Below are 57,671 nucleotides of genomic sequence, written 5' to 3' on the forward strand. Positions count from 1 at the left end.
TCAGAAGTGAAACGAAATAGCGCCGATGGTAGTGTGGGGCTTCCCCATGTGAGAGTAGGACATCGCCAGGCTTTAAATTTAAGAAGCCCGCTCGAAAGAGCGGGCTTTTTTGCATCTATAGAGTTTTAAAATTAGCTCACTTTATACCTAAAAAGTGTTCATCTAAGGTGCGATATACTTGCTCTCTGCAACCTTCCAAAAGGCTTTAACAAGCGGATTCTCCAGCTGAGTTTTGTTGCAGCAAACACCAAGTTTAAAAGGTTTAATTGGTAAGACTTTTAAACGATTTATCTTTTCTCTTACCGGACTGTTGTTGATTACAACATCAGGTGCGATACCTACTCCACACCCCAATGCAACCATACTTACGATGGCTTCATGTCCGGAGGTTTGTGCGTAGATCTTTGGCTTTATTTTCATTTGTTTGAGCCAAGTATTGGCCCTGTCCCTTGCCGTTCCTGCTTCTGGGAGTATGAATGGAATGACCGACCAGTCTGGTTTTTCTTTTTGTAGCTCTTCAGCAAACGCACTAACCCCAACAGGTACGATGACAGAAAGTGGGATTTCACTGATCGTTTCAAATGCGATTTTATTTGGCATCTGTTCTGACTTGGCTGATATGGCAATATCGGCTTCATCTGCTAGTATTTTGTCGATCGCTTGAGCTGGATCGCCGGTTGATAGTTTGAATTCAATGAAAGGGTTCTGAATACGAAAGTCAGATATTAGCTCCGGCAGATGGCTGTAGCTTGCAGTAACAGAACAAAAGAGACGGATTTCTCCTTTCAATTCATCCTCGGTTCCCTTCAGGTGACTCTGATACTGCTGCCATTCGCCAAGAATCTTTAAGGCGACTGGGACTAGCTTTTTACCTTGGATAGTTAAATCAACGCTACGGTTGTCGCGTAAAAACAATTGTTGGCTGGTTTCCTCCTCTAATTTTTGTATCTGTCGGCTTAAGGCTGAAGGGCTAATATGCATTGCCGCTGCGGTCTTGGCGAAACTTTTACTCTCACAGAGATGAATGAAAAGTTGCAGGCTTTTGATATTCATTAAATTTTCATTTCCATGTTGCATAAATTGCAATAACTAATTGTGAATATATCACTTTAAGCAATCTCATGTCTGTTTTAGTATGAAGTTATTCGGTAAGGCAATTACTGACCTCAATGGAAGAATCTCAAAGGAGCACCCAGATGGCTAATTATTTCAATACCCTAAACTTGCGCGAGCAGTTGGACCAATTAGGTCGTTGTCGTTTTATGGACCGCAGTGAGTTCGCTTCAGAAGCGGATTATCTGAAAGGTAAGAAAGTAGTCATTGTAGGTTGTGGTGCTCAAGGTCTTAACCAAGGTCTGAACATGCGCGACTCTGGTCTAGACGTTGCTTATGCGCTTCGCCAAGCCGCGATTGATGAGCAACGCCAGTCATTCAAAAACGCAAAAGACAACGGTTTTGAGGTAGGTAGCTACGAAACGCTAATTCCACAAGCTGATCTAGTAGTAAACCTTACTCCAGATAAGCAGCACACAAACGTTGTTGAGACGGTAATGCCGTTAATGAAAGAAGGCGCAGCACTAGGTTACTCTCACGGTTTCAACGTTGTTGAAGAAGGCATGCAAATCCGTAAAGACCTAACGGTAGTAATGGTTGCACCTAAATGTCCAGGTACGGAAGTTCGTGAAGAATACAAGCGCGGTTTCGGTGTACCGACTCTTATCGCTGTTCACCCAGAGAACGACCCAAAAGGTGAAGGTTGGGATATCGCGAAAGCTTGGGCTGCTGCAACCGGTGGTCACCGTGCTGGCTGTCTAGAGTCTTCTTTTGTTGCTGAGGTGAAATCTGACCTAATGGGTGAGCAAACTATCCTTTGTGGCATGCTACAGGCTGGCTCTATCGTGTGTTACGAGAAGATGATTGCTGATGGTATCGATCCTGGCTACGCTGGTAAGCTTCTTCAATACGGTTGGGAAACCATCACTGAAGCACTGAAGTTTGGTGGTATCACTCACATGATGGATCGCCTAACTAACCCTGCAAAAGTGAAAGCATTTGAGCTTTCTGAAGAGCTAAAAGAACTTATGCGTCCGCTATACAACAAGCACATGGATGACATCATCACCGGTCACTTCTCTAGCACTATGATGGCTGACTGGGCAAACGACGATGCAAATCTACTAGGCTGGCGTGCAGAAACAGGTGAAACTGCTTTCGAAAACTACCCAGAAACTGACGTAGAAATCTCTGAGCAAGAGTACTTCGATAACGGTATCTTGATGGTTGCTATGGTTCGTGCGGGTGTTGAGCTAGCATTCGAAGCGATGACGGCATCTGGCATCATCGATGAGTCTGCTTACTACGAGTCTCTACACGAGCTGCCACTTATCGCAAACACTATCGCACGTAAGCGTTTATACGAGATGAACGTGGTTATCTCAGACACTGCGGAATACGGTAACTACCTGTTCGCTAACGTAGCAACGCCGCTTCTACGTGAGAAGTTTATGCCAGCCGTAAATACTGACGTAATTGGTAAAGGTTTAGGTGAAACGTCTAACCAAGTGGATAACGCGACTCTTATCGCTGTGAATGAAACAATCCGTAACCACCCTGTAGAGTACATCGGTGAAGAGCTACGTGGTTACATGACTGATATGAAGCGTATCGCGGTGGGCGGCTAAATGACTGGCCTTAAGGCTCCATTTCGGTGTCGAAGGTGCTCGTTTACTATCGTAAAGTCCGCGCCTTCTCCTAGAAATGAAACCTTAATACAGCGTAATTTACTTAGTCTCAAGTAACGCAGTAGATAAACTCCAGGCAGACTGGAGTGATAAATACAAAATAAAACACAACATCTAATCAAAAGGCTTGGTCGCCGTTGACCAAGCCTTTTTGTTTTTAGCCGATTTATCTGCGCGCCGATAAGAAAAACGCTCCTTTGTGAGGAGCGCTTTGATACTTATTTTTCAGCAAGCTTTTCTTCAAGTTGTGCCAACTTCTGTTCCATTTCTGTTAGCTTTTGACGTGTACGTAGTAAAACTTGAGTTTGAACATCAAACTCTTCGCGACTTACAACATCTAGCTTGTTTAGCTGGCCTTGGATTACTTGACGAACTTTCTGATCGACATCAGAGCCCAACTCTTTTACAGGTTGAGGCATTGAGTCGTGAATCTGTTTAGCAATTTGCTCTAATTTCTTTGGGTCAAACATAGTGGCTAAAACTCCTTTTGATTTGTCCTCATTTTAAGTAAATGATACGTGAAAGTCGCCATTTAGATGGCAAAAAAGAGAGCGGCAATAAAAAAGGCCACCGAAGTGACCTTTTTGAATGCCTTAATAGCTTATCTGTTATCCGCTAATTCACGATGAGCTGCTTTCGCTTCGTCAACTCGCGCTAACTTCTCCAAGTCTTTGTCTTCAACAAATACTGGCAGAGGTTTGTGTTTTTCAGCTAGGTAGCTGTAAATCACAGGTAGTACGAATAGTGTGAACAGTGTACCGATTGCAAGGCCAGCAACGATGACGATACCGATACTGAAACGTTGCGCGGCACCTGCACCTGTTGCGTACATCAGTGGGATAAGACCTGCGATCATCGCTGCAGTGGTCATTAGGATAGGGCGAAGACGCACTTTCGCAGCTTCCATCACCGCATCAATACGAGACAGTTTATTATGTAACTGCTCTTCTTTGGCGACTTCACAGATCAAGATACCGTGCTTGGTTATTAGGCCGACCAGCGTTATCAAACCAACCTGCGAGTAGATGTTCATCGAGGCCGTACCCCAGGCCAATGCGATCAAGGCACCACATATTGCCAGAGGTACAGATACCATGATGACAATAGGATCGCGGAGTGATTCAAATTGAATCGCCAGAACGAGGAAGATGATCGCAAGTGCAAGACCGAAGGTTGCATACAAGGCACTACCTTCCGTTACAAACTGACGAGATTCGCCCATGTAATCGTGGTTATATCCTGCAGGCAGTTTGGTTTGTGCAATATTTTCAAACCAGTCGATTGCGTCACCCATAGCAACACTAGGTGATGGTACTGCACCCACAGTCGCTGAGTTTAGCTGGTTGAAGTGTGGCAAAGAGCGAGGCTCAGCCACCACATCGATAGTAATCAGACTGCCTAATGGAACCGCTTTACCATCCACAGAGCGTACATAGTAGTTCTTCATCGATTCTGGGTTTAGACGCCATTTACGCTCAACTTGAGGTATCACCTCATACGAGCGACCATTCAGGTCGATTCGGTTTACATAACCATCTGCCATCATGGTGCTGAGAGTGATGCCAATGTCTTGCATAGTCACACCGTAGGCACCCGCTTTGTCTTTATCGATCTTGATCTTCATCGTTGCTGAATCGTAGTTCAAATCCAGGTCGGAATAGACAAACATTGGGCTACTTGCAACATCGGTTAGAATATCGCTAGCGATAGTAAACAAGCTCTCGAAGCTATTTGGTGTTGTAATTACAAACTGAACAGGTAGACCTGAGCCTGCACCTGGAAGCTCTGGCATTTGGAATGCAGTGACAGACATACCAGGCACACTTGATACTAGGCCACCCACACGTTTCGTGATTTCAGATTGGCTTGCCTCTCGTTCACTCCAAGGCTTCAATGTTGCTAGGCCAAACGCTTGGTTTGAGTTTGGTACACCATTAAAGACCTGTGCGTATTCCACCTCCGGTTGATCTGAGAGTATTTGGTTTACGTCATCCATGGTATTTTGGATATAGTCCAAGTTCGCGTTTGATGGGGCAGTACCCATCAGCATGACCACACCTTTATCTTCAGATGGTGCTAGTTCGCTAGGAATAAACTTGAACAAGACCGGTAAGCTTGCAAATACAATGATTGCAAACGCAATAACAACCGGACGATGAGCCATTACCGCTTTCAACATGCCTTCGTAACGAGTGGTCATGCCATCAAGGATATGGTGAACTTTTTGCTCAAACTTGCTTGGCTTCTCGTTCGCCTTCAGCATCTTCGAACACATCATTGGTGATAGTGTCAAAGCGATGATGCCGGATACGAATACTGAACCTGCCAGTGTCAAAGCGAACTCTTTGAACAATGAACCGGTGATACCACCCATCAATGCGATCGGCGCGTACACTGCACCTAGCGTCAATGTCATCGCGATAACTGGAACCGCAATTTCACGCGTACCAATAATTGCAGCTCGGAATGGCGATTCCCCTTCTTTGATGTGACGGTCAACGTTTTCTAGTACAACGATCGCGTCATCCACCACCAGACCGATGGCAAGCACCATCGCCAGTAGCGTCATCAAGTTCCAAGAGAACCCCATTGCCTGCATCACCATTGCCACACCAATCAATGAAAGTGGAATGGTCACGATAGGAATGATTACCGCGCGGAATGAGCCCAGGAACAGTGTGATAACCACAAGTACGATTACTGCTGCTTCAAGAATCGTTTTCACTACTTCGTGAATCGATTCGTTGATGGCGATAGTTGAGTCGTACATTACGTTCATTTTGATGTTACTTGGTAGGTTGCGCTCAAGCTGAGGCAACAGTTCAAGTACGTCTGCTGCAATGTTGATTGGGTTAGCACTTGGCGCTGCGTTGATCGCTGCAACCACAGCTTCTTGACCGTTTGCACTTGCGCGATAAACGTCGTGACTCTTCTCTAGCGTTACTTTAGCGATATCACCTAGGCGGATGACATCCCCTTCACCAGTTTTCACGACCAATGCTTCAAGTTCAGCAACGTTTGATACCTGAGTATCTGCGCTACCGTTATAAAGCACGAACTCACCCGTCGCTTGACCGGTTGCAGATTGGTAGTTGTTGGCGTTAAGAACGCTCATCACATCGGTTGCGGTCAACTTCAAAGCGCCCATTTTGGCAGGATCTAGCCATACGCGCAGTGCGTACTTCATACCACCATACAGGTCAACTTTGGACACACCGTTTACGGTGAACAACTGCGGGTTGATTACACGCTCAAGGTAGTCAGTGATCTGGCTTGAAGATAACTCGTCACTCGTAAAGCCGATGTACAGTACCGCCGTTGTCGAACCTGTCGACATGGTTACGGTTGGGTCTTCGGCTTCTTTTGGTAGCTGTGAACGTACCGAGTTGGTTTTCGCCAGAATGTCAGACAACGCCGCATTTGGGTCAGTATTCAACTTCATGTTGACAGTAATGGTCGATTTACCCAGTACCGATTGCGAAGTCATGTAATCAATATTATCGGCTTGCGCTACCGCTTGCTCCAATGGCTGAGTAATAAAGCCTTGGATCAAGTTGGCACTTGCACCGTAGTAACTGGTGGTCACGGTGACCACCGTATTCGTCATTTCAGGGTATTCACGAACCTGCATTTTGAACACCGCTTGCAAACCAAGCAATGCAATCAAAAAGCTGATCGATACCGCTAAAACTGGACGTTTTATAAAAACATCTGTAAAGCGCATGATGCCTCCAACTTAAAGCATTGGTGTTTCAGCAGGTGGGGTAGTTGCATCGCTTTCGACAATGCTTACTTTCGCATGGTTACTCAAACGGACTTGACCCGATGTCACCACTACATCACCTGGCTTCACGCCTTCTAGAATGTGTGCGATATCTTTAGAGCGTTCGCCAACTTTTACCACATGCTGCTTAACGCGTTTTTCGCCATCTTCTTCTGTTACGATGTAAACATTGTCGCCATACAGCGTAAATGTGATCGCGGTTTGAGGTAGAGTGACCTGATTTTCTAATTTAGGCAGAATGATGTTTGCACGCGCGAACATACCACTACGCAGTTTGCCGTCACTGTTAGGGATATCCGCTTGAACTTGAATCAAACCACTTTGTACGTTTACAGCTGGTTCAATCGCAGAAATAGACCCTTTGAAAGGTTGGTCTGGATAAGCGTCAACAAAGATATCCACTTCTTGATCGATATTGATACGTGAAATATCGGTTTGTGGCACGGTGAAGCGCAAGCGCATCACGCTGGTATCTTCAAGGCGAACAATGTCGGTGCCCGCCTGTAGGTACTGACCGAGGTACACGTTACGAATACCTACCACACCATCAAATGGCGCTTTGATTTCGCGTCGGTCGATGGTCGCTTTCAGGCTTTCAATGTCTGCTTTTAAGGAGAAGTAGTTTGCTTCTGCTTCGTCATACGCTTCTTTAGAAATAGAGCCTTTTTTGAATAGGCCTTGGTAGCGTTTGTATTTCGCTTCTGCCGCTGGCAACTTAGCTTGCGAGCTCTTCAAATTTGCTTTTTCGACTTCAGAATCAAGCAGCACTAATGGCTGACCCGATTTAACTTGAGTACCGGAATCAAATGCGATTTTATCGATAACACCGCTGGTCTCATTTGCTACCGTCACGCCTTGGTTTGGCTCGATAAAACCAATTGCTTCGATGACTGGTACCCAATCCACCGCTTGCACTTCTGTCACGGTTACTGGGAACTCAGGTTCAGGACGGTTTGCCATGTATTCAGCGATCTTTTGTTGCTTAAATAAATTGAAACCTATCACGCTGCCGAACAAGAGAACGGCGATAAGTAACATAAAGAAAGTCCACTTTTTCATTCTATTAAGAACTCCAAGTTAGTGTTTAATAATTGCATCCCAACTGGCTTCAATAGCGGCCTCTAATGCCGTCTTATCCAGTTGATAAAATCCCAAAGCGTGTTTCCGAGCAAGTGCAACACTTGCCTCAAAACTTAATCCAGAAAGTACTTCGTTATCGAGAAGCTTGAATACTCCCTCGTCTTTACCCTGATTAAAAAGAAGATCTACTTGGGCAAACATTTGTCTCTCAAGTTCCCGAGCTTTGCTACTATTTGAACAGGGTAAAGATTCATATTGGACTCGGTTGCTGATCGCACTTAAGTTCGAGCTCGCTAGATTCCAAATATTGAGCCACATGGTTCGATAACGCTGTTTTAAAGGCATCTCTTCACTAACACCTAGTTGCACCGCAGTAGCAACACGCTTAGCAACGTTAAGGCGTAGTTCCTCTAAAAGATGTTCTTTATCTGAGAAATAACGGTAAATCGTCCCTGCTGCGACACCTGCCTCATTGGCGAGCTTTTGCATGGAAAGCCCTTGAAAGCCAGATTCAGCAATGAGTTGTTCAGCAGCGACTAAGATTTGTTCTCGTTTATCTACAGCAGGGTTATCCTTCATAATGTCACCCTTTAGTGAATGAACGTTCATTCATTATAGCTTAAATACCCGCCATTTATGCAACAGAATATTGCACTTAATTGGTGTGAAAATTACAAGAAATCAGCATAGCTTTCACGAGGCCACCCCTTTATCATAGGCGCCACATTCATCACCCGCAGAGAATTTCTATGAAGCTGAACCCTAGTCAAGATGAAGCCGTGAAATACGTGTCTGGTCCATGCCTAGTGCTAGCTGGTGCTGGCTCGGGCAAAACTCGTGTTATTACCAATAAAATCGCTTATCTGGTTCAGCAATGTGGTTACAAAGCGCGTAACATTGCGGCGGTGACGTTTACCAACAAAGCAGCACGTGAAATGAAGGAGCGTGTAGGTCAAACGCTAGGGAAAGGTGAGTCTAAAGGTTTGATGGTATCAACATTCCACACTTTAGGATTGAACATCATCAAGCGTGAGTACAAGCATTTAGGGTTGAAAGCGGGCTTCTCACTGTTTGATGACCAAGACCAGCTAGCTCTGCTCAAAGAGCTTACTGAAAAGCAGCTTGATGGTGATAAAGATCTGCTACGTCAGCTTCTGAGTTGTATTTCCAACTGGAAAAACGACATGTTGACGCCAGAGCAAGCCAAAGCGCGTGCGCAAGGTGAACAGCAACAATTGTTTGCGTTCTGTTTTGATATGTACCAAAAGCAAATGAAAGCCTATAACGCGCTTGATTTTGATGACCTAATTTTGATGCCCGTTTTACTCTTACGTAATCATGAAGACGTTCGTCAGCGTTGGCAGAATCGTATCCGTTACCTACTGGTTGACGAGTATCAAGATACCAACACGAGTCAGTATGAGCTGGTCAAATTAATTGTCGGAGAACGTGGACGATTGACGGTTGTAGGGGATGACGATCAGTCTATTTATTCATGGCGTGGTGCGAAACCTCAGAACCTCGTGTTGCTGGGTGAAGATTATCCGAATTTGCGTTTGATTAAGCTAGAGCAAAACTACCGTTCAACGAGTCGAATCCTGCGTGCGGCCAACATTTTGATAGCTAATAACCCTCACGTCTATGAGAAGTCCTTGTTCTCTGAAATTCCTGACGGTGAAAAACTCAAAGTGTTGTTGGCTAAAAATGAAGAGCACGAAGCAGAGCGCGTAACGGGTGAACTAATTGCGCATAAGTTCCTAAACCGTACCGAATATAAAGATTATGCGATTCTATATCGTGGTAACCACCAATCACGTTTGATTGAAAAGTCTCTGATGCAAAACCGTGTACCGTATAAAATTTCTGGCGGCACCTCGTTTTTTGCGCGCGCAGAGATTAAAGACATCATGGCGTATTTGCGCGTTTTGGTTAATCCGGATGACGACAATGCATTTTTGCGCATTGTGAATACTCCACGACGTGAAATTGGCCCAGTGACGTTAGAGAAGTTAGGCAGTTATGCCAATATGCGAGGCAAGAGCCTGTTTGAGTCGAGCTTTGAAATGGGGCTCGAACAGCACCTAACGGGACGTGGCCTAGAAAACCTGCGTCGTTTCACCCAATGGCTAGTGGCGATTGCTGATCAAGCTGAGCGTGGTGATACCGTCGAAGCGGTTCGTTCGCTAGTTCGTGATATCCATTATGAAGATTGGCTATACGAAACTTCAGCAAGTCCGAAAGCCGCTGAAATGAGAATGAAGAACGTTTCTGACCTTTATTCCTGGATAGTGGCGGACCTAGAGGGTGACAACTACGATCAAGAAGAGAAAACGTTAAAAGAAGTCGTTCAACGTTTGACCTTGCGTGACATGATGGAGCGCGGTGAAGAAGATGAAGACAGTGATGCAGTACAACTGATGACCTTGCACGCATCAAAAGGCCTTGAGTTCCCATATGTATACTTAATTGGGTCCGAAGAAGGTATTTTACCGCACCAAACCAGTATTGATGAAGATAACGTGGAAGAAGAGCGTCGCCTGATGTACGTTGGTATTACTCGAGCGCAACGTGAACTGACTTTCACTATGTGTAAAGAGCGTCGGCAGTTCGGCGAGTTGATCAAACCGACTCAAAGCCGCTTTTTGGATGAGTTGCCATTTGATGACGTTGAATGGGAAGTAAACAAAAAGCCAGTATCAGCAGAAGAGCGTATGGCGAAAGGTCAAGCACACATTGCTAATATTCGAGCAATGTTTAAGAAGTAAAGTAACCTTGTTCTCACTGACTAAAAAACAAAAAGGCTTGCCAACTGGCAAGCCTTTTTCGTTGATGCCTTTACTTATAGACCTTCAATCATGTGGTCAATTGCTGCGATGATTTCATCGTCAGAACAGTCCATACAGGTTCCTTTGGCTGGCATCGCATTGAAGCCTTCTAATGCGTGCTTCACTAACGTATCTTTGCCTTGTGCAATACGTGGTGCCCAATCATCGGCATTACCTGTTTTAGGTGCGCCGTTTACACCAGATGCGTGACAAGCAATACAAAAAGTACCATAAACTGTGGCGCCATCACGTGGACCGGTTGGTTCTTCTTTCACTGGCTCAGAACCCGCTAGATAAACATCACCGACAGGTTGGATGCGTTCTGCGATCGCATCGTATTCAGTTTGGCTGATGTCAGAAGCTAAAGCTGCCGTAGAAAACGTTAAGGCAGCGAACAAAACGCTAATCATTTGTCGAGACATATCCATTAAACCCACTTCACATTCCCGAGGTAAGTGACTTACCTATTTATATAGTTAGAGTATTAATGCCGAGCAGAGAAATCATTAAATTCCACTGAATGGCATAGAATGATTAGACAACTTGGTTGCAGCTGTTAAATCAATGTAAATAATGGGTGATTATATCCCGATAACTTGTTGCAATAAACAACAAGTTATCCATGACAGGGCGTGAATCACATCAAAAATCCACTTTAACGGAAGATAACTGTCGAAAAAGAGACCAAACGATAAAAAAAGTAAAAAAAGTACTAGACGGCATAGTGTGATATCCGTATTATTCCACTCCGCCGATAGGGCATGCGCCCGTAGCTCAGTTGGATAGAGCGTTGGCCTCCGGAGCCAAAGGTCGAAGGTTCGAATCCTTTCGGGCGTACCATTGCCTCGGAGGATAACATCGGTAAAAATCAGTGGTGGCTATAGCTCAGTTGGTAGAGCCCCGGATTGTGATTCCGGTTGTCGCGAGTTCAAGTCTCGTTAGCCACCCCATTCTTTCTTTTTTAGATTGAATGCGGTAGCATTGCTCCCAATCTTGATTCAATCAAGATAAAATATCGTCGGTGAATAGCGCAGCTTGGTAGCGCATCTGGTTTGGGACCAGAGGGTCGGGGGTTCGAATCCCTCTTCACCGACCACTATTTAGTTTATGGCTATATAGAGCGGTAAACAGCAAAAATTGATGGTGGCTATAGCTCAGTTGGTAGAGCCCTGGATTGTGATTCCGGTGGTCGCGAGTTCGAATCTCGTTAGCCACCCCATTAATTAAGGTGACTTCTTAGTTGAAGTATCCTGTCTGATTTGAGAAAATCAGTAAATACAGTTCGGTGAATAGCGCAGCTTGGTAGCGCATCTGGTTTGGGACCAGAGGGTCGGGGGTTCGAATCCCTCTTCACCGACCACTATTAGAAAGCCTGCTTTTTAGCAGGCTTTCGTCGTTTTAGAGTTTATGATCTCGCTTGGACTGTATTAGTCGGTAATGTATCAATGGATTTGAACCCAAGTGGGGTTCGCCTGAAGTTAGAATTCGGCTCTTCACCGACCGCTATTTAGAGCCCCAGTCGAAAGACTGGGGCTTTTTTACATCTCTCCTGAAAAGAATCGGCATTCCATTTCAATTTTCCCCAAAAGTGTACAGCTCTAGGGGCTTTTGACCACCTATGATCTAAATGCTTTTCGAGCTGACAAAATAAACCCCAGAGCAGTGTCTAGGGGTTTGTAGTTTTCTAATCCGCTGATTTTATTGGGCGAGTGTTTTAAGGATTTCTTTCAGTTCTACCGTTTCTTGGATTTCAAAACTTGGCGTTATATCTGTTGAGTTACTTGCGCCTGTCGCATTCACCCACACACTCAAAATGCCCATATTGTTAGCGCCAGCAATGTCAGCAGGTAAAGAGTCGCCCACGTGTAGAGCCTCTTCTGGTTTTACTTCGACCAAGTCGAGCGCTTTTTGGAAAATACTTGTAGCAGGTTTCTCTTCTGGCTCTTCTCCTCCCACAATAATATGGTCCACCCAGTTGCTCATTTGTGTCGCGTTTAATTTAGGGTGTTGAGAAAAAATCGGACCGTTAGTGATCACGACGAGTTTATAATGTTGACGAAGGTCGCTGAGCATTTCTTTTACACCAGGGAAGAAGGTGAACGCGCCCATACGTGCAGAGTCAAAGTAGTCTTGAGCTTGTTGAGCCTCTTTTGCAGTGATGCTGACGCCTTGCTCCGCCAAGATGTTTTGGATCAGGCCACAACGGAAGGCATTTTCATCGGGTAGCAGAGCCACAAGGTGAGGGAACTCAGCATTCAGCTTTTTGTATACACCCTGTAAGTAGCGCTGCAAAAAAGCTTTTGGCTCAGTCACTTGTGGGTAGGTTTTATGAATCCAAGTTGTAAACGCTTGTCCTGCAACTTTATCGGCTTGTGACGTTGCACATAAAGTCTCGTCCATATCAAAAAAAATCGCTTTAAGCACAGGGGCTCCTTTTATTTACGGCTTGGCTTTGACACTGTTCATCTATTATCCCACTCTCAATTGTGTCGTAAAGGGTTAAAACCGGCGAGTTTTCTTATGACGTACGAATGAAGATAGCGGTACTTTCCTTTGCTTAGTCAATAAACCGCTTAAGTGGCGCATAATCTGCATTGGAGCAGGATTTGTGTGGTTTTGCTGTTTTGTTCACGTTTTGACCTATCCTTTCTCTTCCTAAGTTTGGCTTTTTGTATTTGCCGACTATTTTATTAATAGTTTTTTATGTTGAAAAAACACTTTTTGCATATGATATTGTTTGTTAAATGTTAATAAATGCACATGGATAATATGGTTAATGATCTTGTTTAGCTCATGTTTACTTTTAGAGCATTTTTCTAGTTTTATTGGTGCATGACGCACAAAAATAGTGTGATATGAAAATGGTTAAATACTTGTTAATGCATTTTTATTCGCTAATTGTGCGTTTATTTAATGTTTTTTCGGCGGAATATACTTTAATTGTTGCTTTTTTGTGTGATTTTTGCCAAATTATTTCCGCATTAAGATTTCAGAGTATTATTCTGAATTTGAACGGATTCATTCAGGTGATGAATGGTGCCTTTGGCATGATTCGATACCACAGACAAGGCAGTAGAGGTCTGAAATGTCACTATTAGAAGTGAAAAACCTTCGTATTGAATACCCATCCCGACACGGCGTTCACGCTGCCGTGAAGTCACTTTCTTTTCATATTGAACGTGGTGAAATCGTGGGTGTTGTTGGCGAATCAGGTGCGGGTAAATCCACCGTTGGTAACGCTGTTATCGATTTGCTTAGCCCTCCAGGTCGCGTTGCTAGCGGTGATGTATTCCTGGATGGAGAAAAAATTTCTGGCCTATCACCAGAAGCGATGCGTAAGGTTCGCGGCTCGAAAATAGGTTTTATTTTCCAAGATCCGATGACCTCGCTCAATCCACTTTTTACTGTTGAGCAACAGCTGAAAGAGACGATCCACGCCAACATGAAGGTCTCTGATGAAGAGGCGTATCAGCGCGCGCTTTCTCTTATGCAGCAGGTTGGTATTCCTCAACCAGAAAACCGCTTAAAGCAGTACCCGCATCAATTCTCTGGTGGTATGCGTCAGCGTGTTGTCATTGCCATTGCTTTGGCTGGTGAGCCTGATCTCATCATTGCGGACGAACCAACTACGGCGTTAGACGTTTCTATCCAAGACCAAATCCTCAACTTGATCCGCGAGCTGTGTATCAAGAACAATGTCGGCTGTATGTTGGTTACTCACGATATGGGGGTAGTCTCCAACGTCACCGATCGCGTGGCGGTAATGTATCGTGGTGACTTGGTGGAGTTTGGACCAACAGCCAAAGTATTGGGCGATCCTGATCACTCTTACACTCGCAGTCTAATTTCAGCGGTACCACGTTCAGACAGAAAGTTAGATCGTTTCCCGTTAGTAAGCTATATCGAAGAAGCGGCGGAAATGGAGCCACTCGATATCAAGAACCACTGGTTAGGACAAAGCCAAGATGAGCGTGAGTACACTGGCCCGCTTTTGGACGTGAAGAACGTCAATCTTCGCTTTGTGACCAAAGACTCTTTGTTCGAGAGCCGCCGAGAATACGTGCAAGCATCTAATAATGTGAGCTTTGAAGTGCACGAAGGCGAAACCTTTGGTTTGGTGGGCGAGTCTGGTTCAGGTAAATCGACCATTGCACGTGTGATTGCTGGTTTATACCAACCTAACTCTGGTCAGGTGAAATTCGAGGGCATTGACCTGACCGCTTTAACCTCTGAGAAAGAGCGCCGCCCGATGCGTCGTCAAATGCAGATGGTGTTCCAAAACCCATATACTTCAATGAACCCTCGTATGAAGGTATTCGATATTATTGCTGAGCCAATCCGTTTCCATAAATTGACGAAAAACGAGTCGGAAACTCGCCAAATCGTGAATGACCTATTGGATCATGTTGGTTTGGGTCGAATGGCTGGGCTTAAGTACCCTCATGAATTCTCCGGTGGTCAGCGTCAGCGTATTTCTATTGCGCGTGCGTTGGCGACTCGTCCTCGACTTTTGATTTGTGATGAACCGACCTCAGCACTGGACGTATCGGTACAGGCACAAATTCTAAACTTGCTGAAAGATCTGCAAAGTGAGCTGAACTTGACTATGTTGTTTATCAGCCACGATTTACCTGTTATTCGTCAGATGTGTGACCGAGTAGGTGTGATGCAAATGGGTACACTTTTAGAAGTGGCACCAACAGAACAGTTATTCACGGCACCTCAACACGAATACAGCAAAAAATTGATTTCTCTGATGCCGGAGTTTACAGGCTTGCGAGAAGAGATCGAAACGGCATAAACCAAGCAATTCGCTTGGCTAACCTTTAGTCATAACAAAGACGCAAACACAACAACAAGGGATCCGTATCCCCGCATGAAGGAGTTATGCAAATGAAAACCATGAAAAGCAAATTAGCAGTGGCGCTAATGGCTGCGGGCCTAAGCTTTAACGCAATGGCAGCAGATATCAAAGTTGGCTATGCAGCTGACCCAGTATCGCTTGACCCACATGAGCAGCTATCAGGTGGCACACTGCAAATGTCACACATGGTATTTGATCCGTTGGTTCGCTTTACTCAAAAAATGGATTTCGAGCCTCGCCTAGCAGAAAGCTGGGAACGTATTAACGATACGACTGTTCGTTTCAAACTGCGTGAAGGTGTGAAATTCCATTCTGGCAATACTCTAACGGCTGACGACGTCGTGTGGACGTTCCAGCGTTTACAAAGCTCTCCTGACTTTAAAAACATCTTCGACCCGTACGAAAAAATCGTCAAAGTTGACGACAACACGTTCGATCTTGTAACTAAAGGTCCTTACCCACTAGTGCTGCAAACCGCAACGTACATTTTCCCAATGGACAGCAAGTTCTACACGGGCAAAACTGCGGACGGCAAAGACAAGTCTGAGCTAGTGAAGCACGGTAACTCATTTGCATCGACTAACGTATCTGGCACGGGTCCATTCATTGTGACTTCACGTGAGCAGGGCGTAAAAGTGGAATTTGAACGCTTTAAAGATTACTGGGACAAAGAGTCGAAAGGTAACGTTGATAAGCTAACGCTTGTGCCAATTAAAGAAGACGCAACTCGTGTAGCAGCGCTGCTTTCTGGCGGTGTTGACATGATTCACCCTGTAGCGCCAAACGACCACAAACGCGTTGAAGATGCTGACGGCATCGACCTAGTTACGCTACCTGGTACTCGTATCATCACGTTCCAACTAAACCAAAACAGCAACGAAGCATTGAAAGACGTTCGCGTTCGCCAAGCGATTGTTCACGCAATCAATAACGAAGGTATCGTGAAGAAAATCATGAAAGGCTTCGCAACGGCCGCTGGTCAGCAAAGCCCGGCAGGTTACGTGGGTCACGATGACAAACTGGTTCCTCGCTACGATCTGAAGAAAGCGAAAGAGCTGATGAAAGAAGCGGGTTACGAAAATGGCCTGACGCTAACGATGATCGCACCAAACAACCGTTACGTGAATGATGCGAAAGTAGCACAAGCGGCGGCGGCAATGTTGTCTAAGATCGGTATCAAGGTTGATCTGAAGACCATGCCAAAAGCGCAGTACTGGCCTGAGTTCGACAAGTGTGCGGCAGACATGCTAATGATCGGTTGGCACTCAGATACAGAAGACTCAGCGAACTTCAACGAGTTCCTAACGATGACTCGTAACGAAGAAACCGGTCGTGGTCAGTACAACTGTGGTTACTACTCAAACCCAGAAATGGACAAAGTGGTTGAAGCTGCGAACGTAGAGACGGATCCTGCGAAACGTGCAGAAATGCTGAAGGGCGTAGAAGCGACACTATACAACGACGCAGCATTCGTACCGCTACACTGGCAAAGTGAAGCATGGGGCGCGAAGTCTAACGTGAAAGCGGCAGATATCGTTAACCCAATGGTAATGCCTTACTTCGGTGACCTAGTGGTTGAATAATCACGGTTAGTCTACTTTGAGGAGGGATGGATTTCCCTCCTCAACTTAAAGCACTCGACTCAATTTTGTTTCAGTCGGATTGAGTTGGTTATTTAGACTGAATTTTCTCTCTAATTTAGAGATCTATGGATAGTTAAGGGGCAAGGAATGTTTTCGTTTCTGGTCAAGCGCCTGTTTCAGGCACTGATAGTGATGTTTGTGATCAGTTTGGTGGCGTTTGCCATTCAGGACAACCTGGGTGATCCGCTGCGTGAGCTTGTAGGTCAGTCGGTTTCGGAATCGGAGCGTCAAGCGCTACGCGACGACTTGGGCCTGAACGATCCCTTTATCACAAAGTACACGCGCTTTGTGGGTAATGCACTGCAAGGTGATTTGGGTACCTCATATTTTTTCAAGCGACCTGCGGTTGAGGTGATTCTCGACAAGCTGGTGGCTACATTAGAGCTCGTGTTTGGCGCGACGCTTATCATCATTGTTTTCTCTATTCCGCTTGGGGTGTACTCTGCGATTCATCCTAAGAGTGTTTTTACCAAATTTGTGATGGCGATGAGCAGTGTCGGTATCTCGATTCCGGTGTTCTTAACCGCAATCATGCTGATGTATGTCTTTTCAATAGAACTCGGTTGGTTGCCTTCCTATGGGCGAGGTGAAACCGCTAACGTACTCGGTTGGGAATCTGGCTTCTTTACCATTGATGGTATCAAGCACCTCATCCTACCTTGTATTGCGCTAGCGTCTATCATGCTGCCGTTGTTCATCCGTTTGGTACGTTCAGAAATGCTGGAAGTTCTGAGTTCGGAATACATTAAGTTCGCCAAAGCAAAAGGTTTGAACTTACAAAAGATTTATTACCAACATGCACTTAAGAACACCATGCTACCAGTATTGACGGTAGGTGGCGTGCAGATTGGTACCATGGTGGCCTACACCATTCTTACTGAAACCGTCTTCCAATGGCCGGGCACTGGCTTCCTTTTCCTAGAGGCAATCAACCGTGTAGATACACCGCTGATCACTGCCTACGTTATCTTTGTTGGTCTGATCTTCGTGGTAACCAATACCATCGTTGACTTGCTGTACGGCATCATCAACCCAACTGTGAACCTAACTGGAAAAGGAGCTTAATCATGAGCCAATCAAATTTAACACCAGCTCCTGCTCCATCAGCGTGGCAGCGTTTCAAAGAGTCAGATTTTCTGTATTATTTCAAACGCGACAAAGTGGCGATGGCGAGTTTTACCGTCTTTATGATGTTCTTAGTATTGGCATTGGCTGCACCGATTCTTGCGCCAACAGACCCGTACGATCTGACGTCTATCGACATCATGGATTCTGAGTTGCCACCTTCGTGGATGGAAGATGGCGATGAACGCTTTGTGTTGGGTACTGACGAGCAAGGTCGCGATATTTTATCGACCATTCTTTACGGCTCTCGTCTGTCTCTAACCATCGGCTTCCTGGCGGTTGGTCTTCAGTTGGTACTGGGTATCATCATTGGTTTGTCGGCGGGTTATTTCGGCGGCCGTATCGATAGCTTCTTGATGCGTTTTGCAGACGTACAGTTGTCGTTCTCGACCATGATGGTGGCGATCATCGTGTCAGCTATCTTCAAAGCCAGTTTTGGCAGTGATTTTTACAGCCAATATGCGGTGGTCATGCTGGTGGTGATCATCGGTGTGGCAGAATGGCCGCAATACGCACGGACTATTCGTGCCTCGGTATTGGCAGAGAAGAAGAAAGAATACGTCGAAGCGGCGCGTGTGATGGGCTTTAAAGCTCCGCGAATCATGTTCCGTCACATTCTGCCGAACTGTCTATCGCCAATCTTGGTTATCTCGACGGTACAGGTAGCGAACGCGATCATGTCGGAAGCGGCGCTGTCATTCCTAGGCTTAGGTCTGCCAGTCGATCAACCGTCTCTGGGGGCGCTAATCAGCATCGGCTTTAACTACATCTTCTCTGGTGCATGGTGGATTACTGCTTTCCCAGGCATCGTGCTAGTAACATTGGTTTTGGTTATCAACCTGTTGGGCGACTGGCTACGTGATGTATTCAACCCGAAACTGTACAAAGGATAAGAATTTTCCCACCAAGCGTTGTAAATTCGCTTAATTCCTTCCTAAACTGAGAGCCGGATGCAAATTCCGGCTCTTTTTTTGCTAGTTATTCTTTGTTCACATTTTTTTGGCGCTTTTCCGCCATGATGACCTTACCCACTAATTTAGAGTGAAGTGTATGGAAATGAAGAAGGCCCAACGCCCATCTAACGTCTTCCAAGCAAGCCTGGCTTTGGGTTTGTTGCTGGTATGCGCCCAGTTTTCTAATCCAGTTGAGGCGGAGGAGTTCCTTTGCCAAGCCACTCAAGCCAGCGAGAAAGAATTACCGATGCTTGAGAAAACGTGCCCAATTGGTAACGGAGTATGGGGAAAGAAAGTGCCGCAGGGGGGCAACTACCTTTACTGGATTCAATGCGGATTGCTACCCAAGCCTATGTCTCTCGCGAAAGCTAAGCCTCTCTATAGTAAAATCACGACTGACGTATGGATGAAGCCTGAATCCAAAGGCTATCGCTGTTTGATTGGACCTTACAAGGCATTGTCTGATGCGAGGGATGACTTACGAGGAGTCAAAACCTTGTCGAATTACAAAGAGGCGTTCATCCGCGTGGTTGGAAAAGAGAGTAAACAGTCTACGACACCATCTAAACCCGCTGTGCCGTCGAAATCAGCCGCATCTTCGGTTAAGCCAACACCGACGGTGACCCCGAAACCCGCGCCAGTTCCTGCCGTGCGAGCTGATACCGACGCCTTTAAAGCTCCGGAAGAGAAGTCAAAGACCAAGGTAAAAAATACACGTGATAATTCTTCGTCCAAGCCTGTTGCTAAGACCAAAGCGAAGCCAGTTGTGAGCGGGAATGATGACATTGAAGTTCGGTTGAGAACCTCCTTACAAGGCAAAACGTACGTGGTCCCATATTTACTCGATCACCATAATCAGTTTTACATGGAACATGGTAAGCCGTGGAACCGCCTCAACTACGAAAACTCGCACAAAGTATGTCAGCAACTGGGTATGAGCTTAGCCAACCCTGCAGAGTTTAAAGCGCTGAGGGCGTCTGGGGTGATGGAAAAAAATCAATGGCCACTGCAACTGCCGTATTGGGGCAAAGATAAGAAAGGTTTGTTCGCCGATCGTGAGCCCAATCAGCTCACCGGGACCTCATTATTGAACGTGGTGTGCGTGAAATAACGACTCAGATATTGCGGTCAAAATATAGAAGAAAGCCCCGAGTTCGGGGCTTTTTTGCGGTCTCAAATATTATCGCTATTTGAGTGGCGTTTCTTTGTGACAGTTAGAGCAGACATACACTTCTTTGATGCCGACCAATCGTTCCCAAAATGTTCTGCGTCTTCTACGCAAATGCACGCTATCACAGCAAGGGTTAACGATGGTTGCTTTAGTCATCATCACCAGGCTCCAAAATCGGTAGTGAACTCGCGATGCTTGTCATGGCTTCTTTGCTGTTAGAGTACAGACCATATTCCGGTGCGGATTCATGACCGTTTTGTTCTTTACTCCAACGAATACCAATATAAAAGTCACCAAAATCGCGGTTGATGTAACGATGACGAGTTTTGTAATCTGACTCTGAGCCTGTTTCTTCTAGAATCAGCAGTTCACGGTCTTCATCATTCTGGATTTCCCAATTACCTGGAGTTTGGAATCCTGTTGGCATGAACGAAGTGTAGTTGTAAGTATCAGTGTCGTATTCGTACGCACCTGACGAGTATTTCAGGACTGTGTCGTCGCCTGTGCCATTACTTTCTACCATCAAGTCATGCTCTAACGTGCCGTGTTTGATGTGTTCTGCAACCGAAAGTGATTCTGCAAATGGGGTATTGCTTGAGTCCATCCAGAACAGCTCATCATCTGATATTTTAACGATCATTTGAGTGCCGTTATGCTCGGTTTTGTGCTGGTACAACATTTCATACTCGTCGCCGTAGCTGTTGTATAGCTTACCGTCTTTCAGCTCAACGTCGTTACAGTCTTTATTGTTGTATTCAGTGTAACCAGTTTGTTGGTCCAGATCGGCAAGAATGGCGTAAGCATCGTGTTCCCATGTGTCTTTTAGGAAGTCACTGATGTTCGCTTTGTACTCTTGATTCATCTCATCGTGGTTTGAACCCCAGCAGAATAGTAGGCCTTCAGAATCTTGCATCAACATGGCGTAGCCAATTTCACCATCTTTCTGTGCAAAGCTACCCATTTTCCATTCTTGACCGTTGAAGTGCTCGTGAGTGAAGCCCAAAGTCGGTACTACTGGTGGTGGCGTGACGCCTTCGATAACCGTTGGCATGCTGAGCGCAATTTGTACCGCGGTATGGCCATCTGTTGCGCTAATCGCAAGTACTGCTCCAGCTTCACCTGCTTTTGTTGGTGTGCCTTTAATGGTGATAATTGCATTACCATCCTCAGATACTGTTAGACCTTCAATGTCTACATAGTCCGCTGAGTAGTCGGTAATTTGACCGTCTTTATCTTGGAACAAACCAGAAATATCGAGTGTTTGTTCAAACACTTCACCTTGTTGTAGGTACCAACCATCAACGATGGACTGCAGACGCGCTTGTTCTGTTTCTACAACCATTGGTGGTAAGTTTGCCGATTCGATTTCGAACTGAAATACGGTGCTTACCGTACCCAAAACCTTACCTGACGAATCAATGTCTTGCGCCGTTAGAACAATCTCAAAATCACCAGCTTTCTCTACGATTGCAGTTGGATGTAGAACAATCAGGTTGCCAGTTTGCACAACTTCAATGCCTGTGCCTGCAAAGTTGTGCGTCAGTTTGGTTGTCACAAGGTTTTGGTCTTTGTCTGCAAATAGACCTTCAATGTCTAGCTCTAAGCCATCAAAATCCACGCCTTGTACGATTTTTGGTAGTTTTTCTAGCTTATCTTTAGCTGCCTTTTCGACGATTTTGTTTACGGTTAGCTTGTTATTAACTGCCGTTTCAGGTGCTAAGGTGTCGCTGTCTGGGGTCGCGTCAGTGATGATTGGACGTAGATTTGGGTCATTGATGTTTTCGCCAGATGCAACAAGACGTTCCACTTCTTGGTTTGCCGCTTGAGCAAACTCCGTGGCTTTTTTCTCGTAGTTCGTTGGGTTTTGTGCTTTCGAGTCGGTCAGAATCTGAGCGGTTTTATGTAGTTCGGCGTTTTTTGTCGCACCTTCAACAAAATCACTGTACAGATCAATTGGTGCTTCTTCTGAGCCTCCTAACGCTTGGTTTACTTTCGCTTTCGCATCTTCTTCACTAATGGCTGGATCTTTTGCCATTTCAATCGCCACAAGATCCGTGATAGGTGAAATCACGTTTGATGATGTTGGTGCACGGAATACGATTTCGTGCGCCATAGCTTGGCCTGGATGATCCATATCAACCGTGTATTTGCCAGCGTACTCTTTCGCATCCAAAGCGATGAGCTGTTTCTGCTTTGAACCGTTTGGTGTGATGGTCTGTAGCGCTAGAGTGCTTTCTGGTTTTGCATCCAATTTCAGTTGACCTTTCTCATCGGTCAGACCAAGGAATGTTTCTTGAGTGTCCCATTGGCCGTTGTTGTTCGTATCTTCAAAAACAACGGCATGCTTGAAGTAGCCGTCAAAACCTGTGATCACAACGCCGTCGTTAGCACTGTTTGAACCACCATCTGAACCGCCACAGCCTGTAAGAGCGATAGCCACTGACGCTGCTAGTAAACTCACCTTATTCATTATTTATTTGTCCTTGTTTCGTTTCCGAATGAGAAAGTCGCTTTTTTTATTATTTTTTTCTTTATATCTCACTAGTGAGATATAAGAGAGTGGTGTCTTTTTAATGACTATTGAGCTTAGGTTCAAGACACGAAAATCCGCACAAAACCCGTAAAATTTATTTCTATTTTTTGTCTATGATGGAAAATTTATAATTTGATCACGGTTCCAGTTTTATTTTGGGAATGATTGTTTTGTTAATATAACCACCGGTAAAAAAGGTTTATTGGGTGCCGCTAAGGACAGGGGCGTGATAAATCATGTTGATCTTAAATTCCTCAACGCGATCAGCAAATTGAGGGTGAGGTTTAAGCACATAACTGTAGACTTCGCCTGGAATGAATATGTCGTAATCTGTGTATTCAAGGTTGTAAAACATAAATGTTCGTTGCCAGTAATTATCTGGCCATTCAGCACAATGTATTGGATTTACGCCGTCAAAATCCATTGAGCTAGAGATAATATCGGCAAACTCGCCTCGCCCCGCTACGATAGAGCTGTACCAGTAAAATAAATAATCATGACAAAATAGGTCATGTTGATTTGATTTCATATTGAGATCAGAGTCCAGCTTGTGCACTGGTTCGTTACCCTGAACACTTCTATCAAATATGTAGTTGCTAGCAGTCCCGTTTATGTAACCCCCTCCTGAAATGGGAAAGAGGTAGTCAAACAACGTTCCTTGATATTCGTACTCGCCAGTGTGGACATTGATGCGCTTTTCCATGGACTGCTTGTTCTTTTGCATGGTATAGCTTTCGAATTGTTTACCATCAAACACGGTGGTGAAGTAGTTCCGAGTATCTTCATGAACCTGAGATGGGTATTCTTTTTTGATGGTCCAAATTTGGCGTACACCTTGGACATAAACGATCAACGAGTCATCACTGATTTTGTACTTGCCCACTTTTTTCAAGTCTCCCTTTTCAGGACACTGGCGTTTGTTGTGTGAGGCGGCATAACTTACTTCGCCCCCCTCAAACTGAAAGGCCTCGCAATACACCACTTCATACGCGTACGCGATACCTGCAAGATTTTGTGTCGTCTCTAGGCGATAAACTACATCGCCAACTAACGAGTGTTCTGTGTCATTTTGATCGGGTGTGATAACGGGTAACTCAAAGCGCGTTGTGACCCATGCATGATCGCTATTACCGTGATAATCATCGCGCGCTGCTACCGCCAAATATGTGGTGGTTTTTATTTCCTCAGGCGCTCCTTGCACCATCATTTGTCCTTGGTTGAGGACTCTTAACCCATTGGCGTTTTCAAGCCAAATCTGAGTGGTGAGGAGATCGCCATCTGGGTCTTCAAAAAGCTGGTTAAGGTTGAGCGAATAACTCACCGGAGAGTTTTGTTTCAGCTCCCAAGCATAAATAATGGTTTGTAGCTGCTGTTCCACAGTGAGGTTGATGATGGGTTTATTATTCTCTGATGGGTCCTCTTGTGGTCGGCTGTTCTTATCACCCAATGCTGACTCGTAAAACGTGTTGTCTTCTGTGGTATGAAATGGATTCGTAACAGGGCCTGGTTGTCCTAAAAGGGCGGAGTTAAATGCGTCATCTCCCGCTTTTTTATGAGTGCGATCCAACGCAGAATCTGTCAACGCTTGCTTTACTTCAACTAAAGATGTGCGCTCATATTGACGATGTGCTTGCTGGGTTGACTTGTCGGCGTTGTCTGACGAGTCTTCCACAGATGCCAAATTGTGTTTGTTTGAAATGAAGTAAATACCGAACAAACCGACGCATACTGCGCCGATTATCCAAAGCTTTTTGTTCATGATTACGTGTGCGCCATTCGTGATTGTAGCCAACTGCGAGAGAATTTGAGGTCTTTCTCTATCAGGCTTGCGCTGCATTCGAGTAGCTCACTGATTTCTTGGTTTTTCATGCCCATTAAATACTTGAGTTTGAGTGCGCTCGATTGGCGTGGATAGCGGCTACTGAAACTATCCAGAGCTTTATCCATGATAATCAATTGCTCGAAACGATCTTCTTCATCTCTCATCAATGTAATGTGTTGACGCTTTTGTGCTTGGTGCGAGCGTGCGTTGTCGATCAAGATTTGACGCATCACTTTGGCGGCCATCAAAAAGAAATCGCGCTTTGTTTCAATTTCACTCATGTCGCAGTTGGACATTTTCAGGTAAGCATCATGAATTAATGCCGTGGTGCTGTTGACGCTGTCTGCCAGTACTTTGTTGTCGGTGCCGTACTTTTCTGCATTTCGTTCACGCTCGTGTTGGGCGATCTTACGCAACTGTAAATAAGCAAACTGATAGAGCTCGCTCTCAGCTTGTTTATCACCAGATTGCCATTGTTGAATGATTTGTGTCAGTGCTACTGCTGTTGCCATGGTTATACATCCTCGCTCACTTTGACAAATTCAGAAATGGTGTGGGTTTCAATGCGATCAGAGCCGTCTTGGTTGCGCAGAACATTTTGTTGATAGCGATATAAAATGCCTTGCTCCCAAGTTGCACCAGCTGGCAAGTATTCCCAGGTGGTGTAATTGATTTCGGATGGGGTTGTTGACCAACGTACCATGACGTTCATTTGCGCGAGTTCGGCTTTGGGGGCGCTATTGTTGACCCACCACATGTCGGAAAATTCGCGGGTAACATCTTGGGTGTACAGGCTTATATCGGTTGGGCAGGTGTCCGTATTTTGCGGCAGTCGCATGACTTGTTGATGGCGCATCAATAGGCACGATTGTGTCATGGACTGTTGGTGGTATTCTGTTTGCTGCCACACACCGAGGTAGTCAATATCGTGTTCGCTAGTATTGGGATACGTAAACCAGAGCATTTCTGTGCGGTTATTGTGTTGGATGTTTTTTTTACGCCCGAGACCTTGTACTTTTTCCATCAATAACTCGGTGCTCGGATCAAAATTGAGGGCAACGGATCGGTACTTCCAGTCGCCTTCATCATCGAAGTCTTCGAGAGAAAAGCCATTCAAGTCGTTGCGGGTGCACCCTGTGATTGAACAACCAACGATATTAAACCAATCCGCAAACTTGCTTATCGGTTCGACGACATCTTCCGTGATAGGGCGTTTCATCGAGAGGAAGCAGCCTTGAAAATGATCGCCAATGCTTGGGTATTCAATCAATGAGTCTTTGGTGATGGTGAATCGAGTTTCACCAATAGGAGGACGATATTTGGGATGATGCTGATAGCGTAGATCGTAAGCACAAGCGCGGCCTTGCCAATCCTTCTTTTTGATGACGATGTTTTTGAACGTCATGTCGCGAGGTTCAAAAATGATCTCATCAGAGGAAAAATTTTTTTCAATGTACTGCTGGCTTTCGTTTAGGTGCTCAATCGCCTCATTGACAGATACCCAATCGAGATTGAGGTAGCGTTTAGCGTCATCTAGGTAATTGAGATCAAGGCCTTTGAGCTGGCTTTGAAAGTGAGGATCAGACAGCACACGGTTTGCTAGGACAATTTCCTCACGATTCTCAGGCGTGCTGTCGAGAGAAAGCAGCAGACGCGTCATATTGATGCTGCGGCTAGGTTTGGTTGTCGCCATCGTCGGCGTCAGCACTTCTTGGCTTGATAAGGTCGTCAGCAGATAACCTTTATCATCGTTACCAAGGAAGAAGCTAATTACATCACCGGGTTGGTAATGAAATGCTCCTTGCTGAGTGACGCCAGTGATATTGGAACTGGTTTTGTAATACAGGCCAGTCACTGGGGCGTCGATAAAGTAGCCTTGCTTCAAGGTTGAAGCTGGTGGGTGTGAAGTGGCAGCTGAAACGTCTGCTGCCAACGTGGACGTAGCCGTCAATGCAGACAGCCAAAATACCACTGAACGTGTATACATCTTGTTTTAAGCCTTATTGGTTGGTGCTGCCCTTAGACGCACAATTTGGCTGACAACTCATTGGTGTAGTTAGGTGCTTCTCTGGCACCGGTGTCATCATCGCCAACAACATTTTTTGTTTTATATGTTTGGGGATATCTGGGTTAGAGAGTATCCGCCTTCGTGTTAACTCCATCATGGAGTTAACTGAGAGATGTTCGACATTTTGCCCCTTCGCGTGGAAGATGAGGCGAGTCATTTCGTACATCATATCTTCTGCAATCTTCTTCTCTTGTTGCAGCTGGATATTCTTTTGCATCATGGCGCTGCCAAATAACACACCAGAGAGCACAATGATGCCTGACAATACCGAAGCAAGGGGACGTCGTTGTACCAAGCGAAAGGCGCTATACAATGGCCAGTTTTTTTTCTGCTCGATTGGACGGCGTTCGATAATTCGTTCGATATCAATGCGCAATGCTCGAACATTGATATATCGCATTTGAGTGGCAGGACGCGTTGCGCGCCTTATCACCCAGTAAACATCAGACCAAATTGTTGGTGATGGAAACATCAAAGCGAGAATTTTGCCTAAGGAGTACACGTCGCTTTGCTCTGTTAGAACCTGTCCTGCTTGCTGCTCTGGGCTGGCAAAATTTTGGCTAAACGCAATCAGCGCTGAGGGTGAATCTTCTCGGTTGGAGTGCGCTTTTTGAGTCAAGTTGAAGTCAAGCAGCTTGGGACGCTTGCTACGATCAATCAGTATATTTTCTGGTTTTAGATCGGCATGCAAAACCTGGTGCTGGTGGGCGTGCTCCATCGCCTGGCAGATCTGCTTAAACAACAGCAGCTTCTCCGTTTTTTCTAGCTTATTTTCAGATAGATACTCATCCAAAGTTTGACCAAACACCCGCTCCATCACGATGTAAACCGAATCTTGATGGAGACCGCCGTCAAACACTTTCGCGATGTAAGGATGGTTTAGACGCGCGAGAAGTTGAGCTTCATCGAAGAGTGCGCGTTGCCCTAACACATTGCTCAAATTGCTTTGAATAAACTTGATAGCCAGATCTTGCTCGAACGTTTCATCTGCACGTAGAGCTGCGTATACGACACCCATGCCACCACGCCCCAACTCATGAGTTAGGCGGTACTTACTGATGATTTCTCCGCTTAGATCGACGTCTTGGTTCGTAGCCTGATGAGCACCAAAATAAAGTAACTGCGTTAGTTGTTCTTCCGGTGTCTCGTTGGCTAAAAGAGGAACGAGTTGTCGATACAGCTCAGGTTGACTTCGTTGCAATGCTTGGAGGTATTGCTGCTTTTGGGAGTCGTCCAGATCAAGCAGGTGGTAGTAAATCTGGGTTTCGCTAGAGCCTAACTGCACTGTGACTAATGTCTTATTCTTTTAGGTACGGCATTTTATAAGAACTTTGATATAAATGTCATTTATTTATTCGGTTTTGATTCACAATCCATGAAACGCAATTTGATGGCTAATGGAGTAATAACGTCATGATTTTGCGAATTATTTTCACTGAGCTTGTCGGCAGAGAGTCTATTCGTCATAATGTTACTTGTAACATTACTGATAAATCACATATTTATGGCTCAACAGAATAAGAAAACTCGTACGACATTGCAGGATGTCGCAGACCAGGTTGGCGTCACGAAGATGACCGTTTCACGCTATATGCGTAACCCTGAATCGGTGGCAGAAAAGACTCGGGCCAAGATTGCGACTGCGATTGAAGAGATGGGTTACATCGAAAACCGTGCACCGGCGATGTTGTCAAAGTCCTCCAGTAAAGCCATTGGTATTTTACTGCCGTCTTTGTCCAACCAAATTTTTGCTTCCTTTGTTCAGGGCATAGAGATGGTGACCAAAGCCAATGGCTATGAGACGCTTTTAGCGCATTTTAGCTACGATGAGCTTGAAGAAGAGCGCAAGATCGCGTCATTACTCTCTTATCAAGTCGATGGGCTTATTCTAACTGAAAGCCATCACACGCCGCGTACATTACAGATGATCAAAAATGCTGGCATTCCGGTGGTCGAAACCATGGAACTGCCATCGGAGCCGATTGATATGGCGGTTGGACTCGATCATGAAGATGCGTCGTACACCGTGGTTAAGCAGATGCTAGATACGGGGAAGCGTACAATCGTCTATTTTGGCGCGCGTCTGGATACGCGAACCAAATTGCGGATGCAAGGTTACGATCGCGCGATGACAGAAGCAGGGCTAGAACCCAAACATGTATTAACTGGTGATCATTCTAGTTTTTCTTTAGCGCATGATTTGCTCGAACGCGCACTGGAAATGCACCCAACGCTCGATGGGGTGTTCTGTACCAACGATGACATCGCAATTGGCACCATGCTGAGTGCGCAGCAACGTGGCATTCAAGTTCCACAGCAATTGGCAGTGGCGGGCTATAACGCGCTGGATATCGGTCAAACCATCAGCCCGAAACTGACCAGCGTTGATACGCCGCGTTTCCAAATTGGTGTAAAGAGCGCAGAGCTATTAATTGCGCGCCTGAAAGGCGAAACGCAAGAAGAAAAAGTCTTCGATATGGGGTATCAGATCACGTCGGGAGAGAGTGTTTAACTAATTGTTAACTGCTCTTTGTATTCGCTCATCAATGGTATTGGTAGGTTAGGGTATGGCACATCAGCTGGATGCATTGGATCTCAACTTAATGCGTTTATTAAAAGCCGTGGTGGAAAACCGCAGCATCAAGCTGGCCGCAATGCAGCTTGGCATTTCTCAACCGAGCGCCAGCCGCGGCGTGATGAAGTTGAAGCAAGTGTTTGATGACCCGCTTTTTGTGCGTAAAGCACATGGGGTAGAGCCATCACCCATGGCGATTCGTCTCGCCGCCGAGTTCGACAATATGGTTGCACCACTGGAAAAAGTGGTGCAAGAATTTGAAGTGTTCGACCCGCTGCAATACCAAGGGCAGATCGCGATTGTAACTGACCCTTATTTGATGGATGAACAAGGGCAGCGACTGCTCACTGGTTGTCATCGAGCCTTTCCCAAAGCGCACTTTGCCTTTTCCAGCTGGAATACTTACTCGCACGATGAAATGTTAGAAGGCGAGCACGATTACTGCATTCTTGACCAAGAGACCGAGCTGTCGAAAGACATTTACATGCGCCCGTTATTCGTTGAAAAACGAGTGATTTTGGCGCGCAAAAACCACCCAACGTTGTCGAAAGTCAGCAATGATTGGGACACGGTGTCCAAACTACCACTTGTCTCTTTGCCTGCGCCCGCGTCATATAAACCGCTTTGTACCGTGGAGTCCGAGTATCGACGCATGGGGTATGAGCCAGTAGTGTTACTGAAGTCCTATAATTTGCGTTTGGCTTGCCAAATGTTGCAAGAAACCGACGCGATTATGTATGCCAGTCAAAGCTCGGCATTGTTGATGCCAGAACTCGCCTCTTACGCAATGCCACCCGTTAATCGTGAGTTTAGCCAGTTTGTTGTCTCTGGCGGTTTCCTTCAAACCAACCGCAACCATCCTTTGCACAGACACCTACATAAAGTGGTGCGACAAACCCTCAATACGCCGCTGATTTTTACGCAGTGACGTCACCTGATGGCATCCGCTGAATGAGAGAGCAGATGCTTTAACCTTATCAATGTTGTGTGATTACATAGACAACTTATTTCTTAAGATATTCAAAAATGAATATCTCAATTACCTGTCTCTTTTTCCTACCCAGCGCTAACCTTATCTCAAATAGTCAGGAGAAGTGGCTCATTTTTATCTTTTTAACTTTTTGAATGTCGATACAGGTACGCGGCATTCACCATTCTCCGTTATGCATTTTTTTAATTTCTGATGGAGGATTAATCATGCTAGTTGCACGTCTATTTTTATTGCTCGCCATCGTTGCCGAAGTGGCTGGCACCAGCACTATGTCTCTTATCGGACAAGGGCACGGGTGGTGGGGCTACATCGTAATGTATGTGCTGATCGCAATCTCTTACTACTTCCTCGCATTTGCCGCGAAGAAAATATCTATCGGTGTGGCATACGCTGTCTGGGAAGGGTTAGGTATCTCGTTGATCACCGTGGTGTCGATCATCGCCTTTGATGCCAACTTAAACCATCAAGAGTTGTTTGGTTTGATGTTAGCCGTTGTTGGCATTGTGTGTGTGACCTTAGGGGAATCACATGGTCAACCTCACGCCAAGAAAAATGCCGATAAATCGGCAAAAGAACGTTCATTTTCTACTAGTACAAGGTGCGAATCATGAGTCAATTTTTTACGATGTCATTTGGATTTGTCGTGATGGCTGCCTTGGTCGATATCATGGCCAATATGGCTCTGACACGCTCAAAAGGTTTTAAATATAAAGGCTGGGGCATTGCGGCGATTGTGTTGGTACTGACAGCATTCACGCTGTTGGCACAAGCGGTGAAAGAGATCGACTTAGCCATTGCTTATGCCTCTTGGGGTGCGATCGGTATCTTGGGTACCGCAGTGGGTGGAGCCTTGCTGTTTAAGCAGAAACTCAAACCAATCGGCTGGTTTGGTATCTTTGTGGTGATTGCTGCGGTCGTAGTGATGAAGACCGCTTGATGTAATTTACTGAATGCTAGATATCGTCATTCTGAGCAGCAAGAGACGAGCGTGATTCAGAATCTACCAACAAAAAGTGCTGTGGAAGAGGGGGGTTCTCTGGCTTCACAGCACCTTGATATTAGATTCCTGATCTCGCCTAGGCTCGTCGGAATGACGGACTCATTCATTTTTAAAAAGAACAGAGGCCAATCCTAAAGTTCGTCATTTTGAACAGCAAGAGACGAGCGTGATTCAGAATCTATCAACAAAAAGTGCTGTGGAAGAGGGGTTTTCTCTGGCTTCACAGCATTTTGCTATTAGATTCCTGATCTCGCCTAGGCTCGTCGGAATGACGGATTCATTCGTTTTTTAGAAAGAACTGAGGCTAATCCCAAAGCTCGTCATTCTGAACAGCGAGGGACGAGCGTGATTCAGAATCTACCAACAAAAAGTGCAGTGGCAGAGGAGTTTTCTCTAGCTTCACAACACGTTGATAGTAGATTCCTGATCTCGCCTAGGCTCGTCGGAACGACGGATTCATTTTTTAGAAAGAGCAGTGGCCAATCCCAAAGCTCGTCATTCTGAACAGCGAGGGACGAGTGTGATTCAGAATCTACCAACAAAAAGTGCAGTGGTAGAGGAGTTTTCTCTGGCTTCACAGCACGTTGATAGTAGATTCCTGATCTCGTCTAGGCTCGTCGAACTGACGGATTCATTTTTTAGAAAGAGCAGTGGCCAATCCCAAAGCTCGTCATTCTGGACAGCGAGGGACGAGCGTGATTCAGAATCTACCAACAAAAAGTGCTGTGGTAGAGGGGGTTTCTCTGACTTCACAGCATTTTGCTATTAGATTCCTGATCTCGCCTAGGCTCGTCGGAATGACGGATTCATTCGTTTTTTAGAAAGAACTGAGGCTAATCCCAAAGCTCGTCATTCTGAACAGCGAGGGACGAGCGTGATTCAGAATCTACCAACAAAAAGTGCAGTGGCAGAAGTGTTTTTTCTGGCTTCACAGCACCTTGATAGTAGATTCCTGATATTGCTTAGGCTCGTCGGAATGACGGATTCATTCGTTTTTTAGAAAGAGCAGTGACCAATCCCAAAGCTCGTCATTCTAAACAGCGAGGGACGAGTGTGATTCAGAATCTACCAACAAAAAGTGCTGTGGGAGAGGGGTTTTCTCTGGCTTCACAGCACGCTGATATTAAATTCCTGATTTTGCTTAGGCTCGTCGGAATGACGGATTCATTCGTTTCTAGAAAGAACCGAGGCCAACTCCAAAGCTTGCCATTCTGAATAGCGAGGAACGAGTGTGATTCAGAATCTACCAACAAAAAGTGCAGTGGCAGAGGGGATTTTCTCTGGCTTCACAGCTCGTTGATATTAGATTCCTGATCTCGCCTAGGCTCGCCGGAATGACGGATTCATTCGTTTTTTAGAAAGAACTGAGGCCAATCCCAAAGCTCGTCATTCTGAACAGCGAGGGACGAGCGTGATTCAGAATCTACCAACAAAAAAGTGCTGTGGCAGAGGTGTTTTCTCTGTCTTCACAGCACGTTGATATTAAATTCCTGATCTCGCCTAGGCTCGTCGGAACGACGAGGTCTTTCTTCTCGCCTTAAACAATAAAGCTTGCGCCTTCTTCTGCACTCGATACGTTTTGGCGGATCACGCTAAACAAGCCTCGTCCCCAAGTTTGTTGGGTCGATTCGGTATCGAAATGAATCAACTCGCGACCAGTGGTGTCGCTTAAGTTGTTCAGTTCGCCCGTTTGACAATCAAGGCGAATCAAATCACCGTTGCGCACTAAACCAATCGCGCCACCACGAATGGCTTCTGGAGAAACATGAATCGCAGACGGAATTTTACCTGACGCGCCAGATAAACGACCGTCAGTCACTAGCGCCACTTTAAAGCCCGCTTTTTGCACGTTACCTAAAATTGGCATCAGCTTGTGCAGTTCAGGCATGCCGTTTGCCGCTGGGCCGTTGTGTGTGACCACAACGATGCAGTCTTTGTTCAGCTCGCCACGTTTGTACGCGGCTTCCACTTCGTGTTGGCATTGGAATACGATCGCTGGTGCCACAATCACGCGTTGCTCTTCTTTCACCGCAGACACTTTCACCACGGCTTTGCCCAAGTTGCCAGTCAGTACGCGAGTGCCGCCAGTGTTTTGGAAAGTGGCGTCCGGTTTGGCGATCACGTCACCGTCTTGGCTGCCTTGGCACGGTGTCCAAGTCAGTTGTCCATCGACAAGACTCGGTAGCGTCATTTGGTCTTCAAATTCACCAAACACGGGTTTCACATCGCGATGCAAAAGCCCGGATTGGTTCAAGCGGTGCAATAACGCAGGCACGCCACCCGCGTCTTGGAACGCGTTCATATCGGCTGGGCCGTTCGGGTAAACGCGAGCTAACAAAGGAACCACATCCGAAAGATCGCTGATGTCTTGCCACGTGAGCAAGATGCCAGCAGCACGTGCCACGGCGATCATATGAATGGTGTGATTGGTGCTGCCGCCAGATGCAAGTAGAGCGATGATGCCGTTGACCAAGCTCTTTTCTGTGACCACTTCTGCCAACGGACGGAAGTGTGCAGAACCCGCCGTCATTGAGGCGATTTTCAGAGCGGCGTGATCGGTTAACGCTTTACGCAGTTGGGTATGGGGATGGATGAATGCCGAACCTGGCAGCATCAAGCCCATGGCTTCGAACACCAACTGGTTGGTGTTGGCTGTGCCGTAAAACGTACACGTCCCCGCAGAGTGGTAAGCGCGACACTCCATATCCAGCAGAGCGTCTTTGCCGACTTCACCCGCTGCGTATTTTTGGCGCACGTCGACTTTCTCTTCATTGCTGATGCCTGTTGCCATCAGCCCCGCTGGTACAAACGCAGTCGGTAGATGCGCGTAAGACAGCGCGCCCATCAGTTGCCCCGGGGCGATTTTGTCACAGATACCAAGCAGTAATGTGGCATCAAAGACATTGTGGCTCAAAGACAACGCCGTTGATTGCGCAATTAAGTCACGCGAAAACAGCGACATATCCATGCCTGCTTGACCTTGAGTTACCCCATCGCACATCGCTGGCACATAACCTGCGACTTGCGCTGTATGGCCGTAGTCCGCCAGCACTTGTTTGATTTGCACTGGGTAATCTTGGTACGGCTGGTGGGCGCTCAACATGTCGTTGTAGGCGCTGATCAGCGCGACATTGGCATGAGTAAAATCGAGAATATTTTTCTTTTCAGAAGAGCAAGAAGCGGCGACTGCATGGGCTAAGTTACCACAAGATAAACCAACGCGGCCTTTGCCCGCTTCGGCTTGCACTTCGGTGCGAGCAAGAAAGGCAGCGCGCGCTTCGCGGCTGCGCTCGGTCAAGCGTTGTGTGACCTCAATAACAACAGAGTGAGTCATTACGCCACCTCGATCGCTTGCATTTTGATTAGCTCAGTAGCAGAGCGTTCCACCACGTCGCTGATGTCTCCGTCGATACTGACGATCAGAGTTTGAGGCTCGTTGTCTGGGCGCTCTAGTGTCTCGAATTGGCTCTTCACCATGTTTTCTTTCATGAAGTGGCCTTTGCGCATACGCATGCGATTAAGGATCAACTCCATATCGCCATCAAGGAACAAGAAGGTCACGTTGTTGTTACCTTCGCGGATCTGATCGCGGTAAATCTTTTTCAGTGCTGAACAGACAATAATGCCGTGTTCGTTTTTGCTTTCTAGGCTGTACGCCGCATCACGAATGCGTTCTAGCCATGGCTTGCGATCATCATCGTTCAGAGGCTGGCCCGATGCCATTTTCTGAATGTTCGCTCGTGGATGAAGATCATCACCATCAATGAATTTACGCCCTAGCTTTTTCGCTAGATGCTCACCAATTGTGCTTTTACCACTAGCACAAACGCCCATAACGATGACACTACTACCAGCCATAACTTATCCTCATAACCAAATTTGCGCGTGATCTCAATTTTTGAATTCACTTTAAAATATGGGTTTATCTTATTCATGTTATCGGTAACATGTTACCGGTAACTGAAATAAATGTGAACCATAACACAAACAATAATTCTTAAAGGTGAACCTATGGAGCAATTAACCCAAGCCCCAGATCCTACGTTCCTACTGACGATTGCAGGCCTTGCCATTGCAGCGTTACTCGTTCTGATCATTAAACTGAAAGTCCATGCTTTTGCTTCCCTTACTATGGTGAGTTTAGGTACGGCAATCGCCACTGGCGTTCCTTCAGAGAAAGTCGTATCGACCATGATGGGTGGGTTCGGCGGTACTCTGGCTTCCGTGGCATTGCTGGTTGGTCTTGGTGCGATGATCGGTAAAATTCTTGAAGTGACTGGCGGTGCGAAAGTGCTGGCAGACACTTTGATTGGTCGCTTTGGTAAAGAGCGCGCACCATTTGCTTTGGGCGTCGCTTCATTACTGTTTGGCTTCCCAATCTTCTTCGATGCAGGCCTTGTAGTGATGATGCCAATCATCCTAAGTGTGGCGGCTCGTTTTGGTGGCTCACCAATTAAATACGCGTTGCCAGCAGCCGGTGCTTTTGCGGTTATGCACGCGTTTGTTCCACCACACCCAGATCCGGTTGCAGCGGCAGAATTCCTTGGCGCAAACATCGGTCTGCTATTGGTGGTGGGTATTCTGGTTGCTATTCCAACTTGGTACCTTGGCGCTTACCTATTTGGTTTGTACGCGGGCAAAAAATTCGATATCCCACTATCTAAAGCCTTCTTTAATGGCGAAGCGATGGTGGATGAGCGCAACGCACCAAAATTTGGCACGGTTATGACCATCCTTGTGCTGCCAGTCCTGCTAATCTGTTTGGATACGGTATTGAACACACTGGCGGTTGCGGGTGTGATTGATGGCAAAACGGCACTGGTTGAGTTCCTACGCATGCTAGGTAAAACCCCAGTTGCGTTGCTGATCACTTTGATTGTCTGTCTGGCTGTGTTTGCCAAAGACTACGGCATGGCAAAACTAGAAAAATTATGTGGTGAGTCATTGGCTCCTATCTGTGGTGTTATCCTAGTAACGGGTGCAGGTGGCATGTTTGGCGGCGTACTGCGCTCAAGCGGTATTGGTGATGCACTGGCTGACGTTCTTACAGACACAGGTATGCCTGTGATTGTGGCGGCGTTTGTGATTTCAACCTGTCTGCGTGTTGCTCAAGGCTCGGCAACCGTAGCGCTAACCACCACGGCGGCTCTTATCGCGCCAGTTGTGGCAGCATCAACAGGTTTGAGTGAACTCGACCTTTGCTTTATCGTAATCGCGATTGCGGGTGGTGCAACGGTACTGTCTCACTTCAATGACTCTGGTTTCTGGTTGGTATCTCGTCTGCTTGAGATGGATGAGAAAACCACATTAAAAACTTGGACGGTAATGGAAACGTTACTTGGCGGTATCGCGTTTATTATCGTCGCAACATTAAGCTTTATTCTTTAGAGGTTCCCCATGACAACACTTGAACAACGATTAAGAGAAATCAAAATCGTCCCAGTTATCGCAATCAACGACGTAGCACACGCTCTGCCACTGGCAAAAGTGTTGGTAGAAAACGGTTTACCATGTGCGGAAGTGACATTCCGCACTGAAGCGGCGGCGGAGTCGATCCGCATTATGCGTGAAGCGTACCCAGAACTGCTGATCGGTGCTGGTACAGTACTGACAACAGAGCAAGTGGACATCGCGATTGAAGCGGGCGTGGACTTTATCGTTAGCCCAGGCTTCAACCCAACCACAGTGAAATACTGTCAGCAACGTGGCGTGACTATCGTACCGGGTGTAAACAACCCAAGCTTGGTTGAGCAAGCGATGGAAATGGGTCTGCGTACGTTGAAGTTCTTCCCTGCTGAGCCATCAGGCGGCGTAAGCATGCTGAAAGCACTCACGGCGGTTTACCCAGTTGAATTCATGCCAACAGGTGGCGTAAGTCCATCCAACGTGGAAGATTACCTAGCGCTGAAATCGGTTGTAGCTTGTGGCGGTACTTGGATGGTGCCAACCGCAATGATGGACAACGGCGATTGGGAAGGCATTGCTGAATTGGTTCGTGCAGTTAAGTAAAACGCACAAACGGCTCCGAAATACCCCCGAACGTTAGAAAACGTGACACAAAAAAGGGTCATCAAGTTACTTGATGACCCTTTTGCTTTTGGAATGAAACGGCTTTAGAAGTGATGCTTCATAAAGCGCTTAATAAAGCGAATGAAATCTGCTTCGGCTAGCTTCGCGCACTTCAATGTTTGGGCGTGAGACAATTCTACATCTCCCAAGCCTTCTGCCATGTTGGTGATCGCACACACTGCCAATACGGGTAAGCCGCAATGCGCCGCAGAAATCACTTCTGGCACGACCGACATGCCCACCACATCACCACCGATGATTTGCATCATGCGGATTTCGGCTGCGGTCTCAAAGTTGGGGCCTGTGTAAGAGACAAACACGCCTTCATTCAGGTGAATGCCATTGGCTTTGCCGACTTCAAACGCTTCTGCTCGCAGGTCTTTGTCGTAGACATTGGCGAGGCTGAAGAATCTCGGGCCGTACTCTTCATCATTCGGACCGATCATTGGCGATTCAGGCATGGTGTTGATGTGGTCATGAAATACCACCAGAGAACCGACATCAATACGCTCAGGGCGAAGGGAGCCTGCCGCGTTGGTGACGAGCAGAAACTCACAGCCCAGCTTTTTAAAGGTGCGCACGGACGTGGTCATGACCTTCATTGAGCCGTGTTCGTAGTAGTGACCGCGACCTTTCATGCACACTACGTCTACGCCGCCCATGGTACCAAGTACCAACTCACCAGAGTGGCCTTGCACGGTGCTAACCGGAAAGCCTTCGAGCTCTTCGTATGGAATGACCACTTTGTCTTGTAGTTCGTCTGCCAATACGCCTAAGCCAGAGCCTAAAATAAACGCCGCTTTAGGTTGGAAGTTTGGTTTGCGTTCGCGAATGGTTTGTAGTGCGCCGATTACTGGATCGTGATTCATGTTAGTCACCTTCTGGTTGTGTGTTGATTCCACTGTGTGACTTTCTGCGCTGGTTATCTTTGCTTTATTCGCTACTATCATCCTTAAAAAGAGGATGATGAAATTCGCTAGGACTCAATGCATGAAGTCAGAACCATTCGAGCGTGTGACGCTGAAGATGCTGCGTTACTTTTACGAGGTCGCACAAACCAAGCATTTCACTAAGGCGGCCGAGAATCTCAATATCACCAATTCGCCGTTGAGCAATCGCATCAAAGAGTTGGAAGAGGTGCTTAACGTCAAACTGTTTGAGCGCGATTCAAGAAACGTCATGCTGACGGAGGCCGGGCGATTGTTGGAGTCCAAATGCCAACTGATTTTTCAGACCTTGGATGTCTCGCTCAATCAAGTTCAGCAAGTGGGGTTGAACCAGAGAAATATCTTGCGAGTTGGTGTGGTAAGTAGCGCATTTTGGGGCGGATTTGATCGTCTGTTACAGCGCTTCCATGCTGAGCATGACACTTATCACGCCGACATTTTTGACCTTAACCCAGAGACGCAAAAGAAGCATCTGAGCGAGAAGAAAATCGATGTGGGCATTGTGCGTTTTGCTGATGCACTCAACATTTATCCGTATCAGTCGGTATCTTTGGGCAAAGATGTGTTTGTGGTAGCAGTGTCGGAGCAACATGAGTTAGCCAGCAAATCTTTGCTGCGGCTCCAAGATTTAAAGACGTGTGAGTTTGCGTTTATGAGTTTGGCGAATTCTGCTTCGGCAAACTTCATCATCAATGCCTGTCTGCAAGAAGGCTTTTCACCCCATATTGGCAAACAAGTGGTGGAGCCAAGCACCTTGATGGCGTATGTGGCAAACAGCAATACCGTGACGTTGGTGCCGTCGACGTTTTCTCAGCATCATTGGCATGGGATTCGTTTTATCAAGCTGAAAGAATCACTGCGTGCAGACTTGTGTCTGATTCATGATGGTAAGCAGGAGAGTGCTATTAAAGCCGAGTTTATTCGCACATTATTAGAGAATGCGAGTTAAGCATGGGATAACAAAAAAAGGTCATCCTAAGATGACCTTTTCAAATGATTCGCTGAAATCAGCAATGCGATTAGCGCGTAATTAACGCATCGTTACGAACTCTTCTGAGCCCGTTGGGTGGATAGCCACAACAGAGTCGAAGTCTGCTTTGGTTGCGCCCATCTTCATTGCTACGCCGAAGCCTTGGATCATTTCATCTACCGTGAAACCGATGCCGTGCAGACCAACAACCGTTTCTTCTTCGCCCGCACATACAAGCTTCATCTTACATGGTTGACGGTGCTTAGTAACGGCGGTGTACATCGCCGTAAAGCCAGACGTGTAGACTTTGATATTGTCTTTGCCGTACTTCTCTTCCGCTTCTTGCGTCGTTAGACCGATAGTGCCGATTGGTGGGTGGCTAAATACCACAGTTGGTACCAAATCGTAGTCCATCTTCGCGTTTGGTTTGTTGTTGAACAAACGCTCAGAAAGTTGACGACCCGCTTTCACTGCTACTGGCGTTAGCTCGATACCGCCTTCCATGATGTCACCTACACAGTAGATGCCTTTCACGTTGGTTTCTTGGTATTCGTCTACCTTGATGTAGCCTTTTTCGTTCGTTGCCACACCGGTTGACGCTAGGTTGATTGCGTCTGTCGCAGGGTGACGACCGATTGCCCAAATCAGTTGGTCAACGTTTTGGCTTTCACCGTTTTCTAGGTGCAGAGTTAGGCTGCCATCGGCTTCTTTTACCACTTCTTTTGGTACAGAGTGGGTGTGCAGTTTTGGACCTTCTGCGTCCATCACTTCAACCAACGTATCGATGATCATTGGATCGAAGCTACGCAGTGGTGACTCTTTACGTACGAACAGGTGCGTTTCTGTACCTAGCGCGTGCAGTACGCCAGCAATTTCAACTGCGATGTAGCCTGCGCCAACAACCGCAACGCGTTTTGGTTGCTCTGCTAGGTCGAAGAAGCCGTTTGAATCGATGCCGTATTCAGCGCCTGGAATGTTTGGAATAGTAGGACGACCACCAACCGCGATCAGGATGTGATCTGCTGTGTAGTGTTCACCGTTTACTTCGACAGTTTTTTCGTCAACAAACTTAGAAAAGCCTTTAATCACGTTTACTTTATTGTTGCCAAGAACGCGATCGTAAGATTGGTGAATACGACCGATGTATGCCTGACGGCTCTCAACCAGTTTGCTCCAGTCGAAACCTTTCACGTCGACATCAAAACCGTAATCTTCTGCGTACAGGTTCATTGCTTCTGCGATTTGCGCGCCATGCCACATCACTTTTTTCGGTACACAACCTACGTTGACACAGGTACCGCCAAGGTCTTGAGCTTCGATTAGCGCAACTTTCGCGCCGTACATCGCCGCACGGTTTGCAGATGCGATGCCGCCACTGCCGCCACCGATACAGATATAGTCAAAATGAGTCGCCATTACTTTCTCCAAGAGCTTATAAATTTTATCTGGTACATAGATAGATTGGGATGACCTTGTCCGAACTCAATGCCACCGTTATCCCACTATCATAAATCGAATTCGACTAATTCCTAAATGGGAAAAAGCGACAATACTTATGACAAATAGCGATGAGAGGCACAAAAAGAAGAATAAGCACGACTGGAGGGAGAAGGTGAGAGCATAAAAAAGCGCAACGAGAATATCGTTGCGCTTGAAGATAGCAGTACTGAAGTGCTTACTCTGGCACAATCCAGTCCACTTTCCAGTGGCCAGTTGCTGGTGCGATCGCGTCTTGCAGGAATGGCAGAATCTCTTTCATCTGGCTTTCCAGTTTCCATGGCGGGTTAATCACAATCATGCCGGATGCCGTCATGCCGCGCTCGTTGGTATCGGGTGCAACACCTAACTCGATTTGCAGAATTTTACGAATACCCAGTGCTTCCAAGCCTTCGATCATATCTTCGATGTCGTGGCGGTTTACCACTGGGTACCAAATTGCGTAGATACCGGTTGCCCAACGTTTATGGCTCTGATGAATCGCTCGCACCACATCGCGGTACTCTTTCGCGAGTTCGTATGGTGGGTCAATCAGCACCAAACCACGACGTTCTTGTGGCGGTAAGCTTGCTTTGAGGCGTTGGAATCCGTCTTCTTTGAAGATGCTCACTTGGCGATCACGATGGAATTCTTGCTCTAACAATGGGTGATCGGCCGGGTGCAACTCGGTCAGCACCATGCGATCTTGTGGGCGGATTTGCGCGCGCGCTACACGTGGTGAGCCTGGGTAGTAACGCAGCTTCTCGCCGTTGTTGAGCACTTTAATGGCATCGATGTAGCTTTTGATGTCTTCAGGAATGCTTGGGTTATCCCAAATACGTGCGATGCCTTGTTTGTATTCGCCCGTTTTTTCAGACCATTCGTGAGTCAGATCGTAACGGCCCACACCCGAGTGGGTATCGTGATAAACGAATGGCTTATCTTTTTGTTTCAGCGCATCAAGAATGAGGCTTTGAACGATGTGTTTGACCACGTCGGCATGGTTGCCAGCGTGGAAGCTGTGGCGGTAACTTAACAAATTAAACTCTCGAAACACTCTTTGGCTGAGTGTGGTCTGTGATTTTCACTCTATGGCGGTATTATACGCAAGTAACTTAAAGATGTAGAACTTCCAATCAAATCTGTTCCTCTGATACGGGGACGCTATTGAAATTTCTTTAAGTCACCCACACTTACTATTGGTAATCGAATTGAACTAGGTGAGTTTCTCGCACTCAAAAGGGTGTGCAATTTCATTTAGGTATAACAAGACTCAAGGACAGAGTAGCGCTGGTTGACTATATGATGGTCATCGCGGCATAGAGAAAGGGAACGGAGCTCCCCCAATCCATGTTGCTGGCTCGTCTGTACATTGAGTTGGCCTATCTACACAAAATAGACAGGCAATCACAGAGTCAAAACACAAAAGGAATTATTCATGTCTAATCCTCTTCTGACGTTTACGGACCTACCTCCGTTTTCTCAAATTAAACCAGAACACATCAAGCCTGCCGTTGAGCAAGCGATTGCTGACTGCCGAGCAAAAATCGATGAAGTTCTACAAGACAACGCTCACCCAACTTGGGACAGTGTGATTGCGCCAATTGAAGAAGCGGATGATCGCTTAAGCCGCATCTGGTCGCCAGTGGGTCACATGAACTCGGTAGTGAACAGCGAAGAGCTACGTGAAGCTTACGAAAGTTGCCTACCAATTTTGTCAGAGTACGGCACTTGGGTTGGTCAGCACAAAGGGTTGTACGAAGCGTACAAAACCATCAAAGCGAGCGAAGAATTTGCAACGTTAACTCGTGCCCAGCAGAAAACCATCACTGATGCACTGCGTGATTTCGAGTTATCAGGCATTGGTTTGCCATCCGATGAGCAGCACCGTTACGGCGAGATCCGCAAACGTATGTCTGAGCTGAGCTCTAAATTCTCTAACAATGTGCTGGATGCCACCATGGGTTGGACCAAGCACATCACAGACGAGAAAGACCTAGCAGGTATGCCAGAATCGGCGCTGGCAGCAGCGAAAGCTGCCGCAGAAGCAAAAGAGTTAGATGGTTACCTCATTACGCTAGATATCCCATCTTACCTACCTGTCATGACGTACTGCGATAACCAAGAGTTGCGTAAAGAAGTGTACGAAGCGTACGTGACGCGCGCTTCTGATCGCGGTCCAAACGCAGGCAAATGGGATAACTCAGAAATCATGACTGAGCAGCTAAAACTGCGCCATGAAATTTCACGTATGCTAGGTTTCAATACTTACAGTGAAAAGTCGTTAGCAACAAAGATGGCTGAAACGCCGGATCAAGTGCTGGGCTTCCTGAATGACCTAGCGACACGAGCGAAACCGCAAGGTGAACGTGAAGTCGAAGAGTTACGTCAGTTTGCGAAAAGTGAGTTTGGTGTTGAAGAGCTGAACGTTTGGGATATCGCTTACTACAGCGAGAAACAAAAGCAGCACCTGTTCCAAATTTCGGATGAAGAACTGCGCCCATACTTCCCAGAGTCAAAAGTCGTGAGCGGTCTGTTTGAAGTGCTAAACCGCGTGTTTGGCATGACCGTTACTGAGCGCGAAGGCGTAGACACTTGGCATGAGTCCGTGCGCTTTTTCGATATCTTTGATGCTGAAGGCACACTCCGTGGCAGCTTCTACCTAGATCTCTACGCTCGTGAACACAAACGTGGCGGCGCGTGGATGGATGATTGTCGTGGTCGTCGCGTTACGCTATCTGGCGAGCTGCAAACGCCGGTTGCGTATCTAACGTGTAACTTCAACCGTCCTGTAGGCGACAAACCAGCACTGTTCACGCACGATGAAGTCGTGACGCTATTCCATGAGTTTGGTCATGGAATCCACCACATGTTGACGCAAGTTGATACAGGTGCTGTTTCAGGTATTAATGGCGTGCCTTGGGATGCGGTTGAGCTACCAAGTCAGTTCCTAGAAAACTGGTGTTGGGAAGAGGATGCGCTGGCGTTCATTTCTGGTCACTATGAGACAGGTGAGCCGCTACCGAAAGCGATGCTAGACAAAATGCTCGCAGCGAAAAACTTCCAATCTGCGATGGGTATTTTGCGTCAGCTAGAATTCGGCTTGTTCGATTTCACGCTTCACACTGAATATGACCCAGAAGTGGGTGCGCGTGTACTGGAAACTCTGGCGAAAGTGAAAGAGAAAGTCGCGGTAGTTCCTGCGGTTGAGTGGGCGCGTTTCTCACACAGCTTTGGTCATATTTTTGCTGGTGGCTACAGTGCGGGTTACTACAGCTACCTGTGGGCTGAAGTGCTGTCGTCAGACGCGTATTCTCGCTTTGAAGAAGAAGGCATCTTCAACAAAGAGACGGGTCTAAGCTTCCTGAACAACATCCTAGAAATGGGGGGCAGTGAAGAGCCAATGGAGCTGTTTAAGCGCTTCCGTGGCCGCGAGCCACAAATCGATGCACTGTTGCGCCATTCGGGTATTGCGGCGTAAATTGAGCAAAAAACATCAAGGCCAACCGAACGGTTGGCCTTTTTTGTACATTTTTTATAAAAAATTTTACGGATTTACGTTGCGGTTGATCGGGTTCTGCAACGATATCAATGTCTCCGTGGACTGAACCTCATCAATGGCTTGCAGCTTGTCGATCAGTACAAATTGCAGCTCTTCAATCGATTTGCACATCAATTTGACGAATATGTTATACGCGCCCGTGGTGTAGTAGGCTTCAACGACTTCGTCGAGCGCGTTGAGTTTTTCTAACGCGGAGTGGTAATCACGAGCTGCATTGAGGTTAATACCAATAAAGCAGCACACATCGTAGCCAAGCTTTTTGGTATTGATGATCACCTCCGTTCCTTCGATGATGTCAGCCGACTTCATCTTCTCGATACGCACATGGATAGTGGCAGGGCTGACATCGAACTGCTTTGCCATTTCTGCGTAGGGCGTTCTGGCGTCAGCCATCAGTGTTTTTAATATTGCGCGGTCAAGGTCGTCGAGTTTCGGCAGGCTCGCATTCATACTATGATTTCCGTTAGGGATAGAGTTTTACCTCCCTTTTATACTCATAGCGGATAGGATTCACAAGGTTTGGCAGGAGTAACTGCGGGTTAACTCCGAGCTATGGAGATAATGTGCAGCGTTTTCTGGTTATTGCCGCGCTATGTTGGAGCGCGTTTGCTACGGCCTCAGATCCGAAGGTGTTGGTCGTGCACTCCTATCATCAGGGGTTTTTCTGGACGGACTTCATACAGCGAGGCATCGAGCAACAGCTGGGCGATCGAGCGCTGGACATGCGTGTGCTCTATCTAGACTCGAAACGTAACCAGAGTGAGCAGTTTTTTGCACAACTAAAATCCTTATATCTTACGAAATTACGCAAAGAGCGATTCGATGCCATTTTAGTGAGCGATAACAATGCGCTTGAACTCATGCAGCGTTTAGCCCCAATCATCAAAGACACCCCAGTTATATTTAACGGCATTAATAACTACCATCCTTCTTTACATCGTTCTCTGAATGCAACCGGAGTCATGGAAGATGTCGATTTGGAAGCGAATCTCGCTCTTATTGAGCGCTTACATCCGAACTACACACAAGTTCTCATAGTCAGTGACCACTCGGTGACCGGTGAGGTGTTGCGTTATCAAATCGACAATTTTGTCCTCAAGTTCCCGCAATATCGAGACAAAATCGTACAAGTTGTCCCAGACAGTATCATCGATCTAAAACAACAAGTCGCAAAACTGAGTTCCGATAAAGTCGTCTTGTTCTGGACCTATTACCGAGATAAACAAGGTATGGTTGGCAGCGAGCGTGACTGGGTTGGTGTCAACAAAGTCTCAAACGCGCCGCTGTTTATGGTGCATGACATTGGTTTGGGTCATGGCGCAGTTGGAGGGGTTATTCAAAGTGGTTATCGGCATGGTATTGAGAGTGCAGAGATGCTTGAATTCGTTTTGGATAACCCTGATCAGCCTCTGCCTGCCGTGAAAAAAAGTGATTCTGAAATAAAGCTCGATTACCAAGCGGTAGCGCGTTGGGGATTGGGGGCTGAACAAGAGGTTTCTGCGGTATTTTTTAATAAGCCAATGAAGCTTTCTGAACGTTTTGCCAAGGAAATTCGCCTGTTTGGTAGTCTGTTTGTGGTGATGTCGGTGGTCATTTTGCTGATGGGTTATTATTTACAGCGGATGCGTCGCAGTGAGAGCGCTGCGCGAGAAAGCCAGGCTATTCTAGAATCGATTTTCGATCAGAGCATGCAGTATATGGGCATTTTGGATGCCAACGGTGTGCTTAAATCGGGCAACGATCACCTTCAATCCTTACTTTATCACAAAGGACTGCGTTTAGACCGACCACTTTGGTTTCATCCCAACTGGAGTGAGAAAGCCCAAGCGCTGCTAGAGGAGTATTTCCATGCGCCTCACCATCAAGTGTCGACGTTTGAAGCTGAAATTTGGAGTAAAGAACACGGCGCCTTGGTATTAGAAGTTTCGCTCAAGCCTTTTTCTCAGCAAGTAGGGAATCATAAGCAATACTTGTTTGAAGCGCGCGATATTACCAGTCGTAAATTGATGGAGGACAAGCTCTACCAACGTGAGTCAACTCTACGCAACTATTACGAGCAGCAGCCTGTGATGATGGTGACGCTTGATAGTAATAACCGAATTCAAGAAGTGAATCGATTTGCTCAACTACTTCTTGGCTACAAACCGATGGACATGCTCGGACATCGCCTGAGGGAGTTCTATTTTGATGACAAAGTGCTGTTCCCTCGCCAAGTGTTATTGCAACCCAACCAGCAAGTGCATGGTGTTTGGCGACGTGAAGTCGAGTATCGTCATGCAAATGGTCATCGTGTTTGGGTGCGCGAGAATATTCGTCCGCTGAGTGAATCTGAGCAACTGCTGATTGTGGGCGAAGATATTACCGAAACCAAACTGCTCTCCGAGAAATTGGAATACCAAGCTCGCTATGACTTACTGACGGGGACTTACAACAGAAACCATTTTGAACTAGAGCTTAAGACCGCACTGTGCGAAGTGGACAGCCATCGTCGAGTCCACGCCATGTTGTACCTCGACTTAGATCAACTAAAAGTCCTCAATGATACGGTTGGGCATGATGCAGGTGATGCGGCGATTCAATTCTGCGCCAGTATGCTGGAAGGCGTTCTGCCGTACAATTCCATCTTGGCTCGAATGGGAGGCGATGAGTTTGCGGTGTTACTCAAAGACTGTGACGAATATGGCGCCATCAATATTGCCAAACTGATCATCTCGACACTAAGCGAACACCTCTTTATTTGGGAAGACACACGCCTGTTCATCAGTTGCTCAATTGGTATCCGTATCATCGATCATACCGCTGATACGCCACAAATGGTGCATGCTCAAGCAGACTCTGCTTGTCACGCCGCTAAAGAGCAAGGCCGTAACCGCTATAATCTATTCAGCTTAGATAACGAAGAGTTGCAGCGTCGTCAGATGGAAATGCAGAGCGTCAATTTGGTGCATGAGGCATTGTCGAATCAACGTTTAGAACTGTTTGCTCAACCGATAAAAAGCTTACAAAAGCACGAGACTCAAATGTATTTTGAGATTTTGGTGCGTATTCGCAATGGGTACGGTGATTATGTTTCTCCTGCGCTGTTTATCCCTGCTTCCGAGCGCTACAACATTGCCCATTGGATTGATAAGCAGGTTATTACTCAAACGCTAGAGTGGTTTGAACAGCGTCCTGAGGTGGTTGAACAGCTTGGTCGCTGTTCGATAAACCTTTCAGGTCAATCTATGGGGAATCAAGAGTTTATTGACTTCTTATTGGAGCGATTGGAAAGTTCGACTCTGCCGTGTGAAAAAATCTGCTTAGAAATCACCGAGACAGCGGCGATGAGCAATCTGGATCAAGCCATTGAGCTGTTTACCAAGCTAAAGGCTTTGGGTTGTATGATTGCATTGGATGATTTCGGATCTGGATTGTCTTCATTTGGCTACTTAAAGAAACTTCCTGTCGATATCGTGAAAATTGATGGTCTTTTCGTGCAAGATATCAACGTAAATGAAATGGACCGCGTGATGGTTCGTTCAATCAATGACTTGGCGAAGCAACTAGGTAAAGTGACGGTGGCGGAGTTTGTCGAAAATGACCAGGTTATGCAGCATTTGATAGACCTCGGTGTGGACTACGGTCAAGGCTACGGTATTGGTCATCCTAAGCCGCTTTCTGAGCTAGTGGAGCAACTGACGGTTGTATAACCTCTGCGTAGCAAGCTCAACCTAGCATTAATAGGTAACTTAGGTATACACTCAGCGCCAGTTACCTCGATTTTTATTGGAGCCTCCTTTTGCAACTGCAATTGATCTGTGAAAACCCGTCTCAACAATCTCATCTTGATGAACTCGCTGCGCGTTGGCAGCTGTCACACACTGACGATAGCGATTTTGCTTTGGTGCTAACCACCGAGCGTTTGGAGCTACGTAAAGTGGATGAGCCAAAGCTGGGTGCAATCTTTGTGGATTTGATTGGTGGTGCGGTAGGTCATCGTCGCAAGTTCGGTGGTGGTAAAGGCCAAGCAATTGCGAAAGCTGCGGGGTTGAACAAAGGGGCAACGCCAACCGTGTTAGACGGCACGGCAGGTCTTGGTCGTGATGCGTTTGTGCTCGCCTCGCTAGGTTGTAAAGTGCAGATGGTCGAGCGTCATCCAGTCGTAGCGGCTTTGTTAGATGATGGCTTGGATCGAGCGAAACAAGACCCAGAAATCGGCACCTGGGTATCTGAGCGCATGTCGCTAATCCATGCTTCTAGCCATGATGCGCTGGAACAATTGGCGCAAGATAAAGACTTTGTCCAGCCAGATGTGGTGTATCTTGACCCGATGTATCCGCACCCAGAAAATAAAAAGAAGTCGGCGCTCGTAAAAAAAGAAATGCGCGTTTTCCAATCGTTGGTTGGCGCCGATTTGGACGCCGATGGTCTGCTAGAACCAGCCATGGCGTTAGCCACAAAGCGTGTAGTAGTTAAACGCCCAGACTATGCTAACTGGCTGAACGAGAAAAAACCGACCATGGCGATTGAAACGAAAAAAAATCGCTTCGATGTCTACGTTAAAGCATCGATGGCATAACTTCCTGACGGCTCAACTTTTCTTGTCACAGTACGGTGTGTCGTGCTGTGACTCAGCCTCTCTTTCCTCGTCTCTATTGATAGTTTTCTCTTGCTAATTCCCTTCCCTGACTGTATATCTAACTAAGAATTATTATTATTTCACTTGTTGTGATGCGGTCGATAACTGGGAAGCTGGAGTAGTAGAATGGCTAAACGTTTATGTAAAATGAGTCGCAAACAGATCGCGGCAGAACTTGGTGATATCCATCGTTTAGTTGTCGCACCAAAATTCGTTTGTCGTTCTTGCGCACGCTCTTCATCGGCCAAAGATACCCTTTGTAAGCCAGCCGCAATTCCTCCACAAAAATGCCAAGACAAGCCATTGAGTGAGCAACAAGCATGTGGCTTATTGGTTGAAGCTCTGCCAGCACAAGCGATTCCAGTGATCACTAAACAAAGCAACGAAAAAGCCGCGATTGTGAGGCGTGTTGTTGAGCGTGTGAAAGAGAAAAAACAAGCCGAAAAATCTCCGGAGCCAGTAAGAGCCGACGCACCAGTATGGTTTGATTTAGCTGATAAAAAATCGCTCAAGAAAGCGAAAAAAACACTGAAAAAGCACTATAAGCAGCAAAAGAAGTTGCTAAAAGTGGCGAAAAAACAACAAAAGTTACTTAAGCGTCAGCGCAAGCTTGAAGCGCGCAATGCGAAACTAGAAGTGTTGCTGCCAACGCCACCTAATGCTTTGATAAACGCAATCTCACAAGCCAAAGTGCATTAATCAAACAAAAAACGCTCTCCAGTCGGAGAGCGTTTTTTATTGCTGGAATATTTGTTAGTAGCGATGGCGTTACTTATTGGCGTAGCTCATTTCGACGCGCTTTTTCACCCAGGTTTCGTTAATCCATAGGGATAGCATGATGATCGCACCGCCAATGGCGAGTCGCATGACATCAACATCGCGGTTCCAAATCACAATGTTTACAATCAAGCCCGCCGGAACCAATGCATTGTTCATTACTGCCAGTGCACCTGCGTTCACCATAGTCGCGCCTTTGTTCCAAGCAAAGTAACCAAAACCAGAAGCAATCAACCCAAGGTATGTCAGAATGCCCCATTGCGTTGTAGTGGTTGGTAGTTTGTCGAGGTTACCCATGAGCGCGAAAGCCACGGTTGCTACACAAAGTGCACCTAAGTAGAAGTAGCCAAACACGGTGTGTTGTGGCAAATCGACGGGTTCACTCTCCATGATATATTTGTAGCCCACCTGACCGATGGCAAAGCAGAGGTTTGCTCCTTGTACGACCAAAAAGCCCAGTAGGAAATCTTCATTAATGCCTGCAAATTTAATCCAGGCGGCACCAAATACGGCTATTGCAGCGGTAACTAAGTACCAAGGTGAAAAGCGACCTTTCAAGAAGTCATAGATTAGCGTGACGTAAATGGGTGTGAATACGGTGAACAGCAATACTTCTGGCACGGAAAGGAGCAAAAAAGATTGGTAGTAGAAGCAATACATCAAGCCGAGCTGGAAGCCACCGACGGTCATCAGTTTCGCGATTAGGGATTTGCTAACGCCACGGAATTTCAAAAAGGGAATGAAAACCAAACTCGCCAGTGCCACGCGCATGAACACCGAGAACCAAGAATCAACCTGACCGGCGAGGTAAACGCCGATCAGGCTAAATGAGAATGCCCAAAGTAGGGTAACTGCGGATAGATAAGCCATGGATGAGAATCTTTATCAACAACAAATGTGCCCGCAGTCTAACCAAGTTTTATCGTTGCGCCAATCAGTCTTTTAGCGGTACGACCAGCATATCGACTGGTGAGCAGTTAATCAGCTGTCGAGTCGAAGATAGAATCTTGCTCCAGAAATCTTGGTGATGACCACAAACCACCAAATCAATGCTGTAGTCTTGAATGGTATCGCACAGCTCATTACTCAAATCGCCACTACCGACTAAAGTATGGGCAATTGGGTATTGCGCATATTCTGCGAAGTTTGCCAATTGTGTGCGCGATGCTTCCATTGCTTGATGTTGCGCTTCTGCCATATTGATATCGATAAGCCCGGTGTAGAGTTCTGCGTAGTTCACGTCGATGTGAATAAAAGAGACTTTCGCATCCAGAGGTTTAGCCAGTGATACGGCTTTCTTAATCAACACTTTACTGTCGTCTGAAAGGTCGACTGCCACAAGTATGTGTTTGTAACTCATATTGCTATCTCCTTGTAAGGTCATAGTTTTAGATTAGCACCAACCCCAAAAAAAATTTGCTGAAGTGATCTCATATCGGTGCCGTAGGTACAAAGTCTTGTCTCAGTAATCATGTTATAGTGGCGTTATACCCAAGTGACTTTGATATGCTGAAATAAGCGTAGTGTTACTGACTAGAGTTGAAGTGAAACTTCGCCGTGTCTGCCAGACCAAGCTATTCTCGCAGCGTCATTTATTTCGAGGTTACTTGGGTATATTGCATGCACAATAATAGGAGTTAACATGCTGTCTCAAACTATGGTCGAACAATTGAATGAGCAAATTAACCTAGAATTTTTCTCATCCAATCTATACTTACAAATGAGTGCTTGGTGTGAAGACAAAGGTTTTGAAGGTGCGGCTGAATTTTTACGCGCTCACGCCGTAGAAGAAATGGAGCACATGCAACGCCTATTCACTTACGTGAGTGAAACTGGCTCAATGCCAATCTTAGGCGCTATTGATGCGCCAAAGCATGACTTTGCGAGCCTAGGTGACGTTTTCCGCGAGACATTTGAACATGAGCAAATGATCACGGAAAAAATCAACAAACTGGCGCACGTTGCATTTACTAGCCAAGACTACTCAACGTTTAACTTCCTACAGTGGTACGTGTCAGAACAGCACGAAGAAGAGAAGTTGTTTAAAGGGATTTTAGATAAGATCGAACTGGTAGGTGAAGACGGTAAAGCGTTGTTCTTCATTGACAAAGATCTAGCACAAATGGCGAAAGAAGGTTCATCTTCAATCATGGATGCTCCAGCTGCGTAAACGCGTTTTGGGACGTTGTAAGTAGCGGGTAAAGACGAAGTGTTGATCGTCTTTTTCTCTTGAGCATTGTTGAAGATGTAGGGAGGAAAAGATGATCAGTGGAGACACAATCTTATTTGCGCTAATGGTGGTAACTGGAGTTAATATGGTCCGGTATCTCACCGCTCTTCGTTCTCTAATTTATATCATGCGTGAAGCGCATCCGCTGTTATATCAGCAAGTTGATGGTAATGGTTTTTTTACTACTCATGGAAATGTCACCAAGCAGGTGAGGTTGTATCACTACATTAAAAGTAAAGAATATCATCATCACCACGATGAAATTTTTACTGGTAAGTGTGAAAGAGTGCGTGAATTGTTTGTTCTATCGACCGCGTTGCTCGGCGTGACGCTACTTGCGGCCTTCATTCTCTAAGAGTCAATAATCCAGAAGTTGTTCTGTCTGAGATTTTGCGGACATACAGAGCGCTTAGAGTTTAAGCGCTTTTCCCTTTCGGTATTTGTCGGTAGAATGTCGCGCCTAGAAAGCAAGGATGTGCAATGTGCACATCCTTTTTTATTTTGATTCGATACCAATCAGTCTAAGAGCTACCGATGAGTAAGAAATTTGATGTTGTTGTAATTGGCGCAGGCGCAGCAGGTTTAATGTGTGCTGCAGAAGCAGGCAAGCGAGGCCGCCGTGTTTTGGTGCTCGATCATGCTAAAAAGCCAGGACGTAAAATCCTTATCTCGGGCGGTGGTCGTTGTAACTTCACTAACTACGACGTTTCAGCTAATCACTATTTGTGTCAAAACCCGCACTTTGTTAAGTCGGCGCTCTCCCAATACACTAACTGGGATTTCATCTCGATGGTGTGTAAACATGGCATTGAGTTCGAAGAGCGTGATCACGGCCAGTTGTTTTGTGTCGATGCATTTACGGCCAAAGATATCGTGAAGATGTTGTTAGCTGAGTGTGACATGCCGAACATCGAGCAGCGTTACCAATGCGATGTTCATTCGATTGAAAAAATTGATGAAGGCTTTCGTTTGCATGCTGGTACTGAGATTGTCGAATGTGAGTCTTTAGTTATCGCAACAGGTGGCTTGTCGATGCCAAAACTGGGAGCGACACCATTTGGTTATAAAGTCGCGGAACAATTTGGTCTTCGAGTTATTCCAACCACGGCAGGGCTTGTACCATTTACTCTGCATAAAGAAGACAAAGAAGACTTTGCTGAGTTATCTGGTATCGCGGTACCTGCGGAAATTACGGCTGAAGATGGCACCATGTTCAAAGAAGCCCTGCTCTTCACACATCGTGGGTTATCTGGTCCAGCAGTGTTACAGATTTCTTCATTCTGGCGGGCCGGACAAAAGGTGTTGATCAATCTTGTGCCAAACGATGATGTTGCTGAGTTATTAGAACGCAGTCGTGAGAAGCATCCAAATCAGTCACTCAAGAATACGCTTGCCAAAGTGCTGCCTAAGCGTCTGGTTGAAGTCTTAATTGAACGTAAAGAGCTAGTCGATAAACCGCTAAAACAGTTCAATCAAAAGGAGCTTGCGGCGATTGTGGAGCGTCTAGAGCATTGGGATATCGCCCCGAATGGCACTGAAGGCTACCGAACTGCGGAAGTGACACTCGGCGGTGTCGATACTGATCACTTATCCTCGAAAACCATGGAATGCAAAGACATTAAAGGGCTTTATTTTATTGGTGAAGTGATGGATGTGACTGGTTGGCTAGGGGGCTACAATTTTCAGTGGTGCTGGTCGAGCGGCTTTGTTGCGGGGCAGTGGGTTTAATCAAACACCAAACGCAGCCTAACTGCATAAAAGATAAGATACAAAAAGAGCACTGAATAAAATTCAGTGCTCTTTTTGTACTCCCATAGCGAGTTACTCGTCTTGATACTTTTCGAGTTTGTTATAGAGCGTTTTCACGCTAATGCCTAACTCCTGCGCTGATTCCGTTTTATTGCCTTGATTCTCTTCAAGGGTATTGAGAATGGCGGCTTTTTCTAGCTCTTCTAGCGAAACGCCCGCCGGAACAAGGTCTTCGATGCTGGTGCCTGTTTCCAATGGTGGTGTGTCGAAGATAAGATGTTCATCTCGGATGGTGTCATCAGCCAAAATGAATGCACGCTCGATCGTGTGTTTGAGCTCACGGACATTACCTGGCCAGTCGTGTGCAGCGATTTTTTGGATCGCAGAGTCAAGAATCGTTTTGGTTTTTGCCTCATTGGCGTTGCGGTGCGCAATAAAGTGCTTGGCCAGACCTACGATATCACCGCCTCGTTCTCGCAGTGGCGGTATCGTTAATGGGAAATGCGATAAGCGGAAAAACAGATCTTCACGCAGGAACTGCTCCTCAATGGCGATTTTAGGATCACGGTTTGTAGCAGCAATGATGCGAGTATTAGCGATATGAACCGTATTACTGCCAACTGGGCGATACTCTCCGGTTTCTAGCACCCGCAATAGCTTCACTTGATGCTCGATAGGCATCTCGGTGATTTCATCTAAAAATAGGGTGCCGCCCTCTGCCTGCTTAAATACACCTTGGTGAGTTTTATTTGCTCCGGTAAAAGCGCCTTTCTCATGGCCAAACAGTTCACTATCAACCAATTCAGGGCTAATGGCACCACAGTTAATCGCTATAAAGGGCTGTTGTTTACGCTCACTCGCTAAGTGGATGGTCTGCGCCACCAGTTCTTTGCCTGATCCACTTTCACCGACAATAAGGACGTTGGCTTCTGTTTTAGCAACGCGCCTGATCATACGATAGAGCTGATGCATCGGAGAGGAAGAGCCGACCAAAAGACCAAATTGGTCAAGATCGCTGGTGGACACTTTACGCCCTTGATCTTGTTTGTGTTGATAGTACTGGCTGACTTCGCTCAGGGTGTCCGTCAGAATGGCAATATCAACGGGCTTTCTGTAGTGAAAAATAGCACCCAAGTTCATCAGCTTATCCAAGTTCTCGTTTGGAGCGCCTGAGCTAATGATGATCAAGTCCATATCGTAGATGTCTTCGATATTAGAAAGACGTTGATAATCTGCACTAGTAAAGTGGGCGACTTCAACAATCGCAACTTCCGGTTTGAGTTGTAGGAAATCTTCAATCCATTGGTCTGCGGCATCGATGTCATGCAGACGAAATTTGTTCAGTTCCTGGCAAGAAGCGATGGCATTTTTAAGTGATGGATCTTGTATTCTTAGAAACAGGCTTGGCATCGACATAGAAATGTCCTCTTTACTATGACAGAAACAATGTACGTGGATTATTCTCACTTCACAAGACAAAATATTGTCAGCATAGATTTAAGGATTTGTTCGGTATTTTTATGTTATTAGCCCCTTTTTGATATATATCGGTGAGAGCCATCAGTAGATATTTCCTTTTGTTCAGATTTTTATTTTTAAAATAATAATTTTGCTATTAATTGATTCTGGAGAAATAGCCTTTCTGTTTTATCAGGTTATTTAGGCACAAGTGACGGAGGCTTTATCACCGATTAAAAATTACATTTTTTACGTGTAAATAATTCATGCTTATACTTTATTGCTCATCTCATTTTTACCTCTTTCCTTTATTAGTCACTTAAAAACAATGAGTTATAAAGTTGGCACGTGGTTTGCTTCTAGGGAAGTGCAACGTCAATAAAGGAGAATTACCATGAATAACATCGCAGCTAAAATTGTACTTACGTCAGTTCTTGCTACTTCATCTACAGCAGTCTTAGCGAGTGATAAATGGGAAAAAGAATCCATGGACGCTTGGCTAGATGGTAAAGCTGAAACCACACTACTGCTAAACAGCAATCTCAACTCTTTTGATATCAATACCGATGTTGAGAATCAGGTCGTTACCCTTTCTGGTTCGGTAAACAATGATCTTGAAAAATCACTTGCCGAAGAGCTTGTTACTGGTCTTGATGGTGTGAAAAAAGTAAACAACGAATTGTCAGTAGTGAATGAAGGCAAGAAAGAAACTGATTCAGAAGCTTTAGCTACACTGACCGATTCTAAAATCACGACTATAGTTAAAACGCGCCTACTAATGGATACCAATGTGAGTGGTACGGATATTGATGTAACGACAGAACGCAAAACGGTAACGTTGGCAGGTCAAGTTAATTCAGATGCGGAGCATGATCTTGCAATTTCAATTGCAAATAACACCAATGACGTAAATAAGGTGATTGATAAGCTAGAAGTGGTTCAATAATAGCGAGCCGAGTGATTTAACCCACTTTTATTAGGAGGTAACACTATGGTTCGTTGGATGTTTATTTTTCTGGCACTGGCACTAATTTCTGCACTATTAGGCTTTACTGGTATTGCAGGAGCTGCTGCCTCTATCGCGCAAGTGATATTTTACCTATTCCTATTGTCATTAATTGTATCAATAGTGATTGTTCTGCTGGGAAGAAAAAACGTAAATAGATAGGAGATTCCATGCGACTTACGTCATTTATTTACCGTATCGCCGCAGTATTCGGTTTGGTGTTTGCGTTGGCAGCTTGTAGTGAAGAAGGGCCAATGGAACAGGCCGGCAAAAAGATAGATGAAGCCGCCGAAGAAACCCAAAATGCGATTGAAGATGAATGTGAAAACATTAAAGAAAACCTAAACGCTGAAGACCAAGACTGTTAGCCGAATCAGGTTAGGTTTTTTACGCATAGCTATGTAAGAGAGGGGCGGTCAATAACCGCCCTTCCTTTTGTCCCAATTGTTTACAATCAGATAAGGAGTCAAAGATGAAAAACATATTTGATGTACTGAAAGAGAGTCATGAAAAGCAACGCCTTTTACTCGATGCTCTGATGGAAACGTCTGGAGATTCCCCCGCTCGTGAAGAGTTTTATCACAACCTTAAAGAGGAACTCGAACAGCACGCAGCGGCAGAAGAGCGGTTTTTCTACGCGCCTTTAATAGATAGCGATAAGACCATTGATCTCACTCGCCATGGCATCGCAGAGCATCATGAAATTGATAAAGTGATTGCACAGCTTGATGCAACCGATATGAGCTCGCCAGCGTGGCTCAACCTAATGAAAACCTTACGTCACAAAGTGTTGCACCATCTTGAGGAAGAAGAGCAGCGTTTCTTCCAGTTAGCCGGCAAGGTAATGACCGATAAGCAGAAAATGAAACTAGCGGATGGTTATGTTGAAGAGGTGGCAAGCTAGGTAGAGTGTTGGACCTTTTCGTGCCATTTCGGCACGGGAAGGCACTCAATCAAGGCGTTTACTCAAGTTCATGTATCCAAGCTCAATCCCCCGCGTATTCTAACTTCCACTAAAAAGTGCACTCGCTGAAGGCAAGGAGAGCGAATGTTTATCATCAAATATTATATTCTTGGCGCTCTGATCAGTTTATTGGCCGCTATCTATACGCCTCAAATTATCGTTAGTCTGCTGTTCTTGTGGATATCTCTTTCTTTAGCGTTGGTCAGCGTAGCCTACGTATTCGACATTCCCTCTATTTTTAGAAAAAACCAAGATGGCAAGATTGTCAGGTGGATTCGCTGGGCATTCATCCCATTTTTATTGGGGGCTAGAGCGTATAACGCCTGGGAAAGACGGCGTGATACTGTACCTCCAATCCAAAAAGTCAGCGACAATTTATACCTATCTCGCCGTTTGTTTCAGAGTGACTTAGATTTTCTCGAATCCAATGAGATCTCTTGTATTGTCGATGTCACCGCAGAATTTGCAGGCCTTGAAAGCGCGATGACCGACAAGCAGTTTCATTACCTTTCGATTCCGGTACTCGACCACAAAGCCCCAACGCTAGAGCGCCTGCGCCATGCGATTAACTGGATTGATACTCAAATCTCGTGCTCGCGGGCAGTGGTTGTGCATTGTGCGTTAGGGCGTGGTCGTTCAGTGTTTGTTGTGGCGGCGTATTTATTAAGCA

48 protein-coding genes and 5 tRNA genes (1 of these 53 running past the window's edge) are annotated in these 57,671 nt (G+C 46.1%); 31 read left to right on the forward strand and 22 right to left on the reverse strand.

The genetic code is table 11. From position 1 onward, the window contains the following. Window positions 1-162: 162 nt before the first annotated feature. Window positions 163-1,053 carry an HTH-type transcriptional activator IlvY gene (gene ilvY, locus R7Q39_RS23890; RefSeq protein WP_005379097.1) on the reverse strand — a complete coding sequence of 297 codons (891 nt, stop codon included), beginning with the start codon at window positions 1,051-1,053 and terminating at the stop codon, window positions 163-165. Window positions 1,054-1,196: 143 nt separating this feature from the next. Here ilvY and ilvC point away from each other — a divergent pair, with 143 nt between their 5' ends. After that, window positions 1,197-2,681: a ketol-acid reductoisomerase gene (gene ilvC / locus R7Q39_RS23895; protein ID WP_005379098.1), complete on the forward strand. Its 1,485-nt coding sequence runs from the start codon at window positions 1,197-1,199 to the stop codon at window positions 2,679-2,681. A 278-nt stretch (window positions 2,682-2,959) separates the two neighbouring features. Here the strand turns inward: ilvC and ubiK are convergent, their stop codons facing one another. The 4 genes from ubiK to R7Q39_RS23915 form a co-directional block, all read right to left on the reverse strand. Further along, the gene (gene ubiK / locus R7Q39_RS23900) at window positions 2,960-3,211 is read right to left on the reverse strand and encodes a ubiquinone biosynthesis accessory factor UbiK (protein WP_005379099.1); all 252 of its coding nucleotides are present in this window, start codon (window positions 3,209-3,211) and stop codon (window positions 2,960-2,962) included. 131 nt (window positions 3,212-3,342) lie between these two features. Further along, entirely contained in the window at window positions 3,343-6,465 is a 3,123-nt protein-coding gene (gene vmeD, locus R7Q39_RS23905) for a multidrug efflux RND transporter permease subunit VmeD (RefSeq protein ID WP_005379100.1), read from the reverse strand. Window positions 6,466-6,477: 12 nt separating this feature from the next. Beyond that, window positions 6,478-7,584 (reverse strand): multidrug efflux RND transporter periplasmic adaptor subunit VmeC, encoded by a 1,107-nt coding sequence (vmeC, locus tag R7Q39_RS23910; protein ID WP_005379101.1) that lies wholly within the window; start codon window positions 7,582-7,584, stop codon window positions 6,478-6,480. 18 nt (window positions 7,585-7,602) lie between these two features. Then, complete coding sequence (locus R7Q39_RS23915; RefSeq protein ID WP_005384254.1) at window positions 7,603-8,184, reverse strand: TetR/AcrR family transcriptional regulator; 582 nt, start codon at window positions 8,182-8,184, stop codon at window positions 7,603-7,605. A 170-nt stretch (window positions 8,185-8,354) separates the two neighbouring features. Here R7Q39_RS23915 and rep point away from each other — a divergent pair, with 170 nt between their 5' ends. Next, window positions 8,355-10,370 carry a DNA helicase Rep gene (gene rep, locus R7Q39_RS23920; RefSeq protein ID WP_005379104.1) on the forward strand — a complete coding sequence of 672 codons (2,016 nt, stop codon included), beginning with the start codon at window positions 8,355-8,357 and terminating at the stop codon, window positions 10,368-10,370. 74 nt (window positions 10,371-10,444) lie between these two features. On the opposite strand, the gene R7Q39_RS23925 is transcribed toward rep, so the two are convergent. After that, window positions 10,445-10,858 carry a c-type cytochrome gene (locus R7Q39_RS23925; RefSeq protein WP_005384252.1) on the reverse strand — a complete coding sequence of 138 codons (414 nt, stop codon included), beginning with the start codon at window positions 10,856-10,858 and terminating at the stop codon, window positions 10,445-10,447. Between the two features lie 335 nt (window positions 10,859-11,193). Here R7Q39_RS23925 and R7Q39_RS23930 point away from each other — a divergent pair. The 5 genes from R7Q39_RS23930 to R7Q39_RS23950 all read left to right on the forward strand — a co-directional run bounded on the left by R7Q39_RS23930 (window position 11,194) and on the right by R7Q39_RS23950 (window position 11,790). After that, a tRNA-Arg gene (locus tag R7Q39_RS23930) sits at window positions 11,194-11,270 on the forward strand. Window positions 11,271-11,304: 34 nt separating this feature from the next. Then, a tRNA-His gene (locus R7Q39_RS23935) sits at window positions 11,305-11,380 on the forward strand. Between the two features lie 69 nt (window positions 11,381-11,449). Beyond that, window positions 11,450-11,526: transfer RNA gene (locus R7Q39_RS23940), tRNA-Pro, on the forward strand. 47 nt (window positions 11,527-11,573) lie between these two features. Next, window positions 11,574-11,649 (forward strand) — tRNA-His (locus R7Q39_RS23945). A 64-nt stretch (window positions 11,650-11,713) separates the two neighbouring features. Next, window positions 11,714-11,790: transfer RNA gene (locus R7Q39_RS23950), tRNA-Pro, on the forward strand. Window positions 11,791-12,128: 338 nt separating this feature from the next. Here R7Q39_RS23950 and R7Q39_RS23955 read toward each other — a convergent pair. Beyond that, a complete protein-coding gene (locus R7Q39_RS23955; RefSeq protein WP_005379107.1) occupies window positions 12,129-12,854 on the reverse strand; it encodes an HAD family hydrolase in 726 nt (241 codons plus the stop codon). 661 nt (window positions 12,855-13,515) lie between these two features. On the opposite strand from R7Q39_RS23955, the gene R7Q39_RS23960 reads away from it, so the two are divergent. From R7Q39_RS23960 to R7Q39_RS23980, 5 genes are all read left to right on the forward strand, one after another. Further along, a complete protein-coding gene (locus tag R7Q39_RS23960; RefSeq protein ID WP_005379108.1) occupies window positions 13,516-15,231 on the forward strand; it encodes a dipeptide ABC transporter ATP-binding protein in 1,716 nt (571 codons plus the stop codon). Window positions 15,232-15,323: 92 nt separating this feature from the next. Then, window positions 15,324-16,877 (forward strand): ABC transporter substrate-binding protein, encoded by a 1,554-nt coding sequence (locus R7Q39_RS23965; RefSeq protein ID WP_005379109.1) that lies wholly within the window; start codon window positions 15,324-15,326, stop codon window positions 16,875-16,877. A 147-nt stretch (window positions 16,878-17,024) separates the two neighbouring features. Then, the gene (locus tag R7Q39_RS23970) at window positions 17,025-18,002 is read left to right on the forward strand and encodes an ABC transporter permease (protein ID WP_005379110.1); all 978 of its coding nucleotides are present in this window, start codon (window positions 17,025-17,027) and stop codon (window positions 18,000-18,002) included. Window positions 18,003-18,004: 2 nt separating this feature from the next. Beyond that, complete coding sequence (locus R7Q39_RS23975) at window positions 18,005-18,955, forward strand: ABC transporter permease (protein ID WP_033907403.1); 951 nt, start codon at window positions 18,005-18,007, stop codon at window positions 18,953-18,955. 157 nt (window positions 18,956-19,112) lie between these two features. Beyond that, complete coding sequence (locus R7Q39_RS23980; RefSeq protein WP_053307264.1) at window positions 19,113-20,126, forward strand: SPOR domain-containing protein; 1,014 nt, start codon at window positions 19,113-19,115, stop codon at window positions 20,124-20,126. A gap of 75 nt (window positions 20,127-20,201) precedes the next feature. On the opposite strand, the gene R7Q39_RS23985 is transcribed toward R7Q39_RS23980, so the two are convergent. The 6 genes from R7Q39_RS23985 to R7Q39_RS24010 all read right to left on the reverse strand — a co-directional run bounded on the left by R7Q39_RS23985 (window position 20,202) and on the right by R7Q39_RS24010 (window position 27,894). Then, window positions 20,202-20,345 (reverse strand): hypothetical protein, encoded by a 144-nt coding sequence (locus R7Q39_RS23985; protein WP_318076977.1) that lies wholly within the window; start codon window positions 20,343-20,345, stop codon window positions 20,202-20,204. Then, the gene (locus tag R7Q39_RS23990) at window positions 20,335-22,656 is read right to left on the reverse strand and encodes an acid phosphatase (protein WP_170890710.1); all 2,322 of its coding nucleotides are present in this window, start codon (window positions 22,654-22,656) and stop codon (window positions 20,335-20,337) included. The genes R7Q39_RS23985 and R7Q39_RS23990 overlap by 11 nt, the downstream gene beginning before the upstream one ends. 262 nt (window positions 22,657-22,918) lie before the next feature. Further along, a complete protein-coding gene (locus tag R7Q39_RS23995; RefSeq protein WP_318076969.1) occupies window positions 22,919-24,478 on the reverse strand; it encodes a hypothetical protein in 1,560 nt (519 codons plus the stop codon). A gap of 2 nt (window positions 24,479-24,480) precedes the next feature. Then, entirely contained in the window at window positions 24,481-25,053 is a 573-nt protein-coding gene (locus R7Q39_RS24000; protein WP_104979902.1) for a sigma-70 family RNA polymerase sigma factor, read from the reverse strand. A 2-nt stretch (window positions 25,054-25,055) separates the two neighbouring features. Next, window positions 25,056-26,528, reverse strand: coding sequence for a chromosome partitioning protein ParA (locus R7Q39_RS24005; protein ID WP_318076970.1), 1,473 nt, complete (start codon window positions 26,526-26,528; stop codon window positions 25,056-25,058). Between the two features lie 13 nt (window positions 26,529-26,541). Next, entirely contained in the window at window positions 26,542-27,894 is a 1,353-nt protein-coding gene (locus tag R7Q39_RS24010) for a serine/threonine-protein kinase (RefSeq protein WP_318076971.1), read from the reverse strand. A 219-nt stretch (window positions 27,895-28,113) separates the two neighbouring features. Between R7Q39_RS24010 and R7Q39_RS24015 the strand changes: the two genes are divergently transcribed. The 4 genes from R7Q39_RS24015 (at window position 28,114) to R7Q39_RS24030 (ending at window position 31,112) form a co-directional block, all read left to right on the forward strand. Further along, window positions 28,114-29,121, forward strand: coding sequence for a substrate-binding domain-containing protein (locus tag R7Q39_RS24015; protein WP_005379123.1), 1,008 nt, complete (start codon window positions 28,114-28,116; stop codon window positions 29,119-29,121). Between the two features lie 55 nt (window positions 29,122-29,176). Then, the gene (locus R7Q39_RS24020; protein ID WP_005379132.1) at window positions 29,177-30,112 is read left to right on the forward strand and encodes a LysR family transcriptional regulator; all 936 of its coding nucleotides are present in this window, start codon (window positions 29,177-29,179) and stop codon (window positions 30,110-30,112) included. A 269-nt stretch (window positions 30,113-30,381) separates the two neighbouring features. Beyond that, entirely contained in the window at window positions 30,382-30,786 is a 405-nt protein-coding gene (locus R7Q39_RS24025) for an SMR family transporter (protein WP_213869990.1), read from the forward strand. Beyond that, window positions 30,783-31,112 (forward strand): SMR family transporter, encoded by a 330-nt coding sequence (locus tag R7Q39_RS24030; RefSeq protein WP_005478614.1) that lies wholly within the window; start codon window positions 30,783-30,785, stop codon window positions 31,110-31,112. Before R7Q39_RS24025 ends, R7Q39_RS24030 begins: the two co-directional genes overlap by 4 nt. A gap of 1,600 nt (window positions 31,113-32,712) precedes the next feature. On the opposite strand, the gene edd is transcribed toward R7Q39_RS24030, so the two are convergent. Beyond that, a complete protein-coding gene (gene edd, locus R7Q39_RS24035; RefSeq protein ID WP_318076972.1) occupies window positions 32,713-34,509 on the reverse strand; it encodes a phosphogluconate dehydratase in 1,797 nt (598 codons plus the stop codon). Then, the gene (locus R7Q39_RS24040; protein WP_047103696.1) at window positions 34,509-35,033 is read right to left on the reverse strand and encodes a gluconokinase; all 525 of its coding nucleotides are present in this window, start codon (window positions 35,031-35,033) and stop codon (window positions 34,509-34,511) included. Before R7Q39_RS24040 ends, edd begins: the two co-directional genes overlap by 1 nt. Window positions 35,034-35,186: 153 nt before the next feature. Between R7Q39_RS24040 and R7Q39_RS24045 the strand changes: the two genes are divergently transcribed. Together R7Q39_RS24045 and R7Q39_RS24050 are read left to right on the forward strand one after the other, a co-directional pair. After that, window positions 35,187-36,563: a GntP family permease gene (locus tag R7Q39_RS24045; protein WP_318076973.1), complete on the forward strand. Its 1,377-nt coding sequence runs from the start codon at window positions 35,187-35,189 to the stop codon at window positions 36,561-36,563. Between the two features lie 9 nt (window positions 36,564-36,572). After that, a complete protein-coding gene (locus tag R7Q39_RS24050; protein WP_005379148.1) occupies window positions 36,573-37,184 on the forward strand; it encodes a bifunctional 4-hydroxy-2-oxoglutarate aldolase/2-dehydro-3-deoxy-phosphogluconate aldolase in 612 nt (203 codons plus the stop codon). Window positions 37,185-37,288: 104 nt separating this feature from the next. On the opposite strand, the gene xapA is transcribed toward R7Q39_RS24050, so the two are convergent. Beyond that, complete coding sequence (xapA, locus tag R7Q39_RS24055) at window positions 37,289-38,113, reverse strand: xanthosine phosphorylase (protein ID WP_318076974.1); 825 nt, start codon at window positions 38,111-38,113, stop codon at window positions 37,289-37,291. A gap of 121 nt (window positions 38,114-38,234) precedes the next feature. Between xapA and R7Q39_RS24060 the strand changes: the two genes are divergently transcribed. Further along, window positions 38,235-39,140: a LysR family transcriptional regulator gene (locus R7Q39_RS24060; protein ID WP_005379156.1), complete on the forward strand. Its 906-nt coding sequence runs from the start codon at window positions 38,235-38,237 to the stop codon at window positions 39,138-39,140. Window positions 39,141-39,221: 81 nt separating this feature from the next. Here R7Q39_RS24060 and gorA read toward each other — a convergent pair whose 3' ends face one another. Beyond that, complete coding sequence (gene gorA / locus R7Q39_RS24065; RefSeq protein WP_318076975.1) at window positions 39,222-40,577, reverse strand: glutathione-disulfide reductase; 1,356 nt, start codon at window positions 40,575-40,577, stop codon at window positions 39,222-39,224. A 259-nt stretch (window positions 40,578-40,836) separates the two neighbouring features. Continuing rightward, entirely contained in the window at window positions 40,837-41,676 is an 840-nt protein-coding gene (locus tag R7Q39_RS24070; protein ID WP_005379158.1) for a 23S rRNA (adenine(2030)-N(6))-methyltransferase RlmJ, read from the reverse strand. Window positions 41,677-42,075: 399 nt separating this feature from the next. Here R7Q39_RS24070 and prlC point away from each other — a divergent pair, with 399 nt between their 5' ends. Next, window positions 42,076-44,118 carry an oligopeptidase A gene (gene prlC, locus R7Q39_RS24075; RefSeq protein WP_262662994.1) on the forward strand — a complete coding sequence of 681 codons (2,043 nt, stop codon included), beginning with the start codon at window positions 42,076-42,078 and terminating at the stop codon, window positions 44,116-44,118. 66 nt (window positions 44,119-44,184) lie between these two features. On the opposite strand, the gene asnC is transcribed toward prlC, so the two are convergent. Continuing rightward, entirely contained in the window at window positions 44,185-44,649 is a 465-nt protein-coding gene (asnC, locus tag R7Q39_RS24080) for a transcriptional regulator AsnC (protein WP_005389595.1), read from the reverse strand. Between the two features lie 113 nt (window positions 44,650-44,762). On the opposite strand from asnC, the gene R7Q39_RS24085 reads away from it, so the two are divergent. The 3 genes from R7Q39_RS24085 (at window position 44,763) to R7Q39_RS24095 (ending at window position 49,516) form a co-directional block, all read left to right on the forward strand. Then, complete coding sequence (locus R7Q39_RS24085; protein ID WP_318076976.1) at window positions 44,763-47,888, forward strand: EAL domain-containing protein; 3,126 nt, start codon at window positions 44,763-44,765, stop codon at window positions 47,886-47,888. Window positions 47,889-47,977: 89 nt separating this feature from the next. Next, window positions 47,978-48,757 carry a class I SAM-dependent methyltransferase gene (locus R7Q39_RS24090; RefSeq protein ID WP_005379162.1) on the forward strand — a complete coding sequence of 260 codons (780 nt, stop codon included), beginning with the start codon at window positions 47,978-47,980 and terminating at the stop codon, window positions 48,755-48,757. Between the two features lie 186 nt (window positions 48,758-48,943). Then, the gene (locus R7Q39_RS24095) at window positions 48,944-49,516 is read left to right on the forward strand and encodes a hypothetical protein (protein WP_171343024.1); all 573 of its coding nucleotides are present in this window, start codon (window positions 48,944-48,946) and stop codon (window positions 49,514-49,516) included. A 69-nt stretch (window positions 49,517-49,585) separates the two neighbouring features. On the opposite strand, the gene R7Q39_RS24100 is transcribed toward R7Q39_RS24095, so the two are convergent. Then, window positions 49,586-50,464 (reverse strand): carboxylate/amino acid/amine transporter, encoded by an 879-nt coding sequence (locus tag R7Q39_RS24100; protein WP_025768287.1) that lies wholly within the window; start codon window positions 50,462-50,464, stop codon window positions 49,586-49,588. 64 nt (window positions 50,465-50,528) lie between these two features. Beyond that, a complete protein-coding gene (gene uspA, locus R7Q39_RS24105) occupies window positions 50,529-50,954 on the reverse strand; it encodes a universal stress protein UspA (RefSeq protein WP_005379165.1) in 426 nt (141 codons plus the stop codon). A gap of 282 nt (window positions 50,955-51,236) precedes the next feature. On the opposite strand from uspA, the gene ftnA reads away from it, so the two are divergent. The 3 genes from ftnA to R7Q39_RS24120 all read left to right on the forward strand — a co-directional run bounded on the left by ftnA (window position 51,237) and on the right by R7Q39_RS24120 (window position 53,552). After that, complete coding sequence (gene ftnA / locus R7Q39_RS24110; RefSeq protein ID WP_005379167.1) at window positions 51,237-51,764, forward strand: non-heme ferritin; 528 nt, start codon at window positions 51,237-51,239, stop codon at window positions 51,762-51,764. Between the two features lie 91 nt (window positions 51,765-51,855). Next, window positions 51,856-52,179 carry a universal stress protein UspB gene (uspB, locus tag R7Q39_RS24115; RefSeq protein WP_005379169.1) on the forward strand — a complete coding sequence of 108 codons (324 nt, stop codon included), beginning with the start codon at window positions 51,856-51,858 and terminating at the stop codon, window positions 52,177-52,179. A 179-nt stretch (window positions 52,180-52,358) separates the two neighbouring features. After that, on the forward strand, window positions 52,359-53,552 hold the full coding sequence (locus R7Q39_RS24120; RefSeq protein WP_005382944.1) for an NAD(P)/FAD-dependent oxidoreductase: 1,194 nt from the start codon (window positions 52,359-52,361) through the stop codon (window positions 53,550-53,552). Between the two features lie 93 nt (window positions 53,553-53,645). On the opposite strand, the gene R7Q39_RS24125 is transcribed toward R7Q39_RS24120, so the two are convergent. Continuing rightward, window positions 53,646-54,989 carry a sigma-54 interaction domain-containing protein gene (locus R7Q39_RS24125; protein WP_005382945.1) on the reverse strand — a complete coding sequence of 448 codons (1,344 nt, stop codon included), beginning with the start codon at window positions 54,987-54,989 and terminating at the stop codon, window positions 53,646-53,648. A 436-nt stretch (window positions 54,990-55,425) separates the two neighbouring features. Here R7Q39_RS24125 and R7Q39_RS24130 point away from each other — a divergent pair, with 436 nt between their 5' ends. From R7Q39_RS24130 to R7Q39_RS24150, 5 genes are all read left to right on the forward strand, one after another. Beyond that, window positions 55,426-55,977, forward strand: coding sequence for a BON domain-containing protein (locus R7Q39_RS24130; protein WP_042522589.1), 552 nt, complete (start codon window positions 55,426-55,428; stop codon window positions 55,975-55,977). A 45-nt stretch (window positions 55,978-56,022) separates the two neighbouring features. Beyond that, window positions 56,023-56,199, forward strand: a complete 177-nt coding sequence (locus R7Q39_RS24135; protein WP_005379177.1) for a DUF1328 family protein — start codon at window positions 56,023-56,025, stop codon at window positions 56,197-56,199. Window positions 56,200-56,207: 8 nt separating this feature from the next. Further along, window positions 56,208-56,405 carry a hypothetical protein gene (locus R7Q39_RS24140; RefSeq protein ID WP_005379178.1) on the forward strand — a complete coding sequence of 66 codons (198 nt, stop codon included), beginning with the start codon at window positions 56,208-56,210 and terminating at the stop codon, window positions 56,403-56,405. A 104-nt stretch (window positions 56,406-56,509) separates the two neighbouring features. Next, window positions 56,510-56,941 carry a hemerythrin domain-containing protein gene (locus R7Q39_RS24145; protein ID WP_042522590.1) on the forward strand — a complete coding sequence of 144 codons (432 nt, stop codon included), beginning with the start codon at window positions 56,510-56,512 and terminating at the stop codon, window positions 56,939-56,941. Between the two features lie 144 nt (window positions 56,942-57,085). Next, window positions 57,086-57,671, forward strand: the 5' end (the start) of a protein-coding gene (locus R7Q39_RS24150; protein ID WP_042522591.1) for a diacylglycerol kinase family protein. The gene runs 1,079 nt beyond the window's last position; 586 of the gene's 1,665 nt are visible here — the first part of the coding sequence; the start codon lies at window positions 57,086-57,088; the stop codon falls past the right edge of the window.

The organism is Vibrio sp. 947 (genome assembly GCF_033339115.1).
GTDB classification, from domain to species: domain Bacteria; phylum Pseudomonadota; class Gammaproteobacteria; order Enterobacterales; family Vibrionaceae; genus Vibrio; species Vibrio alginolyticus.

Excerpts from the sequence above, each read along its gene's own strand:
- ilvY (WP_005379097.1), bottom strand. The coding sequence starts at position 1,053 with ATGAATATCAAAAGCCTGCAACTTTTCATTCATCTCTGTGAGAGTAAA.
- ilvC (WP_005379098.1), top strand. The coding sequence starts at position 1,197 with ATGGCTAATTATTTCAATACCCTAAACTTGCGCGAGCAGTTGGACCAA.
- ubiK (WP_005379099.1), bottom strand. The coding sequence starts at position 3,211 with ATGTTTGACCCAAAGAAATTAGAGCAAATTGCTAAACAGATTCACGAC.
- vmeD (WP_005379100.1), bottom strand. The coding sequence starts at position 6,465 with ATGCGCTTTACAGATGTTTTTATAAAACGTCCAGTTTTAGCGGTATCG.
- vmeC (WP_005379101.1), bottom strand. The coding sequence starts at position 7,584 with ATGAAAAAGTGGACTTTCTTTATGTTACTTATCGCCGTTCTCTTGTTC.
- R7Q39_RS23915 (WP_005384254.1), bottom strand. The coding sequence starts at position 8,184 with ATGAAGGATAACCCTGCTGTAGATAAACGAGAACAAATCTTAGTCGCT.
- rep (WP_005379104.1), top strand. The coding sequence starts at position 8,355 with ATGAAGCTGAACCCTAGTCAAGATGAAGCCGTGAAATACGTGTCTGGT.
- R7Q39_RS23925 (WP_005384252.1), bottom strand. The coding sequence starts at position 10,858 with ATGGATATGTCTCGACAAATGATTAGCGTTTTGTTCGCTGCCTTAACG.
- R7Q39_RS23960 (WP_005379108.1), top strand. The coding sequence starts at position 13,516 with ATGTCACTATTAGAAGTGAAAAACCTTCGTATTGAATACCCATCCCGA.
- R7Q39_RS23965 (WP_005379109.1), top strand. The coding sequence starts at position 15,324 with ATGAAAACCATGAAAAGCAAATTAGCAGTGGCGCTAATGGCTGCGGGC.
- R7Q39_RS23970 (WP_005379110.1), top strand. The coding sequence starts at position 17,025 with ATGTTTTCGTTTCTGGTCAAGCGCCTGTTTCAGGCACTGATAGTGATG.
- R7Q39_RS23975 (WP_033907403.1), top strand. The coding sequence starts at position 18,005 with ATGAGCCAATCAAATTTAACACCAGCTCCTGCTCCATCAGCGTGGCAG.
- R7Q39_RS23980 (WP_053307264.1), top strand. The coding sequence starts at position 19,113 with ATGGAAATGAAGAAGGCCCAACGCCCATCTAACGTCTTCCAAGCAAGC.
- R7Q39_RS23985 (WP_318076977.1), bottom strand. The coding sequence starts at position 20,345 with ATGATGACTAAAGCAACCATCGTTAACCCTTGCTGTGATAGCGTGCAT.
- R7Q39_RS23990 (WP_170890710.1), bottom strand. The coding sequence starts at position 22,656 with ATGAATAAGGTGAGTTTACTAGCAGCGTCAGTGGCTATCGCTCTTACA.
- R7Q39_RS23995 (WP_318076969.1), bottom strand. The coding sequence starts at position 24,478 with ATGAACAAAAAGCTTTGGATAATCGGCGCAGTATGCGTCGGTTTGTTC.
- R7Q39_RS24000 (WP_104979902.1), bottom strand. The coding sequence starts at position 25,053 with ATGGCAACAGCAGTAGCACTGACACAAATCATTCAACAATGGCAATCT.
- R7Q39_RS24005 (WP_318076970.1), bottom strand. The coding sequence starts at position 26,528 with ATGTATACACGTTCAGTGGTATTTTGGCTGTCTGCATTGACGGCTACG.
- R7Q39_RS24015 (WP_005379123.1), top strand. The coding sequence starts at position 28,114 with ATGGCTCAACAGAATAAGAAAACTCGTACGACATTGCAGGATGTCGCA.
- R7Q39_RS24020 (WP_005379132.1), top strand. The coding sequence starts at position 29,177 with ATGGCACATCAGCTGGATGCATTGGATCTCAACTTAATGCGTTTATTA.
- R7Q39_RS24025 (WP_213869990.1), top strand. The coding sequence starts at position 30,382 with ATGCTAGTTGCACGTCTATTTTTATTGCTCGCCATCGTTGCCGAAGTG.
- R7Q39_RS24030 (WP_005478614.1), top strand. The coding sequence starts at position 30,783 with ATGAGTCAATTTTTTACGATGTCATTTGGATTTGTCGTGATGGCTGCC.
- edd (WP_318076972.1), bottom strand. The coding sequence starts at position 34,509 with ATGACTCACTCTGTTGTTATTGAGGTCACACAACGCTTGACCGAGCGC.
- R7Q39_RS24040 (WP_047103696.1), bottom strand. The coding sequence starts at position 35,033 with ATGGCTGGTAGTAGTGTCATCGTTATGGGCGTTTGTGCTAGTGGTAAA.
- R7Q39_RS24045 (WP_318076973.1), top strand. The coding sequence starts at position 35,187 with ATGGAGCAATTAACCCAAGCCCCAGATCCTACGTTCCTACTGACGATT.
- R7Q39_RS24050 (WP_005379148.1), top strand. The coding sequence starts at position 36,573 with ATGACAACACTTGAACAACGATTAAGAGAAATCAAAATCGTCCCAGTT.
- xapA (WP_318076974.1), bottom strand. The coding sequence starts at position 38,113 with ATGAATCACGATCCAGTAATCGGCGCACTACAAACCATTCGCGAACGC.
- R7Q39_RS24060 (WP_005379156.1), top strand. The coding sequence starts at position 38,235 with ATGAAGTCAGAACCATTCGAGCGTGTGACGCTGAAGATGCTGCGTTAC.
- gorA (WP_318076975.1), bottom strand. The coding sequence starts at position 40,577 with ATGGCGACTCATTTTGACTATATCTGTATCGGTGGCGGCAGTGGCGGC.
- prlC (WP_262662994.1), top strand. The coding sequence starts at position 42,076 with ATGTCTAATCCTCTTCTGACGTTTACGGACCTACCTCCGTTTTCTCAA.
- asnC (WP_005389595.1), bottom strand. The coding sequence starts at position 44,649 with ATGAATGCGAGCCTGCCGAAACTCGACGACCTTGACCGCGCAATATTA.
- R7Q39_RS24095 (WP_171343024.1), top strand. The coding sequence starts at position 48,944 with ATGGCTAAACGTTTATGTAAAATGAGTCGCAAACAGATCGCGGCAGAA.
- R7Q39_RS24100 (WP_025768287.1), bottom strand. The coding sequence starts at position 50,464 with ATGGCTTATCTATCCGCAGTTACCCTACTTTGGGCATTCTCATTTAGC.
- uspA (WP_005379165.1), bottom strand. The coding sequence starts at position 50,954 with ATGAGTTACAAACACATACTTGTGGCAGTCGACCTTTCAGACGACAGT.
- ftnA (WP_005379167.1), top strand. The coding sequence starts at position 51,237 with ATGCTGTCTCAAACTATGGTCGAACAATTGAATGAGCAAATTAACCTA.
- uspB (WP_005379169.1), top strand. The coding sequence starts at position 51,856 with ATGATCAGTGGAGACACAATCTTATTTGCGCTAATGGTGGTAACTGGA.
- R7Q39_RS24120 (WP_005382944.1), top strand. The coding sequence starts at position 52,359 with ATGAGTAAGAAATTTGATGTTGTTGTAATTGGCGCAGGCGCAGCAGGT.
- R7Q39_RS24125 (WP_005382945.1), bottom strand. The coding sequence starts at position 54,989 with ATGTCGATGCCAAGCCTGTTTCTAAGAATACAAGATCCATCACTTAAA.
- R7Q39_RS24130 (WP_042522589.1), top strand. The coding sequence starts at position 55,426 with ATGAATAACATCGCAGCTAAAATTGTACTTACGTCAGTTCTTGCTACT.
- R7Q39_RS24135 (WP_005379177.1), top strand. The coding sequence starts at position 56,023 with ATGGTTCGTTGGATGTTTATTTTTCTGGCACTGGCACTAATTTCTGCA.
- R7Q39_RS24140 (WP_005379178.1), top strand. The coding sequence starts at position 56,208 with ATGCGACTTACGTCATTTATTTACCGTATCGCCGCAGTATTCGGTTTG.
- R7Q39_RS24145 (WP_042522590.1), top strand. The coding sequence starts at position 56,510 with ATGAAAAACATATTTGATGTACTGAAAGAGAGTCATGAAAAGCAACGC.